This is a genomic window from Isachenkonia alkalipeptolytica, assembly GCF_009910325.1.
GTDB classification, from domain to species: Bacteria; Bacillota; Clostridia; order Peptostreptococcales; family T1SED10-28; genus Isachenkonia; species Isachenkonia alkalipeptolytica.
The window spans coordinates 1-47999 of sequence record NZ_SUMG01000019.1 but is presented as its reverse complement, the minus strand read 5'-3'; the positions used below and the strand labels follow the sequence as shown (position 1 = coordinate 47999).

Annotated in this window: 46 protein-coding genes, 1 tRNA gene, 1 other RNA gene and 1 other annotated feature; of the genes, 29 read left to right on the top strand and 19 right to left on the bottom strand. The window is 43.2% G+C overall.

What is annotated here, in order from left to right:
* Window positions 1-235 precede the first annotated feature (235 nt).
* Window positions 236-1765: a Ppx/GppA phosphatase family protein gene (locus ISALK_RS12255; RefSeq protein ID WP_160722716.1), complete on the top strand. Its 1530-nt coding sequence runs from the start codon at window positions 236-238 to the stop codon at window positions 1763-1765.
* A 72-nt stretch (window positions 1766-1837) separates the two neighbouring features.
* On the opposite strand, the gene ISALK_RS12250 is transcribed toward ISALK_RS12255, so the two are convergent.
* On the bottom strand, window positions 1838-2032 hold the full coding sequence (locus tag ISALK_RS12250) for a DUF951 domain-containing protein (RefSeq protein ID WP_160722714.1): 195 nt from the start codon (window positions 2030-2032) through the stop codon (window positions 1838-1840).
* A gap of 17 nt (window positions 2033-2049) precedes the next feature.
* Entirely contained in the window at window positions 2050-2652 is a 603-nt protein-coding gene (gene yedF / locus ISALK_RS12245; protein WP_160722712.1) for a sulfurtransferase-like selenium metabolism protein YedF, read from the bottom strand.
* Window positions 2653-2825: 173 nt separating this feature from the next.
* On the opposite strand from yedF, the gene ISALK_RS12240 reads away from it, so the two are divergent.
* Window positions 2826-4031 (top strand): DUF4097 family beta strand repeat-containing protein, encoded by a 1206-nt coding sequence (locus ISALK_RS12240; protein WP_160722710.1) that lies wholly within the window; start codon window positions 2826-2828, stop codon window positions 4029-4031.
* A gap of 150 nt (window positions 4032-4181) precedes the next feature.
* On the opposite strand, the gene ffs is transcribed toward ISALK_RS12240, so the two are convergent.
* From ffs to tadA, 3 genes are all read right to left on the bottom strand, one after another.
* An RNA gene (ffs, locus tag ISALK_RS12235) (signal recognition particle sRNA large type) lies at window positions 4182-4445 on the bottom strand.
* A 19-nt stretch (window positions 4446-4464) separates the two neighbouring features.
* Window positions 4465-4553: transfer RNA gene (locus tag ISALK_RS12230), tRNA-Ser, on the bottom strand.
* 25 nt (window positions 4554-4578) lie between these two features.
* Complete coding sequence (gene tadA / locus ISALK_RS12225; protein WP_371723959.1) at window positions 4579-5085, bottom strand: tRNA adenosine(34) deaminase TadA; 507 nt, start codon at window positions 5083-5085, stop codon at window positions 4579-4581.
* Between the two features lie 265 nt (window positions 5086-5350).
* Here tadA and ISALK_RS12220 point away from each other — a divergent pair, with 265 nt between their 5' ends.
* The gene (locus ISALK_RS12220) at window positions 5351-6550 is read left to right on the top strand and encodes a dicarboxylate/amino acid:cation symporter (RefSeq protein WP_160722708.1); all 1200 of its coding nucleotides are present in this window, start codon (window positions 5351-5353) and stop codon (window positions 6548-6550) included.
* Between the two features lie 103 nt (window positions 6551-6653).
* Here the strand turns inward: ISALK_RS12220 and serS are convergent, their stop codons facing one another.
* From serS to dnaA, 14 genes are all read right to left on the bottom strand, one after another.
* Window positions 6654-7949 carry a serine--tRNA ligase gene (serS, locus tag ISALK_RS12215; protein WP_160722706.1) on the bottom strand — a complete coding sequence of 432 codons (1296 nt, stop codon included), beginning with the start codon at window positions 7947-7949 and terminating at the stop codon, window positions 6654-6656.
* An 89-nt stretch (window positions 7950-8038) separates the two neighbouring features.
* Window positions 8039-8252 (bottom strand) — a binding site (T-box leader).
* 87 nt (window positions 8253-8339) lie between these two features.
* Window positions 8340-11126 (bottom strand): UPF0182 family membrane protein, encoded by a 2787-nt coding sequence (locus ISALK_RS12210; protein WP_160722704.1) that lies wholly within the window; start codon window positions 11124-11126, stop codon window positions 8340-8342.
* 96 nt (window positions 11127-11222) lie between these two features.
* Window positions 11223-12275 (bottom strand): PTS sugar transporter subunit IIC, encoded by a 1053-nt coding sequence (locus ISALK_RS12205; RefSeq protein WP_306770741.1) that lies wholly within the window; start codon window positions 12273-12275, stop codon window positions 11223-11225.
* 69 nt (window positions 12276-12344) lie between these two features.
* Window positions 12345-12863 carry a transcription repressor NadR gene (locus ISALK_RS12200; protein WP_160722702.1) on the bottom strand — a complete coding sequence of 173 codons (519 nt, stop codon included), beginning with the start codon at window positions 12861-12863 and terminating at the stop codon, window positions 12345-12347.
* 217 nt (window positions 12864-13080) lie between these two features.
* Window positions 13081-13872, bottom strand: a complete 792-nt coding sequence (locus tag ISALK_RS12195; protein ID WP_160722700.1) for a SigB/SigF/SigG family RNA polymerase sigma factor — start codon at window positions 13870-13872, stop codon at window positions 13081-13083.
* Window positions 13873-13878: 6 nt separating this feature from the next.
* Window positions 13879-14328, bottom strand: coding sequence for an ATP-binding protein (locus ISALK_RS12190; protein WP_306770740.1), 450 nt, complete (start codon window positions 14326-14328; stop codon window positions 13879-13881).
* Between the two features lie 10 nt (window positions 14329-14338).
* On the bottom strand, window positions 14339-14656 hold the full coding sequence (locus ISALK_RS12185; protein ID WP_160722698.1) for an STAS domain-containing protein: 318 nt from the start codon (window positions 14654-14656) through the stop codon (window positions 14339-14341).
* A 195-nt stretch (window positions 14657-14851) separates the two neighbouring features.
* Window positions 14852-17299: a DNA gyrase subunit A gene (gene gyrA, locus ISALK_RS12180; RefSeq protein WP_160722696.1), complete on the bottom strand. Its 2448-nt coding sequence runs from the start codon at window positions 17297-17299 to the stop codon at window positions 14852-14854.
* Window positions 17300-17404: 105 nt separating this feature from the next.
* Window positions 17405-19303 carry a DNA topoisomerase (ATP-hydrolyzing) subunit B gene (gyrB, locus tag ISALK_RS12175; RefSeq protein WP_160722694.1) on the bottom strand — a complete coding sequence of 633 codons (1899 nt, stop codon included), beginning with the start codon at window positions 19301-19303 and terminating at the stop codon, window positions 17405-17407.
* 33 nt (window positions 19304-19336) lie between these two features.
* Window positions 19337-19594 (bottom strand): extracellular matrix regulator RemB, encoded by a 258-nt coding sequence (remB, locus tag ISALK_RS12170; RefSeq protein WP_160722692.1) that lies wholly within the window; start codon window positions 19592-19594, stop codon window positions 19337-19339.
* Between the two features lie 42 nt (window positions 19595-19636).
* Complete coding sequence (recF, locus tag ISALK_RS12165; protein ID WP_160722690.1) at window positions 19637-20752, bottom strand: DNA replication/repair protein RecF; 1116 nt, start codon at window positions 20750-20752, stop codon at window positions 19637-19639.
* Between the two features lie 24 nt (window positions 20753-20776).
* On the bottom strand, window positions 20777-20986 hold the full coding sequence (locus ISALK_RS12160; RefSeq protein ID WP_160722688.1) for an RNA-binding S4 domain-containing protein: 210 nt from the start codon (window positions 20984-20986) through the stop codon (window positions 20777-20779).
* A 76-nt stretch (window positions 20987-21062) separates the two neighbouring features.
* Entirely contained in the window at window positions 21063-22169 is a 1107-nt protein-coding gene (gene dnaN / locus ISALK_RS12155; RefSeq protein ID WP_160722686.1) for a DNA polymerase III subunit beta, read from the bottom strand.
* 244 nt (window positions 22170-22413) lie between these two features.
* Window positions 22414-23787: a chromosomal replication initiator protein DnaA gene (dnaA, locus tag ISALK_RS12150; protein WP_160722684.1), complete on the bottom strand. Its 1374-nt coding sequence runs from the start codon at window positions 23785-23787 to the stop codon at window positions 22414-22416.
* A 566-nt stretch (window positions 23788-24353) separates the two neighbouring features.
* Between dnaA and rpmH the strand changes: the two genes are divergently transcribed.
* The 26 genes from rpmH to ISALK_RS12020 all read left to right on the top strand — a co-directional run bounded on the left by rpmH (window position 24354) and on the right by ISALK_RS12020 (window position 47772).
* Window positions 24354-24488 carry a 50S ribosomal protein L34 gene (rpmH, locus tag ISALK_RS12145; protein WP_160722682.1) on the top strand — a complete coding sequence of 45 codons (135 nt, stop codon included), beginning with the start codon at window positions 24354-24356 and terminating at the stop codon, window positions 24486-24488.
* 66 nt (window positions 24489-24554) lie between these two features.
* Window positions 24555-24902 carry a ribonuclease P protein component gene (gene rnpA, locus ISALK_RS12140; protein WP_160722680.1) on the top strand — a complete coding sequence of 116 codons (348 nt, stop codon included), beginning with the start codon at window positions 24555-24557 and terminating at the stop codon, window positions 24900-24902.
* Window positions 24902-25111 (top strand): membrane protein insertion efficiency factor YidD, encoded by a 210-nt coding sequence (gene yidD, locus ISALK_RS12135; protein ID WP_160722678.1) that lies wholly within the window; start codon window positions 24902-24904, stop codon window positions 25109-25111. The genes rnpA and yidD overlap by 1 nt, the downstream gene beginning before the upstream one ends.
* A gap of 19 nt (window positions 25112-25130) precedes the next feature.
* Window positions 25131-25811 (top strand): YidC/Oxa1 family membrane protein insertase, encoded by a 681-nt coding sequence (locus ISALK_RS12130; protein ID WP_160722676.1) that lies wholly within the window; start codon window positions 25131-25133, stop codon window positions 25809-25811.
* Between the two features lies 1 nt (window position 25812).
* On the top strand, window positions 25813-26436 hold the full coding sequence (gene jag / locus ISALK_RS12125) for an RNA-binding cell elongation regulator Jag/EloR (protein WP_160722674.1): 624 nt from the start codon (window positions 25813-25815) through the stop codon (window positions 26434-26436).
* A 186-nt stretch (window positions 26437-26622) separates the two neighbouring features.
* Entirely contained in the window at window positions 26623-28008 is a 1386-nt protein-coding gene (gene mnmE / locus ISALK_RS12120; RefSeq protein ID WP_160722672.1) for a tRNA uridine-5-carboxymethylaminomethyl(34) synthesis GTPase MnmE, read from the top strand.
* A gap of 15 nt (window positions 28009-28023) precedes the next feature.
* Complete coding sequence (mnmG, locus tag ISALK_RS12115; protein WP_160722670.1) at window positions 28024-29910, top strand: tRNA uridine-5-carboxymethylaminomethyl(34) synthesis enzyme MnmG; 1887 nt, start codon at window positions 28024-28026, stop codon at window positions 29908-29910.
* Window positions 29903-30619 (top strand): 16S rRNA (guanine(527)-N(7))-methyltransferase RsmG, encoded by a 717-nt coding sequence (gene rsmG / locus ISALK_RS12110; protein WP_160722668.1) that lies wholly within the window; start codon window positions 29903-29905, stop codon window positions 30617-30619. Before mnmG ends, rsmG begins: the two co-directional genes overlap by 8 nt.
* A gap of 156 nt (window positions 30620-30775) precedes the next feature.
* Window positions 30776-31657 carry a ParB/RepB/Spo0J family partition protein gene (locus ISALK_RS12105; RefSeq protein WP_160722666.1) on the top strand — a complete coding sequence of 294 codons (882 nt, stop codon included), beginning with the start codon at window positions 30776-30778 and terminating at the stop codon, window positions 31655-31657.
* Window positions 31658-31706: 49 nt separating this feature from the next.
* Entirely contained in the window at window positions 31707-32480 is a 774-nt protein-coding gene (locus tag ISALK_RS12100) for a ParA family protein (RefSeq protein WP_160722664.1), read from the top strand.
* Window positions 32480-33361, top strand: coding sequence for a ParB/RepB/Spo0J family partition protein (locus ISALK_RS12095; protein ID WP_160722662.1), 882 nt, complete (start codon window positions 32480-32482; stop codon window positions 33359-33361). The genes ISALK_RS12100 and ISALK_RS12095 overlap by 1 nt, the downstream gene beginning before the upstream one ends.
* Window positions 33362-33474: 113 nt before the next feature.
* A complete protein-coding gene (locus ISALK_RS12090; RefSeq protein ID WP_160722660.1) occupies window positions 33475-34413 on the top strand; it encodes a PhzF family phenazine biosynthesis protein in 939 nt (312 codons plus the stop codon).
* 40 nt (window positions 34414-34453) lie between these two features.
* The gene (locus ISALK_RS12085) at window positions 34454-35596 is read left to right on the top strand and encodes an aminotransferase class V-fold PLP-dependent enzyme (RefSeq protein WP_160722658.1); all 1143 of its coding nucleotides are present in this window, start codon (window positions 34454-34456) and stop codon (window positions 35594-35596) included.
* 50 nt (window positions 35597-35646) lie between these two features.
* Entirely contained in the window at window positions 35647-36174 is a 528-nt protein-coding gene (locus ISALK_RS12080) for a DUF4446 family protein (RefSeq protein ID WP_160722656.1), read from the top strand.
* A gap of 39 nt (window positions 36175-36213) precedes the next feature.
* The gene (gene dnaX / locus ISALK_RS12075; RefSeq protein ID WP_160722654.1) at window positions 36214-37953 is read left to right on the top strand and encodes a DNA polymerase III subunit gamma/tau; all 1740 of its coding nucleotides are present in this window, start codon (window positions 36214-36216) and stop codon (window positions 37951-37953) included.
* Window positions 37954-38010: 57 nt separating this feature from the next.
* The gene (locus tag ISALK_RS12070) at window positions 38011-38352 is read left to right on the top strand and encodes a YbaB/EbfC family nucleoid-associated protein (RefSeq protein WP_160722652.1); all 342 of its coding nucleotides are present in this window, start codon (window positions 38011-38013) and stop codon (window positions 38350-38352) included.
* Window positions 38353-38382: 30 nt separating this feature from the next.
* Window positions 38383-38982 carry a recombination mediator RecR gene (gene recR, locus ISALK_RS12065; protein ID WP_160722650.1) on the top strand — a complete coding sequence of 200 codons (600 nt, stop codon included), beginning with the start codon at window positions 38383-38385 and terminating at the stop codon, window positions 38980-38982.
* Window positions 38982-39239, top strand: coding sequence for a pro-sigmaK processing inhibitor BofA family protein (locus tag ISALK_RS12060; RefSeq protein ID WP_160722648.1), 258 nt, complete (start codon window positions 38982-38984; stop codon window positions 39237-39239). Before recR ends, ISALK_RS12060 begins: the two co-directional genes overlap by 1 nt.
* A 91-nt stretch (window positions 39240-39330) precedes the next feature.
* Window positions 39331-40353, top strand: a complete 1023-nt coding sequence (locus tag ISALK_RS12055) for an aromatic acid exporter family protein (RefSeq protein ID WP_160722646.1) — start codon at window positions 39331-39333, stop codon at window positions 40351-40353.
* A 49-nt stretch (window positions 40354-40402) separates the two neighbouring features.
* Window positions 40403-41338: a YybS family protein gene (locus tag ISALK_RS12050; RefSeq protein ID WP_160722644.1), complete on the top strand. Its 936-nt coding sequence runs from the start codon at window positions 40403-40405 to the stop codon at window positions 41336-41338.
* Between the two features lie 61 nt (window positions 41339-41399).
* The gene (locus ISALK_RS12045; protein WP_160722642.1) at window positions 41400-43421 is read left to right on the top strand and encodes a DHH family phosphoesterase; all 2022 of its coding nucleotides are present in this window, start codon (window positions 41400-41402) and stop codon (window positions 43419-43421) included.
* Window positions 43418-43864: a 50S ribosomal protein L9 gene (gene rplI, locus ISALK_RS12040; RefSeq protein ID WP_160722640.1), complete on the top strand. Its 447-nt coding sequence runs from the start codon at window positions 43418-43420 to the stop codon at window positions 43862-43864. The genes ISALK_RS12045 and rplI overlap by 4 nt, the downstream gene beginning before the upstream one ends.
* A gap of 1 nt (window position 43865) precedes the next feature.
* A complete protein-coding gene (gene dnaB, locus ISALK_RS12035; protein ID WP_160722638.1) occupies window positions 43866-45212 on the top strand; it encodes a replicative DNA helicase in 1347 nt (448 codons plus the stop codon).
* A gap of 33 nt (window positions 45213-45245) precedes the next feature.
* Entirely contained in the window at window positions 45246-45848 is a 603-nt protein-coding gene (locus ISALK_RS12030) for a GNAT family N-acetyltransferase (protein WP_160722636.1), read from the top strand.
* Between the two features lie 239 nt (window positions 45849-46087).
* Window positions 46088-46291: a DUF1858 domain-containing protein gene (locus tag ISALK_RS12025; protein ID WP_160722634.1), complete on the top strand. Its 204-nt coding sequence runs from the start codon at window positions 46088-46090 to the stop codon at window positions 46289-46291.
* A gap of 191 nt (window positions 46292-46482) precedes the next feature.
* The gene (locus tag ISALK_RS12020; protein WP_160722632.1) at window positions 46483-47772 is read left to right on the top strand and encodes an adenylosuccinate synthase; all 1290 of its coding nucleotides are present in this window, start codon (window positions 46483-46485) and stop codon (window positions 47770-47772) included.
* Window positions 47773-47999 lie beyond the last annotated feature (227 nt).

The window sequence follows — 47999 nt, the reverse complement described above, 5'->3', positions numbered from 1 at the left end:
CTATAAAAACGAGCATTAGAATACTCGTTTTTAAAGAAATAAATGATATGAAACCCTGTATTTTTTAAGATTATTAGACAGGTCTTATTTAACTTTACAAAGTCTCATTTAGTTCTACAATTGACCGTTGTTTATCTTTTCACTTTTTACAGGATCTTTTGTTATTCTTCGTTTGTCCTTCGGAAAAAGGGTATAAACATCAATAACACCATTGAACCCGTAAGGAGGGATTGTTATGGATAAAAAGGTTGCGATTATTGATTTAGGATCGAACTCCGTAAGAATGATTGTTGTGGCGGTGAATGACCGGGGAGCCTACCGGCTGATTGACCAGGTTACCTCTATGGTCCGTCTGGGCCGGGGGATGGGCAACGAGAAAGTAATTCAGGAGGAAAGTTTATCCCGGAGCCTTTCCACTTTAAAGATTTTCAAGAAGTTTGTAGACTCCTATAACGTGGATATGACCATTGCCGTAGCCACGGCGGCTCTTCGACGGGCCGCCAATCAAAAAGAGGTGCTCAAGCGGATCAAAAAAGAGACGGGACTTCGCTTTCAAGTGCTTTCTACTGACAGAGAAGCCTATTACAGCTATCTTGGTGTGATAAACACCTTATACCTGGAAGATTTTATTATGGTTGATATCGGTGGCGGTAGCATTCAAATCGCAAAGGTACTAAACCGAAAAGTCCAACAGGCGGTAAACTTTCCCTTCGGATCGATTACCCTCATGGAAAACTTCGGTCTCTCCGACGAAATTTCCGATACCTCCCGGGAAAAAGCCCTGTCTTTCATAAAAGAATCCCTGGATAAAATTCCCTGGTTGAATAAAGAGGATCAACTGCCCATTGTGGGTCTTGGAGGAAGCCTTCGAAACCTGGGTCGCTTAGCCCAACATCGATTCAACTTGGAGTACGCAACGATCCACAATTTGTTGTTATCCCCGGAAAGGGCTATGGAAATTGTTGAGGATCTTGCAGGAAAGAATTACCGAAAACGCCTGGATACTCCCGGTGTTGATCAGGACCGAGGAGACATTATCCTTGGCGGTCTTCTTCCCTTTCAAGGCCTTATAGAAAAATTAGAACCTACGGAAATCCTTTTAAGCGGCAGCGGATTACGGGAAGGGTTGTTCTTCGAAAAGTTTTTACAGGAAATCAATCCTCAGCCCATGCCGATAAAAAATATTTTGGATCATAGCTTGTACAATACCTTAGGTCGCTACCAAATGAATGTTACCCACGCGGAAAAGATTCACTATATTTCCCTAAAACTCTTTCGTGCCCTGCAGCGGGTCCACAATCTCTCCTCTGAATACGAGAGTATTCTCCGGGCGGCTTCCCTGCTCCATGACCTGGGTATGAACGTGGATTACTATAATCACCATAATCATAGTTTTTATCTAATTATCCACTCCCGGATTTACGGTCTGACCCAGCGGGAAATTATTTTATCCGCTTTTATCGCCGGAGAACATCGGGGAGCAGACTTAAGTCAGGTCCAGGAGCCTTATTATAAAATCCTTACCCAAAAGGAGAAAAAAATTATAGAAATCATGGGTATGTTTTTAAAAATCGCTGAAATGCTGGATCGTAATCAGTACGGACAACTTACGAAAATTTCCACCTTCTTAGAGGAAGAGGACTTCACCGTAACCCTTCTTTCCTCCGAGGCCATCGGCATTGAGGATTTCAGTATTGAACCTTTCAAGGAAGAATTCTATGATTTATTCGGCAAACGCCTGATTATCAACACGGATCACTATTAATTGTAGCATTGACAAAAGCCTTAGAAGGATCTTTCAGGATCCCCTAAGGCTTTTTTATCCTTTGCTTTTTCTTCAGCTTTTTTTCTCTCCGTTGATTTTTACGATTCTTCGTTCCAATTCTTTACGGGGTAGCCATATTTGATGTTCACAGCCCAGGCATTGAATACGAAAGTCCGCTCCCGTACGAAGCACTTTAAAGGTTTTTGACCCACAGGGATGGGCTTTTTTTAAGGTAAGCTCGTCACCTACTTCTAATTTTAGGGGCATATATTTCCTCCTTTTGTCTACAGGGTTATGGTTTTCTTCGCGGCATTGGATTTTTCCACAATATCATACATGTTTCCAACCCCTCCCACTAATAACTGATTTTTCACTTTGTAATAGTCCAGGCAGGCGCCGCAGGAAATGATCTCCACACCTTTTTCCTCTAATTTCCTCAGATGATCAATGACCAAAGACCCCTCTACGGTAAGTTTAATCCCGGAGTTTAAAAACAGTAGCCTCCTTGGGGTTTTCGTGGCCTCCGTAAGGGTGTAAATATAACCCTTCATTAAAACCTCCCCCAGTTCCCGGTTTCCCTCTCCCAGGGTATCCTTGGTAATTAAAATTGTTAAGTCCTCGCGGTTTACTCCTTTTGAAGGAAACTCCAACCCTTCGGAAATTTGGATGTCCCCCTCCTTGTAAATTTCAATATAAAAATCCCCTTTGGATTCTTTAATCTCCGCTCGTAAATTCATGCTTTTTGCCAGTTTTGAAATATTCTCTTTGGCCACGTCATTATCAACAATAGTGATTATCCTTCCATCCTTTTCACTTTCCAGGGCTTTTTTTGTTTGTATCACCGGTATGGGACATTGCTTCCCTCTCATGTCAATTTCTTTATCCATTATATTTTCCCTCCTAGGTTTCCCATTTAATATCTGTTTTCAGTATATCAATTCTTTCCCTTTTCAACAATAGAAGGGGGATAAAACTTTTCAATAGGCTTTTCGTTTGATATTGGTTTTATTAGGGTATATAACCACCAAATACAGGTCCTATGATAAAAGGAGGAAGGGTCATGAAAGAAGAAAGACTTTTGATTTTAAAACTATTAAAAGAAGGAAATATTACAGAGGAGGAAGCGGAAAAACTTCTATCCGCCCTGGAGGATAAAAGGGATCGAGGCACTTTCAGGACGGCAAAAACCAAGATCGATGAGTCTTTGGACTCCGCCGGGGAAACCTTCCATGAAAAGCGAAAGGCCTTTAAGGAAGACTTTGAAGAAAATTTTGAGGAACTGGAGGATAAATTCGAGGATTTCGGTGAGGATTTTAGTAAACGGATGAACCGTTTGGGAAGTATGATTGCCCATACCTCCACCTCCCTTGCGGATAAAATTCTCCATTCCGTGGAAGAGGCTCTAGAATCCGAAGAATTGCAACCCTATGATGTTTTTACTAAAAAGGAGACCTTTCACGAAACTTTGGAAATTCCTTTAAGTGATCTGGAAGACCACCGTGTTAAGATATCTTCCATAAACGGAAAGGTGAAGGTGGAGTCTTGGGAAAAGGACTGTATTAGGCTTAAGGCGAAAATCCAAATGAAGCCCGAAGATTATCAGGAGCAAGGTCTGATTTTCCAATCCCATATCGGTGAAGAAGGACTTGTTTTTTCGCCAAGGATTGACAAAGGGTTTTACAGTTTTCTTACCCTTTATCTTCCAAAGATGCTTTACAATTCTCTGAAAGTGGAAAATCAAAAGGGCTCCGTGTTCATCGAGGACTTCGAAGGAAAGGAATTAGATATTCAAACCCAAAACGGTTCCATTCAGTTGCGCCGATGTTCTATTAAAGATCTGGGAAAATTAAAGACTAAAAACAGTAAAATTCTACTCCATCGAGTGAATGGGGGAAAGCTGATCCTTCAAACGAAAAATGGCAAGATTTTAGGGGAGCTCCTGGACGCAAAAGTTCTGGATTTTAAAACCTCGATGGGAAACATCGCTTTAGATGAACTGGTCTATCATCATTTAGAGCAATTGCACCTTCAGACCAGCAACGGTCATTTAAAGGTTTTAGATCCTCTTCCGGAAAACTGCGGGCTTCGAGTGCTTGCCCAAACCAAGAACGGTTCCATTAAACTGGGGCCTGATTTGGAGTTAATCGAAAATCTCCAGGAGGGAAACAACCTCCGAATTAATGGGCGTAGCAAGCACTTGGAAGAAATGGATCACGCCTTCGATGTTCAGGCTTACACCACCAACGGAGACATTTCCCTGTTTTAAGCCTCAAAAAAATTATTCATAACAAAACCCCCTTGAAATCTATAATTCCAGGGGGGTTGTTATCTTATTTTTTTACGCTTATTTTCTTATTTCTTATAGGTTTTTTTGATTTTTACTGTAAGTCTTTTTAAAATCATACTATATTAAATACTGTGCACCTCACTTCGAACCGTCACCATAGACGTTACCTTAGCAGTTAGCTCGAATTAGGCACCCCTACGACACACGAAAGGGATCACTTACCGCTGCTTCCTTCCGGACCTGACGGGATTCATGAGCTTTCGTTGCGTAAGACCCAACGGTCAACACCACTTACTAAGGGCTGCTCTACAGTGAGCAATCCTCGGTGAGGCTTCGATCCTGCTATAGCGGATTGCAGGTTACAAGGCACCGCTACCTCCCCATCTAGCACAGTAAACTTGAGAACTATTAATGGCGGAGAGAGCGGGACTCGAACCCGCGGGGCCTTTCGGCCTTACACGCTTTCCAGGCGTGCCCCTTAGCCAACTCGGACATCTCTCCGTATTTTTCTTACTGTTTCTTTATCTTACTGTTCTTTTTCTGCTTTTTGTTTCGCGGCTTTCGCCTCTTTTTTGGTTCTTCGAAGCTCTTGAAAAAAACCGGTTAATATTTTGCTGCAGGCTTCTTCCAATACCCCGCCGGTAACCTCCACTTTATGGTTAAAATCTTCTTTATCAAAGAGATTGATTACGGAACCGCAGGCACCGCCTTTGGGATCATAGGCACCAAATACCAATCGGGCTATACGACTTTGTATCATGGCTCCACCACACATCACACAGGGCTCCATTGTAACATAGAGAGTGGTACCTGTCAATCGCCAACTATTCAGTGCTTTGTTTCCTTGTTCTATCGCCAGGATTTCTGCATGGGCCGTTGCCTGTTGGTGAATTTCCCGAAGATTATGGGCTTTTGCAAGCACCTCTCCGTCTTTTACCAATAGGGCGCCAATGGGAACTTCTCCCAGGGCCTTTGCTTTTTCCCCTTCTTTTATAGCCAAAGTCATATAATACTGGTCACAATAATCTTCCACAAAGATCTTGCTCCTTTTGGTAACTGCTTTTTCATCCTCTCCTATAGTAAAACCTTTTCGGGAAATTGTCAAGATTTTTGTTGAAAAGATTTAAATAACAAGGGACCTTCTTTATGTATATGCATAAATATAAATATTTTTCATAAAATTTTTTTTATCTTGTTTTGTCTATTGCAACCCCCTAGAATCTGCTATAAAATAAGGTTTACAAAGACTTTATAAGATTATGGTTTTATTAAAAAATTTATTACAAAGGAGAGATTTTATGAAAAACATCGGTTTATTACCTCGACTGATTATCGGTATTATTTCCGGGGTCCTCATCGGTCTGTTTTTTCCGGAGTGGATTGGTAGACTGCTTTATACCTTTACCCATATCTTCGGTAACCTCTTAGGATACATCGTACCCTTAATCATTTTAGGCTTTATCATCCCCGGTATTGCAGAACTTGGCTCTAAGGCCGGAAAGCTTTTGGCCGGTACCGCGGGAATCGCTTATCTTTCCACCTTGGGAGCGGGAATTGTCGCCTTTTTTATTTCCATGGCCATTGTTCCGAGAATTATTGCCGGTGGAACCGCCGGAGATCCCGACGCTGTGGGACTGACTCCCTTTTTAGAATTGGATATTCCCCCGATTATGGGTGTTATGACCGCCCTGATCACCGCTTTTATTTTCGGTCTCGGTATCAACTTTTTACGCCATGAAAAAGCCCAGGAAACCCTGTTCAATTTCATGGAAGAATTTCGAACCATCATTGTTGGTTTTATTAAGAAAGTCATTATTCCTTTTTTACCTGTACACATTGCCGGAATTTTTGCGGATATGGCGGCTTCGGGAGAAGCGTTCCAAACCCTGCAGGTATTCGGTCAGGTGTTTGTTTTAATCATCCTTATGCACTTAGGATACATCATCGTTCAATACAGTATTGCTTCCACGAGAACCGGTAAAAATCCATTTTCCGCCATCAAGAAAATGATTCCGGCCTACACCACAGCCCTGGGAACTATGTCCAGTGCCGCTACGATTCCTGTAACCCTTCGAAGTGTAAAATCCAACGGGGTCAGTGAGCGGGTGGCGGACTTTGTTGTTCCCCTTTCCGCCACCATTCATTTAGCGGGAAGTACCATTTCTCTTGTGGCCTGCGCCGTGGCTGTAATCGTCCTTGGAGGGGGAAGCCCTCAGTTTTTTGAATTCTTGCCCTTCATTGTTATGCTCGGGGTTACCATGGTAGCGGCGCCCGGAGTCCCCGGAGGAGCGGTGATGGCCGCCTTGGGACTGCTGTCCAGCATCCTTGGTTTTACCGAGGCCCAGCAAGGTTTAATGATCGCTCTGTATATGGCCCAGGACGGTTTCGGTACCGCTTGCAACATTACGGGAGACGGAGCCATTGCCTCCTTTATCGATACCTTCACCGAAGACACCGCCGCTGCCACGGAGCCGGTTTCCGCTGAGGTGGAATCCTAAATTAAGTACTTTTCTGTAATAGCACCAAATAATCTTTAAAGTCTAAAAAAAGGTAAGGGACGCGGTCCCTTACCTTTTTTGTTTGTGTTTTTCAGTGGCTTCGCTACTTACTTTCGGTAACTTCCTTTTTCTTGATCGCTTCAATGTTTCTCATATAGCTTTGCAGAGCCTTGGGAATGGTAACGCTGCCATCCTTTTCCTGACAGTTTTCCAAAATCGCCGCTACGGTTCTTCCCACCGCAAGTCCCGAGCCGTTTAAGGTGTGAAGGAAGGCTACTTTCCCTCCTTCGGGACGGTAACGGATATTGGCTCTTCTCGCCTGAAAATCTTCAAAGTTGGAGCAGGAGGAGATCTCCACATACCGGTTGTAGCTGGGCATCCACACTTCAATATCGTATTTAAAGGCTGCGGTAAATCCTAAGTCCCCGGTGCAAATTTTCACCACGCGATAGGGGATCTCTAAAATCTGCAGTACTTTTTCCGCATTGGCGGTCAAAGACTCTAGTTCTTCATAGGATGCCTCCGGTCGCACAAATTTCACAAGCTCCACTTTATTAAACTGATGCTGGCGAATCAGTCCCCGGGTATCCCGGCCGGCGGAACCGGCTTCGGAACGGAAACAGGGGGTGTAGGCCACAAATTTTCGGGGCAGATCCTCTTCCGGTAAAATCTCGTCCCGGTAAATGTTGGTCACCGGCACTTCCGCTGTGGGAACCAAAAAGTAATCTTTTTGAGGGATCTTAAAGGCGTCCTCTTCAAACTTGGGAAGCTGACCGGTTCCCGTCATACTGTCCCGGTTCACCATAAAGGGGGGCAGCAGTTCCGTATAGCCGTGTTCTTCCGTATGAAGTTCGATCATAAAATTGATCAGAGCCCGTTCCAGTCTCGCTCCTAAGCCGTGATACAAAGTAAATCTGGATCCGGTAACCTTGGCGGCGGCCTGAAAGTCTAGGATTCCCAGATCCTCTCCAATCTCCCAGTGGGGTTTATGGGTAAAGTCAAATACCCTGGGCTCTCCCCATTTTCTGACTTCCACATTGTCTTCATCGCTTTCCCCTTGGGGAACCTCCGGGTGGGGAACATTGGGGATTCGCATCAGTTGGTAATGAATTTTTTCTTCCACATCCCGAACCTTCTCATCATATTCCTTGATTTCCTGGGAGAGTTTTTTCATCTCCTCTAAGGTCTCCCCGGTGTCCTTGCCTTCCTTTTTCAGTCTGGGTATTTCCTTTGATACCACCTTTTGCTCATTTTTCATCTGTTCCACGGTACCGAGCAGGGCCTTTCTTTCATCGTCCAAGGCCAGTACCTCCTCCAGCTTTTTAGGTTCTTCCCCCCGTCTAGCCATGGCGGCTTTCACTTCTTCTAAATCTCTTCTGATTCGTTTGATATCCAGCATTTTTTTCTCCTCCTTTTACGTTGTTTTTTTAGTTTCTCAGGGCTTTTCCTTTTCTACGACTTTTTTCCATAAAAAAACTTCCATCCCTATAAAGGGACAGAAGTTGTTCTGCGTTGCCACCCTACTTGACCCTAATGAATTTTAATTCTCTTAGGATCCACTCGAGGCAGGATAAGGGTTGCAAACCCTTGGGCATTACCCCAATACTCCGGGACGGATTCAATCCTTCAGGCCATCGATTTTCAGCGACCATCGACTCTCTTAGGACCTGGGGGACTTACTGCTTCCCTTCTTCGTAACTTATATTAATGGGTATTCTATCATAATTTCCACCCGAAGACAAGCTTTAAGAGGGAGTTTTTTGAATATTCTATCGGGATCGAGTTTTCATTATAACAAGTCTCTTTGCCCCATTTCTCTCAGGATTTCCTCCAGTTCCTCCATGAGATCCCCATATTCTTGCCAATTCCCCTCTCGAAGGGCTTCATTGGCTTCGTCCAAGGTATCATTGGCCTGTTGAATCAGCTCCTGGATATTTGAGAACTCTTCCAACACTTCCTCGGAGGCCTCTTCCTCCATAGCTTCTTCCAATTCCTCTTCCATCTCTCCTAATCGATCGGCAAAAAGGGCATTCAGGCCTTCTTCCAAGGTTGGATGCATCTCCACTTGATCTCCATAAGCCACAATGACTTTTTTTACCTCGGGAATACTGTCTTCTCCTTCAGCGGCAAGATAAATCGGTTCCACATACAGTATGGAATTCTCGATGGGAATTACCATCAGATTTCCCCGAATAACCGTAGAACCTCCCTGATCCCAAAGAGAAAAACTCTCGGAAATATCCGAACGTTGGTCAATTCGATTTTCAATCTGCATCGGCCCGTAAATATTCCGGTCTCGGGGCAGATCATAAAGAACAAGCTCTCCATAGTGCTCTCCGTCATTTCTGGCCACCAGCATGGCCGTCATATTTCGAAGATCCTTTGGGGTATACATTCTTGAAAGAATAAATTCTTCCTGCTCTTCTTCCGGCAGACGAAGAATCATGTAATGGGACTCTACATCCTGTACACCGCCTCTATAGCGTTCCTCCGCAATATTCCATAGATCTCCCTGATCATAAAACACACTGGGTTCCGTCATATGATAGGTTCGATAAATCTCCGTTTGCAAGTCAAAATATTCGTGGGGATATCTTACATGATCCCGAAGGCCGCTTTCCATTTCTTCCATGCTGTCAAAGAGCACGGGATAAATGGATTCATAGGTTTTAATGATCGGGTCTTCCATGTCGGAAATGTAATAACTCACATCCCCATTATAGGCGTCCACCACTACCTTGACCGAGTTTCGAATATAGTTATGTCCATTTTCCAGATAAGGGGTAGCGTAAGGGTAGTCTTCACTAGTGGTGTATCCGTCGATGATCCAGTACAGCCGCCCTTCATTAATGACCATATAAGGATCCTCGTCATACTGAATAAAGGGAGCTATTTTTTGTACCCGATCCATAATATTTCGGTCGTATACAATTTTGCTTCCTTCTCTTATTTCATCATTCAACAGGATTTCCATGCTGCGATTTTTCATGGCATAGAGAAAACGATTTCCAAAAGTTAAATCAATCCCTGCACTGCCCTCATAAATTCCTTCGAAATTATCAAGGTCTTCTTCTTCCAGCTCCTCGTCCTCTAGGTCCGTGGTGTCAACCTCAAATTCTTCTTCGGTATTTACAATGATGTAGTGATCCGTGAGCTCTCCAAAATAGATTTCCGGCCGATCAATGGTTACATCGGTATCGGTACTGGGAGGAATATTTCCCACAACCATCTCCGGCTGTCCTTCGGAAGTTACCTGATTTACTGGAGATACCACCGCACCATTGCCATGGGTAAAGCGCAGGTGCCGGTTAATCCAGGAAGCCCGGGCATTTTCTCCTAATCGCTCCAGGTCCAGTTCACGAGGACCTAAAAATACTTGGGTGTATTCTCCTTCAATCTCATAACGGTCAATATCCACATCCACAAAGCGGTAGTACAGCCGTATGGCCTGGATCTGATTGTAGGTCTCCAGGGTGGGTCGATGATCGTGGATCCGGATATTCTCGATGGTACCCGGATTGTTTTGTATATCGCTTAAGGTCAAGTTGTTTTCTGCGGAAAACTCCTGTTGTTCTATACTATCGATGCCATAAGCCTGCTGGGTAAAGGCGATATTATGTTCAATATAGGGGAGTTCCCGATTAAGCTCATTAGGTGTTACGCTGAACTGCTGGACAGCGCTTCCGATCAGACCCCCGACCATACCGATAAGCAGAATTAAGATGGGACCCGCCAGGGCCACTTTCAATTTTTTCTTATGGTAGCCGTAGGAGATCAGGGCTGCCGCCACTAGGGAGGCCACCATTTGCACCCGGATTACCGGAAGTCTTACATTGATATCCGTATAACCGGCACCATAAATCAGTCCTTCCGAGGATTTTAGAATATCAAAACTTCGAAAATAGAACAGTACCGCCAGCAATACAAAAATCATAGTGGAGACTACGGTGATTTGCTTCAGGGTCAGCTTTAAAAACTTTGTCATAAAGCTGCTTCGAAAATTTAAATCCTCCTTTGCCGCATAAAGAGTGGGCTTTCGAAGGAAAAACATCAAGCCGTAAAATATCACCGTCAGCATAATTAAGCCTAGAATAATTCCGAAAAGGCTGCTGATGATTTGATTGTACAAGGGAAGTTGAAACAGGTAAAACCCCAGATCATTATCAAAGATGGGATCCCTTAATCCGTAGGGTACCCGATTAAAGAATACCAGAATTTCAAACCACAGGTTGTTTGCGGTGTTTAGTCCCACCATTACAGAAGAAAAGATGATTGGAATCCCTAAAATTTGATTGACCCGTCTTTCGGAAAAACCATTATCATAGATGACAAAACTTTTATAATAATTTTTTTTCAAAAATAGGACATACACCGTATAAATCCCGATGAACAACAAAAACACGGGCAAAAATATTTGGGCTTTTGTTATAAATTCCTTTAAAAAAACCTCTTCATAGCCCAGGTCTCCAAACCACTGAAAAGAAGTTATCCAATTGATAATTTCCGATAAAAACAGTCCCAGAATTACCATTATTCCAATGATCCATATTACAATGCTTTTTCCATACTTTTTCATAACAATTTCACTCCTTCATAAAAAAAAGATCCTAAAATGTATTATACACCCTAGGATTTAATAAAGATAGTTGCTATTCTTTTTTTTTTACATTTTCTACTGGGATTTTGGAAGACTTAAATCCCCGGCTTCAATGTATCCTTTTTTCATCATGACTTTGGCTAACAAAAGGGTCAAAATCCCCGGTAGAATAAAGTGAAGAATCCCCATTTTCATCAAAACCGTCATGGGAGGATTTCCGTTTTCCACAACCATTTGGGCATAGGTACCGAACTGACCCACCAGTCCGCTGGTGCCCATGCCGGCGCCGATACTATTGCTTTCCATGGCAAAGACCACCGTTGCCATCGGTCCTAAAATACCACTGGCTATAATAGGCGGCATCCACACAATTGGTTTTTTAACGATATTGGGAATTTGCAGCATACTGGTACCTATTCCCTGGGCGATCAGGCCGCCGATTCCGTTATCTTTAAAACTCATCACGGAGAATCCGATCATTTGGGTGGCACATCCCACCAAGGCGGCTCCCGCTGCCAGGCCTTCCAGTCCTAAGGATATGGCTAAGGCTGCACTGCTGATGGGTAGGGTTAAGAGCATGCCCATGGTAATACTGAGAATAATCCCCATGGGAAGGGGATGAAGTTCCGTTGTGGTATTGATAAACTCGCCGATGTAATACATCATCGAGCTTACCCCGGGGCCTACGAAAACCCCGGCCAGTCCCCCGGTGATAATCACTGAAGCGGGAACCAACACGATATCCACCTTCGTTTTTCCTGTAATAAACTTTCCCACTTCCACACCTACCAGGGCAGCAATAAAAGCCCCTACCGGTTCCCCGATATTAATAGTGGCTATTCCCTCATCCAAGGTGACGGTGCCGGCACCGATGGCTCCTGTCACGATGGAGGCAAAAATCCCGAGGGCCGGGGCGCCAAGGGTATAGGCCACGCCAGCACCAATACTGGGGCCCATTACTCTTTGGGCAATGATTCCGAAGTTTTGCAGCAGGGAAATGTTTAGGATTTCCCCTATTTGCGTTAAAATCAGTCCGATAATTAAGGATGCAAACAATCCTAAAGCCATGCCGTTTAAGGCCTTTGTGATATACTGTCTTACCGTAACGGTTTCTCCTGCGATCTTCAATGCTTCTCCTCCTCATTTATGATTAATTACAGCTGTCTTGTCACATTACCGTAAAAATATATCACAGTTCTATCCTTCGATCAAGTAGTGATTCTTTCTCAGTACCTTCAATAATTGTTCATACACGGCTTCGCTGGGCACTTCAATAGTGTGCATATGCACTCCGTCGGTGAGTTCTGCTAAGGGCTTGGCCTCTTGCTTTTCTAATTGATTCATGAAATTTTCAATATCCAGCCGACTGTTAATATTTAGATTCCCTCGGATTTCTCCATAGACGGGATGCTCTACAATAACATCCACAATCACCACTCCTAGATCCACCATCAGGGTCAGTTCCTTTTTCAAATCCGTCCCTTTATTATGTCGGGTTACAATGGTTTTTTGTCGTCCCTTCCCTTGTTTTTCCGGAATTATATACCCTTGGGGCGTGGCGATGATTTCTTTTCCTTCTGCCCGTAACAGGGCAATATCCTGGACAATCACCTGTCTGGAGACTCCGTATTTCTTGGATAACTCGGTTCCTTTCATGGGTTTTCCGGCTTTTTTTATAGCTTCTACAATCGCACTTCTTCTGTTTTTTCCTTTCATACCATACCCTCCTCTCTTTATATCCCCTGTTTCTGCTTTTTGTATGCATTTTTTTCCTCTTTGAAATATTATAGCACTTTCTTAGCTTTTATATCAGGATCCTTCCTAAACTTTATGATAGACGTTAGAAACGGTCGATTGATAGATGCTTCTAACCTCCTTGGAATACAAAAAAACAGAGAATGCTCTCTGTTTTCTTATCGATCTCCGTTGAATCTTATACGGTGGTCTTTTTGTATTCTTTTTGAAATTTTTCGATGATTTTTTTCTCCATACGGGACACCGTCATCTGACTGACCTGTAATTCCTCGGCAACGTGCATTTGGGTTCGATTATTAAAAAAACGGTCTCGGAGTACTTTCTTTTCCACTTCGTTCAATTTGTTGATGACTTTATCTAAAAAATCCTTATTTTCAATATTATCAAAGTTCTTGTCCACTTCTCCGATTAAGTCCATAAATTTCATTTCTTTGTCTTCCCCGTCATTATCATAGGTCAAATCCAGAGATTTCGGGGTGTATACCTGGGAGCCTTCCATGGCTTCCATTATTTGTTCCTCGGAACAATTGAGATATTCTGCAATATCCGAAATGGTCGGGGTTCGTTGCAGCTTTTGATGAAGTTCATTTTTGCAGGTATTGATTTTTTTGCTCAGTTCCTGAATTCGTCTTGGAACACGAATCGACCATCCTTTATCCCGAAAATGTTTTTTGATCTCACCGATGATCGTCGGGGTTGCAAAACTGGAAAACTCAAAACCCTTGGAGGGATCAAACCGTTCAATGGCATAAATCAACCCCAGGGAAGCCACTTGATAGATATCCTCATATTCTATACCCTTGTTGATATACTTTTTTGACAGTATTTCTACAATATAAAGATAACGGCGAACCAGTTCATTACGAATATGAATATCCTTCCCATCTTGATATTTTATAAACAACTCTTTACTGGTCATCTCTGTCAGTTCCTGTGAGGAATCATTATGACTCTTAGAATTTTTCTTCATAATTCATCACCCTATCATTTTTGTCATTATAATCGTCATTCCTTGATCAGGTTCAGAATGAATTTTCACGTCATCCATTAAGGATCTTATGATAAAAATTCCTAATCCATTTTCATTTAATTCCTCAATTTTAGGATCCTCAATTTTTTCCACATCACAGCCCACACCTTTATCCTTGACTTCTATTTCTAACCCCTTTTCCATCAGGGTAAAGTGAATGTTTATACTCTCTGCGGGTGTGTTGTTTCCATGGGTAATGGCATTGGTACAAGCCTCTGCAATGGCTACTTTCATATCTTCTATTTCTTCAATATTAAATCCCACACGATTGGCTATCGCCACAAGGGTAAGACGAACCACACTGACAAATTCTGCTTTGTTCGGAATGGATAATTCTATTTTTTCTCCATGATGTTCCACGGTTTCTTTGACTTCTCTAGCTTCCATTTGATTCATAGTACTGTATTCACTCCTTAATAACAAAAATTTTGTTGAGTCCTGTGATATTTAATAATTTCAGTATATTGGGTTTCACGTGAAACAACGTAATTTGCTTATCTTCTTCCTTCAGCCGTTTCAATGCGCCAATAAGCACACCAAGTCCAGTACTATCAATGTATTCCAGATTTTGAAAATCAATTTCCACCGGTTCCTTTCGTTTTTCAAACATCTCTTGAAAGGTGCTTTTTAATTCCGCAGCGGTATATATATCGATTTCTCCGTCCAGTTCCATTTTCCACACCCCGGTATCCTCTTCAAATTTCTTCTTGATTTTTAAAGACATAACATCTCCCCCATTTTTAATGTATAGTATCTACTTTACTATAAAAAGGCATTATTGAAAAGAAAAACTTTACTATCTATTGCTACCTTTCCCTTTTCTACCTGTTCCGTGGGATTTTTTGATTTATTATTATATTACAAGAGCCCTCTTTTTTTTAGGAAAAAAGGACTCTGTATTTAACACTGATTATTCATTTTACTCCATATCGTCCTCGGGATCTTCTTCCTTTGGCATGATGGCCAGCGAAACAATATGATTGTTCTCATCGGTACGGATCAATCGTACGCCGCTGGTGTCTCTACCGGTTTTTGATACTTCTGAAATACTGAAACGAATCATGGCACCGTCATTGGTGATGACGAGGGCTTCTTCATCTTCCTTCACCAATCGTGCTCCCACCACATCTCCGGTTTTATCCGTGATTCGATAGGTTTTAATGCCTTTGCCCCCTCGACCTTGGATCCGGTACTCGGAGAGTTCGGTTCGTTTACCGTAACCCTTTTCACTAACCAGCAGTAAGGTTTTATCCTCTTTTAAAATCTGCATGGAAACCACTTCATCTTCACTGGTAAGTCTAATGCCCCTTACCCCCATGGCACTTCTTCCCAGTTCTCGAATATCCGATTGGGGGAAGCGTATGGATTTTCCTTGAGCCGTAATCAGCATCATTTCATCCTGATCATTGCCATAGCGTACACTGATCAACTCATCATCGTCTTTAAACTTAATGGCGGTAAGGCCGGATTTTCTGGAATTTTTAAAATGGCTCAGCTTCGTCTTCTTGATCAATCCTTTTTTCGTGGCCATAAATAAATGCTTATAATCATTCACTCGTTTCATGGGAATCACTGCTGCAATCTTTTCGGAGGGCTCTAATTGAAGCAGGTTAATGATCGCCGTACCCTTGGCCTGTCTTTTGGCTTCGGGAATTTCATAAACATTGATTTGATAGACTTTTCCTTTGTTGGTAAAAACGAATAAATAATCATGACTGGAGGTGACAATCATCCGTTCCACAAAGTCTTCTTCCCGGGTGGTTAAGGCGGAAATCCCTTTGCCTCCCCGTTTTTGGCTTTTATAGGTATCCACGGGAAGTCGTTTGATATATCCAAAGTGGGTCAGGGTAATGACCACATCTTCCTTTTCGATCATATCCTCCATTTTGAATTCCGTGGGATCCTCCATAATTTTCGTTCTTCTGGGATCCCCGAATTGCTCTTTTATTTCTAAAAGCTCTTCTTTAATGATATCCAATATTCGCTGTTCACTGGCGAGGATGGCTTTCAGTTCATCAATCAGGGCTTTTACTTCCCGGTATTCACTTTCCACCTTATCCCGTTCCAGACCCGTCAGCTTTTGCAGACGCATCTCTAGGATGGCGGTGGATTGCTTTTCCGAAAGGTCAAAGCGTTCCATCAGCTCTTCTTTGGCTTTTTGCGGGCTTTGGGAAGCTCGAATCAGCTTGATTACTTCATCCAAATGATCCAAGGCGATTTTTAACCCTTCTAGAATATGGGCTCTGGCTTCCGCTTTTCGAAGATCAAACTCCGTCCGCTTTCGAATAATCGTCTTTTGATGGTTGACGTAATGGTAAATCAGCCCCTGGAGATTTAAAAGCTTCGGCTGTCCGTCTACTAGGGCAATCATAATGATACTGAAGGTATCCTGCATTTGGGTATGCTTATAGAGTTTATTGAGGACCACATTGGGATTCACATCCCGCTTTAATTCAATAACCACCCGGATCCCTTCCCGGTTACTTTCATCCCGCAGATCGGAAATCCCTTCGATTTTTTTATCCTTTACCAGGTCCGCAATGCGCTCGATCATCTTGGCCTTATTGACCTGGTAGGGAATTTCGTCCACCACGATCCGGCTCTTATTATTGGCCATCTCTTCAATCACGGATTGTGCCCGAACCACCACTCTGCCCCGTCCCGTGCGGTAGGCTTCTTTAATGCTTTCTCTTCCCATAATGGTAGAGCCTGTGGGGAAATCCGGACCTTGAATGGACTCCATTAATTCTTCTAAGGAAATCTCCGGATTATCAATATAATTAATCACACCACCGATGACTTCATCTAAATTATGAGGGGGGATGGAGGTGGCCATACCCACAGCAATACCATTAGACCCGTTTACCAGCAAGTTCGGATAACGACTGGGAAGCACATCGGGCTCTTTTAAGGTATCATCAAAGTTGTAGCTGTAGCTTACGGTTTCCTTATCAATATCCCGGGTCATTTCCAGGGACAGTTTTGTAAGCTTCGCCTCCGTATAACGCATGGCGGCAGCACTATCCCCATCAATGGATCCGAAGTTTCCGTGGCCGTCAATCAATTCATATCTGGTAGAAAAATCCTGAGACATTCTTACCATGGCATCGTATACCGCCGTGTCACCATGGGGGTGATACTTACCCAGTACATCCCCGACAATACGGGCGGATTTACGGTAAGCTTTATCGGGGGTAAATCCCAGCTCCTTCATGGCAAATAAAATTCTTCGATGTACGGGTTTTAATCCGTCTTCCACCCGAGGCAGTGCTCTTCCCACAATAACACTCATGGCATAATCCATATAGGATTTTTTCATTTCTCCTTCAATTCCTATGGGAAGTACGTTTCCCTTTTCCTCTTTCATTCAATTCACTCCTTGCCGATTTCTAATCCCTCACCTGTTGATTTATAAAAACAGGAATTTTGATGATGATTATTATTCTACCTTTCTTTTCCTTTGCTGAAGCTTTTATACATCCAGGTTTCGAACATATTTTGCATTCCGTTCGATAAAGGCTCTTCTTGGCTCCACTTTATCTCCCATCAAGGTGGTAAATATTTCGTCGGCCATGGTGGCATCCTCTACATCCACTTGCAGGAGTATGCGATTTTCCGGATCCATGGTGGTTTCCCATAACTGATCGGGGTTCATTTCCCCAAGACCCTTATAGCGTTGAAGATCTACTTTTTCACCGAGTTCATCCACTATGCTTCGCATTTCCTTTTCCGTGTAGGCATACACCACTTTTTTGCCTTTTTTGATTTTGTAAAGGGGGGGCTGGGCCACATAGATGTAACCGTGATCCACTAAGGGCCGCATATACCGATAGAAGAAGGTGAGAAGCAAGGTGCGAATGTGGGCTCCATCCACGTCGGCATCGGTCATAATCACGATTTTATGATACCGGGCTCTGGTAATATCAAAATCATTCCCAATCCCTGTACCAAAGGCGGTGATCATGGATTTAATTTCATTGAAATTCAGTATTTTATCCAGTCTTGCCTTCTCCACGTTCAGTATTTTTCCTCTAAGAGGGAGAATCGCCTGATTTTGTCGGTCCCGGCCCTGCTTTGCACTTCCCCCCGCAGAATCTCCCTCCACAAGGTAGATTTCCGATAGAGAGGGGTCCTTCTCGGAACAGTCTGCAAGCTTTCCCGGTAAGGCCGTGCTTTCTAAGACACTTTTTCTTCGGGTAAGTTCCCGGGCTTTTTTCGCAGCCTCCCGGGCATTCTTGGCCCTTAGGGACTTTTCTATGATCTGCTTGGCTTCCTTAGGGTTTTCTTCAAGGAAGGCGATGATATACTCGGCGGTTAACGTATCTACTATTCCCCGTACTTCACTGTTTCCAAGCTTGGTTTTCGTTTGTCCTTCAAACTGAGGATCCATAATTTTTACGGAAATAATCGCCGTAAGCCCTTCCCGAATGTCCTCTCCTAAAAGACTGCCTTCTTTTTCTTTAATGAGTCCATGTTTTCTGACGTAATCATTAATGCTCCGGGTTAAGGCAGTTTTAAAACCGGAAAGATGGGTTCCCCCTTCATGGGTATTGATATTATTGGCGTAACTGAAAATACTCTCGGTATAGGTGGTGGTATACTGTAGCGCCACCTCTAGGGTAATATCATCCTTTTCTTTTTCCAGGTAGATTACTTCGCTGTGAATATGCTCCCGGTTTTTATTGAGGTGGGCGACAAATTCTTTAATGCCCCCTTCATAAAAAAAGTGGCTCTCCTCCTGTGACCGTTCATCACTGAAGTTTATACGAATCCCTTTGTTTAAAAAAGCCAGTTCCCGCAGGCGATGTTCCACGGTATCATATTGAAAATCAAGTTCTTCAAATATTTCATGATCCGGCATAAAAGAGATTCTTGTCCCGGTTTTTTCTGTGGGACCGATTTCTTGAATATCGGTTTTGGGAATCCCTCGAACGTATTCCTGAATATACATTTTTCCACCGGTAAAAACTTCAGCCTTTACATACTCGGAGAGGGCATTAACCACAGAAATTCCCACTCCATGGAGACCTCCCGAGACTTTATAACCTTCTCCGCCGAATTTTCCTCCCGCATGCAGTACGGTCATTACGGTTTCCAGTGTGGATTTTTCGGTTTTGGGATGAATATCCACAGGTATTCCCCGGCCATCATCTGTCACCACCACACTGTTGTCACTTTTAATGGTTACATTGATATTTTTACAGTATCCGGCTAAGGCTTCATCGATACTGTTATCCACCACTTCATAAACCAGCTGATGCAGACCCCTCTCTCCGGTGCTTCCGATGTACATTCCCGGTCTTTTTCTTACAGGGTCCAATCCTTCCAATACTTGAATTTGATCCGCATTATACTGACGTTCTTTTTCCATTTTTCTACCTCCTATTGACACCAAAAAACACACCTATTTGTATTGATTTCTACGCCTTAACAATGTAAAGGCCGTGATAGGTGAGTAATAAATTGTTATCGGTTGATTTTTTCGCTTTATAAATATGACCGACCGACTTTTTCCTTTTTCCAGGGTAACCACTCTTCCCGCTGCTTCCATCTTTCTCAAAAGCTCGCGATTAACCTTGGATTGATGAAAAGCCTTTACATCAAAAATATATAATAAATCTCGACTGGATACAATGGCATTTCCTCCAAGATGTATATACAAAGGATTTCCTCCTATCTTACTATTATAACCTTTCTTAATTAACTATGAAACAGATTTTTGAAGGATTTTTATTTTTCCTCCCCGGACTTCATAAAGATTCATTTCATCGATCTTCTCCATGGATTCCATAGAGGTACTGGTAATGAAGGTCTGAATATTTTTCAAACTTTGCAGTAAATCCTTTTGCCGATGTTCATCCAGTTCACTCATCACATCGTCGAGCAAAAGTACGGGGTATTCTCCCGTTTCTTTTTTCATCAACTCCAATTCCGCCATTTTTAGAGAAAGCACCGTGGTTCTTTGTTGCCCCTGGGAACCGAACTTTTTCACGTTTTTCCCGTTGATTTCAAACTCCAGGTCATCCCGATGGGGACCCAGAAGGGTAATCCCCCTTTTGATTTCTTCCGCTTCCAACCCCTGCAGATCTCTTAGGAAACGCGCCTTTATTTCTTGCGCACTTTCCTCTTTTTCCATGGGAATGCTGCTTTCATAAATCAGTTTTAAATTTTCTTTTTCCCGGGTGATTTTTCGATGCATCAACCGGGTGAGGATAGAGAGTCCTTTGATGAATTCCCTTCGGGATAGGATAATTTCTGTCCCGTAATGAACCAATTGGGTATTCCAGGGTTCTAAATCCACCCTTCGAAACTGTTTCATTTTCAAGGCCTGATTCCGCTGCTTGAGAATCTTTTGGTACTGTCCCAAGATATGGTGATATCGGGGGGTAATCTGTGAGAGATCCCCATCAATAAAATCCCTTCGCTGGCTGGGTCCCTGCTTAATAATTTGCAAATCCTCGGGGGAAAAAATGACCACATTTAAGGTGCCCAGCAGTTCCGCCACTCGGTCCAGGGGCACGCCGTTGATTTTGCATTTCTTATTTTTCAGTCGATCCAGGCCGATTTCAATTCGTTTTTCCTGTCCGTTATTTTTACATAAAAGAAGTTTTGTATAGGCCCCTTCTTTTTCGATTTCAATTAAATCTCCATCTTTGGAGGTGCGAAAGGATTTTCCGATGGCCATGAAATATATGGCTTCCAGCAAATTGGTCTTCCCTTGGGCATTTTCTCCAATAAATACATTGATTTTCGAAGAAAAATCCAGGGTTAAGGTTTCATAGTTCCGATAATTTCTTAAATGAATTTTTTCAATATGCATAGCAAACTTCCCCCTGGGAATATTTTAAGAGGCAACCACTTCAATCTCTTCTTCTAAAACCTGTAATCGGTCTCCGGGATAAATCTTTTTGCCCCGCTGGGTAATAACTTCTCCGTTTAAAACCACCATGCCCTCCTGGATCATGGTTTTAGCCTCTCCCCCGGTGGAAGCCAGGGCTGCGTGTTTTAACAGTTGGTCCAGTTTAATAAATTCCGTACGGATTGCAATTTTCATATTTATTTTCTCCTCCCATCTTTTATGTAACAATTTATAAACCCAGCTTCAGCTGGGTTTATGGTTTCTTGCGTTCTTAATTATTCGACAGTCTTACAGGTAAGACTAAGTAGGTGTAATGATTATTATCCGTGGAAGTAATAATCCCCGGACTGACATTCGAGGTGAACAGGAACTTTACTTCATCCTCTTCGATCACCTTCAGGGCATCAATTAGGTACTTTGCATTGAAGGCAATTTCTAAATCGTCTCCCTGCTGGTCAATACCGATCTGCTCATGGACCTGTCCATGTTCCGAGTTTGAGCTTATGTGTAATTGATGATCTTCAATTTTAAATTTCACCAAACGATTATTCCCTTCCTTTGCCAACAGCGAGGCTCGTTCAATACTGTGGAGCAGACTTTGGCGGGAAACCTCTACGGCTACCCGGTGCTCATCGGGTAGGATTTGTTTATAGTCAATAAACTGTCCCTCCAAGAGTCGGGAAATTACTTTGGTATTGCCAAGATCAAATAAAATGTGACTATCGGTGAAAAGTATTTGCAGCTCCGTCTCTAAATCTTCATCGATGATTCGTCCCACTTCATTAAGGGTTTTTCCAGGAATGACGACTTTATGGTCTTGGCTGCCTTTGATCTCTCCTTTTCGAAGAGCCAATCGATAGCCGTCTAAGGCCACCATGCTTAAAGTGGTATCTTCAATTTCCAAAAGCCCTCCGGTTAATATCAGACGGGATTCATCCTGACTGACGGCAAAAGTGGTCTGTTCGATCATATTTTTTAAAAGTCCCCGGGGGATTTTTGCAATTTGATCCTTTTCCACCTGGGGAAGTTCCGGATATTCTTCGGTTTCATAACTAACCAGATCGAACTCCGACTGTTCACATTTGATAAAGACCTTGCCGTCTTCCTTGATTCTCATTTCCACTTGAGAACCGGGAAGTTTCCGGGTAATCTCATTTAATAATCGGGCATTTAGAACCATCACACCCTCTTCAATCACCTGGGTTTCAATAGTGGTTTCAATGCCCAGTTCCAGATCCGTTGCAATGAACTTGACGTGATTGTCCTTTGCTTCCATATAGATTCCTTCCAATACGGGCATGGTGCTTTTGCTGGAGATCCCTTTTAATACCGTGGTAATGCTTTTTAGCAGTTTTTTTTGATCACAGATTATATGCATGTGTGGATAAAAGCCTCCTTTAATATTTTATTTTTAACCTAAATACAATAATAAATTGTAGTAGTAATAACAGTAGGGCCTGTGGGTTTGTGGATAAGGGTGTAAACCTCATTATTTCAAAGATATCCACATGTTCATAAAGCAGGGCATAAGTTTTATAAGTTATACACATATCCACAGGCTTCAAAGTCCCTAAAACTTATTAACAATATAATAACATATAACTAACAGGATGATGTGGAAATCAATCGTTTTTTAACTCGTTCACAATGGAATCGATTTTATCCTTCAAGGTCGGGTCATTTTTAATATCCGTGGAAACCTTATCACAGGCATGCATCACCGTGGTATGATCCCTTCCTCCAAATTCGTTACCAATTTTGGGCAGGGAAAGGTCCGTCAGTTCCCGGGATAAATACATGGCGATTTGTCTGGGATAGGCGATAATTCGGGTTCTTTTTTTAGAGGTTAAATCTTCGATTTTAATGTTAAATTTGTTGGCCACCACTTCCTTAATATAGTCAATATTTAATTCTCGATGTTTGGAAGAGAAAATCTCTTTAAGGGCTTCACTGGCCAGTTCAATATTAATGGGACTGTTGGTTAAGGAAGAATAGGCTAAAATACGAATTAATGCGCCCTCCAACTCCCGTATATTGGACTTGATTTTCTTGGCGATAAAGAGCATCACGTCATCGGGAACTTCAATTTCTTCCAGCTGGGCCTTCTTTCGAAGAATGGCAATCCGTGTTTCATAATCCGGGGCTTGAATATCGGCAATCAGTCCCCATTCAAATCGGGAGCGCAGCCGATCCTCTAAAGTTGGAATTTCCTTAGGGGGACGGTCACTGGATAAAATAATTTGTTTGTTGGAATTATACAGGGCATTAAAGGTATGGAAAAATTCTTCCTGGGTTCGTTCCTTCCCCGCAATAAACTGAATATCATCAATCAGTAAAATATCGATGTTTCGGTACTTGTTTCGAAACTCCACATTGCGGTCATCCTTAATGGAGTTGATCAGCTCATTGGTAAAGGTTTCTGAGGAAATATAAACGATCTGTTTTTCCGGATCCACTTGAGAAATATGTTGACCGATGGCATGCATTAAGTGGGTTTTTCCAAGACCCACCCCACCATAAATAAACAGAGGGTTATAGGCTTTCGCCGGAGTTTCTGCAACGGCTACGGAAGCTGCATGGGCAAATCGGTTACTATGACCGATGACAAAAGTATCAAAGGTATACTTTGGATTAAGTCCCTGGGCTTTAATCAGATTCAATGAATTTTCCAAGGAATCCTCCTTGGATTTTTGTTCTTGATCCTGGGAGGCATTCTTATGGTTTTTCGGGTTGATGTCCTCCTCGGAGGGAATGACAAAATCAATTTTATATTCCTCTCCCGTAATTTCCTTAATAATGTTTTGAATAAAACTTCGATAATGTTTCTTTAAAATCCCCTTTGTAAAAGTATCGTAGACTCCGAAAACCAGAGTGTCATTTTGCAGGGAGATGGGTTTGATGGTTTTTAACCAGGTTTCGAAGCTAACCTCAGTAATCTCCGGCCGGTTTTTGATGTTGTCCAAGGCTTTTTGCCATATTTGAGGTAAGTTGTCCATAGAAAATCCTCCGTTTCAAAAATATTTATTGTAAAAATTTAAATTATCCCAAGGGTTTTCCACATAGATAAAGAAGAAAAAGTGGATAATTTAAGATTGATTCCATGTAAAAGGTCAAAAAAAATATACAGAAGTTATGTCATAATCCTGTGGAAACTTCTAGGGATAACTTAAAAATGGGTAGGGAATCTTAAGGGTTTGTGGAAAAAAACATAAGATATAAAATGGAATACAGGCGAAACCCGAAGTTATCAACAGGGTTATGCACAAATTGTGTATAACGTGGATAATCCGTCCACAAAAATCACGGTTATCAACAAGTACCCTAATAATATCAAAGATCCCTAAAAGATTCAACAAAAAGGGAAAAGATATCCACAAAAAAGAAAGAGCCGCTACAACATTCTATCCACAGAAAGAGGCAATAAAGTTTATTGACACTGGCTGTTAATGCTGGTATAATCTATCTGTAGTATGGGCAAATTTAGAGACTTCATATTGATAGGTCTTGAATTAAAACCGTTAAAATACCCATAGATTTTTAAGATTTAAAGGAGGTGGCCTTTATGAAAATGACGTATCAACCGAAAGTTCGACAGAGAAAAAAGGAACATGGTTTCAGAAAAAGAATGAAAAACAAAAATGGACAGAACGTTTTAAGAAGACGTAGATTAAAGGGAAGAAAGAGTTTATCAGCATAGGCCGGACTTACGTCGGCCTTTTTCTGTAAAGAGGTTTAACTGTTAGGAAGACTTGGAGGCAAAGAAATGAAATCCACCGTAGGACTGCAAAAGGATCGCGACTTTCGAAAGGTATACCGCCAGAGGAATTCTATGGCCAATCGGTTACTGATTATTTATATTCGGGAAAACCAGGAAGTATATAATCGTGTGGGTTTTACTGTCTCTAAAAAAGTAGGAAAAGCTACGGTAAGAAATCGAGTAAAACGCCGGATGAAAGAAAGTTATCGGAAAAACCATCCTTCTATTAAAACCGGATACGATTTGGTGTTTATTGCCCGGGACACCGCAGCGAACTCTACCATGGCGGAAATTGAAAGTGCCATGAGGCACTTACTGCGCAAGAAAAAAATGATTAAAAAGAAGGAAGCGTAATGAAAAAAGTTGCAATTTTGTTGATTCGATTTTATCAACGGTTTATTTCGCCGCTGAAAAGACCGAGTTGTCGCTTTTATCCAACTTGCTCGCAATATAGCTTGGAAGCTTTTCAAAAATACGGATTTTTGAAAGGGTTACTACTCAGCATCCGTCGGATCAGCAAGTGTCATCCTTTTCACAAAGGCGGCCACGATCCATTGAAGTGATGATTAGGAGGTTTTGAATTTGTCAATATTAGCCGAACCCATGGGTTCACTACTTAAACTCGTATATGACTTGATAGGGAACTACGGGATTTCCATTATTATCTTTACCATTATCGTAAAGATGATTTTGCTTCCCCTTACCATTAAACAGACAAAATCCATGAAGAACATGCAGGAAATTCAGCCTAAGGTAAAGGCCCTTCAAGAAAAATATAAAAACGATAAAGAAAAATTAAACACGAAGATGATGGAACTTTATAAAGAGCATAATGTGAATCCCTTGGGAGGATGTTTGCCCCTTCTGGTACAGTTTCCCATCATTATTGGACTGTTTACTGCCCTTCGGGAACCCTGGAATTATGTTTTTTCCATGTCCCAGGAAGCCTATGAGTTAATGGACACCAGTTTTTTGTGGTTGCCGAATTTATCGGAACCGGACACCTGGATTTTACCCATTACCGCAGCGGCATTAACCTATTTTTCAAGTAAAACTATGTCCGCAGGAAAAGAAGTACAACAAACCCAAAAGATGATGACCTATTTTTTCCCCGTATTAATATTTGTTATGGGATCCGATGCCATCGGTGTTGGGTTTCCTGCAGGGCTTACCCTATACTGGGTAATCAATAGCGGGGCACAAATCATTCAACAGGTAATTATTAACAAACCTTCATTACCGATGAAAGGGGATTCTAACTGATATGAAAACCATTGAATCTACGGGAAAAACAATTGATGAAGCAATTGAAAAGGGACTTGAAGAATTAAGTCGAAAAAGGGAACAGGTAACGGTGAAAACCCTGGAATATCCTACAAATGGATTCTTGGGAATTATCGGTCAAAAGGATGCAAAGGTGGAACTTACGGTAAAGGATGATTTAGAAGACGATGCAAAAAAGTTTTTGCTGACCATGTTCGATGCCATGGATATTCCGGTTACCGTGCATATTGAAAAACAGGGGGATACCTTGGAAATTGATTTAGAAGGACCCAATATGGGACTTTTGATCGGAAGAAGAGGCCAAACCCTGGATTCGATTCAGTACCTTCTTAGTTTAGCCATCAACAAGGATCGGGATCGATATGTGAAAGTTTATATGGATACGGAAAACTACCGAAAAAAACGGGAAGAAACCTTGAAGCGTTTAGCAAAAAAAATGGCGGATAAAGCGAAAAAAACCTATCGACCGGTATACTTAGAGCCTATGAACCCTTATGAACGAAGAATTATTCATTCCACCCTGCAAAAGATCCCGGGGATTCAAACCTACAGTGAGGGAAAAGACCCTAATCGAAGAGTGATTATTGAATTGAAAAAGAAATAACCCCAAACCCAGTGAAAACTGGGTTTTTTATATCCAGGAATTTGATGAACCGGTATTCCTGGGAGGAAGGATCGGATAGCCGTAAAAAGGAAATATAATTTTATTATTTATTTCCCGGGAAATTTATCGATTATTTGATATAATGGTACAAGAGATGAAGGAATAGAATAAAAAAGAGGTGAGCCTATGTATAGAGAAGAGACTATTGCCGCGATTTCCACACCCTTGGGAGAAGGGGGAATAGGAATCATCAAAATCAGCGGGGACAAATCCCTGGAAATATTAAAAAGTATATTTGTCACCAAGGGGCATAAGAGAAAAGAGGATTGGGAGCCGAGAAAAATGGTTTACGGGTATATATTACATCCTCAAACCCAAGAGATGATCGATGAAGTCCTGGCGGTGTATATGAAAGCCCCCAATACCTATACGAAAGAGGACTTAGTGGAAATCCACTGCCATGGAGGGATGGTACCCCTTCGTAAGATATTAGCGCTGGTCCTGGAACAGGGTGCGGCGATGGCAGAAAAAGGGGAATTCACCAAGCGAGCTTTTTTAAACGGACGGCTGGATCTGTCTCAGGCGGAAGCGGTTATGGATTTAATCAGTGCGAAAACCGATGTTTCCCATGACGTGGCCCTGGGCCAGTTTGAAGGGATCCTTTCCCAGGAGGTTCAAGGAATTCAGGAAATTATCAAGGATATGCTGGCTCATATTGAAGTTTCCATTGATTTTTCCGAAGAAGATATTGATGAAGTGACCATGGAACACCTTCTTGAAAAGAGTATCAAGGCAAAAGAAAGCTTTGAAACCCTGCTACAATCCGCGAAAACCGGAAAAATTTTACGGGAGGGTCTTGTGACAGGGATTGTGGGAAAAACCAATGTGGGGAAATCCTCATTATTGAATGCCCTTCTACGGGAGAATCGGGCCATTGTAACAGATATCCCCGGAACAACCCGGGATGTGATCGAAGAGCAGTTAAATGTCCGGGGAATTCCGTTGAAAATTTTGGACACCGCAGGAATAAGAGATACTGAGGATGCGGTGGAAAAAATCGGCGTGCAGCGATCCCGGGAGATTTTTCAACAATCGGATTTGGTAATATTTATGATTGATGCGTCCAAAAAACTGGACCGGGAGGATTATGATTTCCTTGAAATAATCAAGGATCGAAGAGCCCTGGTGATTATTAATAAAACCGACCTGGAAGAGGCCATCGATCTTGAGAGAATAAAAAGTATTGTCGGGGATAAAAAATTGATTCGCATTTCCCTACTGAAAAACAAAGGCTTAGAAGCCTTGGAAGATGCTTTGGAAGAAATGGCTTATGAAGGGGATGGGTTTTCCAAAGAACAACCCTTTATTACGAATGCCCGTCATCAACAAGCCATCAGTCAAGGTCTCATGAGTTTAGAGGAAGGAATCAAAGCCCTGGAAAATCGTATGCCCTTAGACTTTGTGGAGGTGGATCTCAAAAACGCCTGGGAAAGTTTAGGAGAAGTAACGGGAGATACGGTATCGGAAGATATTTTAGATCACATATTTGAAAATTTTTGTATTGGAAAATAATTGGAGGAGAGTTTTATGAATTATTATCATGGAGGTAATTATGATGTCGTGGTGGTTGGCGCCGGACATGCGGGTTGTGAAGCGGCCCTGGCCGCGGCCCGCTTAGGCCTTAAAACCTTAGTCCTGACGATTTCTTTAGAGTCTGTGGCGATGATGGCCTGCAATCCATCCATTGGCGGCACGGGAAAAGGACATCTTGTGCGGGAGGTGGATGCCCTCGGGGGAGAGATGGGATTAAATACCGATAAAACCTTTATTCAAAGTAAAATGTTAAATACCGGAAAGGGACCGGCGGTACACTCCTTAAGAGCCCAAGCGGATAAACTGCAGTACCATTTAGGGATGAAACAAACCCTGGAGGACCAGGAGAATCTAACCCTTAAACAAGGGGATGTCATCGACCTGATTATGGACCAAGGGAAGGTCCGGGGGGTAAAAACCCGTAATGGAGCCGCTTATGATGCTAAAACCGTGATTTTGGCCACAGGGGTGTACTTAAAAAGCAGGATTTTTATGGGGGAAGTGAACTATGAAAGCGGTCCCGACGGACTGGCCACCACCCGGGAATTGCCGGAAAAGCTTAGAAGTTACGGATGCAATATGAGGCGATTTAAAACCGGAACCCCTGCAAGAATACATGGGAGTTCCGTGGACTACGGAAAAATGACGGAACAGGAAGGGGATGCAAAGACCATACCCTTCTCTTTTCTAAGTGAAGCACTGGAAATCGAACAGATTTCCTGCTGGCTTACGCGGACTACAGAGGAGACTAAGAGAATTATTGAAGAAAACATTTATCGTTCCTCCATGTATAGAGGGGATATGGAAAGTGTGGGTCCGAGATACTGTCCCTCCATTGAAGATAAAATTGTACGATTTACGGACAAACCGACCCACCAGCTTTTTTTAGAGCCGGAGGGGGTCCATACCAGAGAGATGTATTTACAAGGGATGTCTTCCAGTCTTCCGGAAGAAATACAAGTGGCTATGATCCGTTCCGTCACCGGATTAGAAAAGGCGGAAATCATGCGCCCGGCCTATGCCATCGAATACGATTGTATAGATCCCACGGATCTGCAGCTTACCCTAGAGACCAAAAGCATCGAAAATCTTTACAGTGCGGGACAGTTTAACGGATCCTCCGGATATGAAGAGGCGGCGGCTCAAGGACTGGTTGCAGGGATCAATGCTTCCATGAAGATCTTAGGGAAAGAACCTTTAATTCTTGACCGGTCGGAAGCCTATATCGGGGTGTTGATTGATGACTTGGTAACCAAGGGCACAAATGAGCCCTATCGTATGATGACTTCCCGGGCGGAGTACCGCCTGGTCCTACGACAGGACAATGCAGATCTTCGCCTAACCCAAAAAGGCTATGATCTCGGCCTGGTGCAGGAAGAACGTTATAACCGGCTGCTGATAAAAAAAGCAGAGATCGAGAAGGAGCTTCAGGGATTAAAAAAGAAAAAAATTACTCCCGGGGAGGTCAATCCCATACTGGAGGAAATCGGCTCTTCAAAAATAGAGACCACCTTAAGCTTTTACGATTTGCTGAAAAGACCGGAAATTAATTATCAGGTGATTGAACCCCTGTATCCGGAATCAAAAAAATTAATGGCGGATGTCAAGGATCAGTGTGAAGTGATTATAAAATATGACGGGTATATTAAAAAACAACTGCGACAAATTGAGCAGTTTAAAAAACTGGAAAACAAACGGATCCCCGATGATGTGGTGTACGATCAAATCGATAGCCTGAGAAAGGAAGCAAAACAAAAACTGGAAAGCATTCGCCCCCATTCCGTGGGACAGGCTTCCCGGATTTCCGGGGTTTCTCCGGCGGATATTTCCGTACTGCTGGTATATTTAGAACAGCGGAAAAGGGGGAATCGAAATGTTTAACAAAACCTTGGAAGAGGGCCATCGAAAAATGTTTCAAAAAGAACTCTCAAAGGAAGAATTAGAAAAATTTCAAACTTTTCAAGAGGAACTTTTGTACTGGAATGAGCGAATGAATCTCACCGCGATCACCGATGAGAGGGAAATTGCAATCAAGCATATGTTGGATTCTCTGTCCCCTTTGAAGGAAGAAGGGGTTATGGAAAAGGGAAAAGTGATTGATATTGGAACCGGAGCCGGTTTTCCCGGCATACCCCTGAAGATTATGAGGCCCTCCTTAGAGATGACCCTGCTGGACTCCTTACAGAAGCGATTGAACTTTCTCAAGGGGGTTATTGAGAAACTGGGTCTTGAAAATATCACGACCCTTCACGGCAGGGCGGAGGATTACGGACGCGCCCCGGAACACCGGGAAACTTACGATTATGCAGTATCTAGGGCGGTGGCACGGTTGCCTGTCCTTCTGGAATATGCCCTACCCTTTGTGAAAGTCGGAGGTTTTTTTATCTGTCAAAAAGGACCCGGGGTGATGGAAGAGCTGGAAGCATCAACAAAAGCCCTGGAGGTTTTAGGAGGAGAGGTTGTCCGTATTGAAGAAGTCGCTCTTCCCTTTGTGGAACGGGGACACCATATGATCATGATAAAAAAGACAGCTGAGACCCCTAAAAAATATCCAAGACAGGCAGGAAAGCCGGGAAAGAGCCCTTTATAATTAAGCGGAAGAAAAGTTTCACGTGAAACAACCAAAGGCGAAGTTCTAAAAAAAGAAGAACAAAGACCAAAAGAAAACCCGGGACAAAGAAGGAGAAAATCACCGCTCTATCGAATATTTAATTATAGAAGACTTTTATAAAACGGAGGAGTATGCATGGAACAAAAATATGTGATGGAAATCCCCATTGAAAAAATTATTCCCAACCCTTATCAGCCGAGGAAAGAATTTTTCCAGGAGAGTCTTAAGGAGCTAAGCGCTTCCATTGAAAGCTATGGCGTGATACAACCGATCAGTGTTCGTAAAATCGGAAAGGAAAAGTATGAACTGGTTGCGGGAGAACGAAGACTGAAGGCAGCAAAACTGGCAAACCTTGAAACGGTACCGGCCATTATTCAGGATCAGTTAGACGATAAAGGATCTGCAGTCCTGGCGGTTATTGAAAACCTGCAAAGGGAAGATTTGAATTTTATTGAAGAGGCCAGAGGGTATGAACATCTTTTGTCCGACCATGGCTTTACTCAAAAGGAACTGGCCAAAAAAATCGGAAAAAATCAATCCACCATTGCCAACAAGATCCGAATACTTCGGTTGAACCCGGAAATACTCCGTCGAATTGTTGAAGAGGGATTGACGGAGCGCCATGGCCGGGCCCTGTTAAAGCTTCCCGATGAAGAACTTAGAAACATGACCTTAGACCAAATCATCAAGGATGACTTTACGGTAAAGCGTACGGAAGAGTTGGTACAGGAAATTTTACAGGAGATACAACAAGAAGGGACCGAGGAACCGGAAGGAAGCGGGGAAAATAAGGAGGCTGAAAAGCCCGGAGAGGAAGCTTCCCCAAAGGAGGACGCTGCACCCTTGGAGGAGAAAAAATCCCATACCCGGGTAAAGGCCTACATGAATTATAAAATATACATTAATACAATCAAAGAAGCCTACCGGGCGATTCGGGAAAAACAAGAGGGGGCAGAAATCCGGGAAGAGGACAAGGGCGAGTTTATTGAAGTGATTTTGAAAATCCCCAAAAATTAGGAGCGTCGGGTAAAGGAAGAACAAACTTAGCGATAAAGGGGCGAGTACTTTGGCAAAAACGATTGCGATTTTTAATCAAAAAGGCGGGGTGGGAAAAACCACCACCAATGTCAACTTAAGTGCTTCAATTGCAGAAGTGGGAAACAAGGTTCTGGTAATTGATATTGATCCCCAAGGGAATACCACCAGCGGCTTCGGACTGCAAAAAGATCACTTTGAACGAAACATCTATGATGTGATTATCAACGAAGAATCACTGGAAAATGTGGTGGTGGAGACGGAGTTTGAAAACATTTATCTTGTTCCCGCCAGTGGGAAACTGGCAGGGGCGGAAATTGAACTGGCTCAGGGGGAAAGTCGGGAGCTTCGACTAAAAAAAGCCCTGGAGGATTTTGACCAGGATTTTGATTATATTTTTATTGACTGTCCCCCTTCCTTAGGACTGTTGACCATCAATGCCCTGTCAGCGGCGGACAGTGTTTTAATCCCCATTCAGTGTGAGTATTACGCCCTGGAAGGAACCAGCCAACTGATGAATACCCTGGAACTGGTCCAGGAAAATCTCAATCCCGCCCTGGAAATCCAAGGAGTGGTTCTCAGCATGTTTGACGGCAGAACCAACCTGGGAATCCAAGTGGTGGAAGAAGTGAAAAAGTACTTCAGGGGGAAAGTGTACACCAGCATTATTCCCCGGAATATTCGATTGGCGGAAGCCCCAAGCTATGGAATGCCGGTGATTTACTACGACGGAAAATCCAAAGGGGCGGAGGCCTACCGGAATTTGGCGGAGGAGTTTTTAGATCTTGAAGAGGATGTGATCTAATGGCAGAGAAAACGAAGAAAAGAGCCCTGGGAAAAGGACTGGAAGCCTTAATTCCTAAATCTGCTTTACTGGAAAAGGAAAAGGAAGGGGAAAGCCCGGAGGGTACCCAAGAAATTCCCATGGAGAAAATCCGACCGAACCCACATCAACCGAGAAAAGAATTTACAAAGGAAAGTTTAGAGGAACTGATGGCCTCTATAGAAAAACACGGAGTCCTGCAGCCCATACTCGTATCCAGAGATACCAATAAAAAAGACACTTACGTAATTATTGCAGGGGAACGACGGTGGAGGGCCTGTAAAAATCTGAAACGGAAGAAGGTTCCGGCCCTGGTGAAAAACTTTACGGAACAGGAGCTATTAGAAGCGGCCTTAGTAGAGAACCTGCAGCGGGAAGATCTTAACGGCATAGAAGAAGGGAAAGCTTATGAGTACTTAATTGAACAATACAATCTGACGGCGAATCACCTGGGAGAGGCCTTAGGAAAAAGCCGATCTTATATTACCAATGTGCTTCGATTGTTGAAACTGGATCCTGAGGTGCAGCAAATGCTGACGGAAAATAAAATCACCTCCGGCCACGCTCGGGCTTTACTGGCATTGAAGGACAAGGATAAACAACGGGCCTGGGCCCTGAAAATTGAAAAAGAGGGACTGACCGTCAGACAAATTGAAAAATACATGCAAGAAGAGGGAACAAAGAAGGTTAAACGAAGGAAAAAGGATAAGGATTCAGAAATCCTCCACATGGAAGAGGAGCTAAAGGGGTATTTCGGAACCAAAGTAAATATTGTATCCGGTAAGAAAAAGGGAAAACTGGAGATTGAGTATTACAGTCCCCAGGACTTAGAGCGAATTCTCAGTCTTTTAAAAACCCAGTGAATGAAAGCTTAAGCACAACCTTGATCCTAGCCTTTATTTTAACCGGAGGGATCGTATCGTAGCAGGAAGTTGAGTAGGGGAGAAAAAAAGGATTCACAGAGGGGGGATGGGATGTGTGGAAAAAAATTTATTACGTAGACGCTTTTACCACAGCAATTTTCGGTGGAAATCCGGCGGGGGTTGTGATTGTCGATGAATTTTTACACCGGGATCTGATGCAAAAAATGGCCAAAGAACTGAACCTATCGGAAACCGTATTTATAAAGGTGGACCGGGAAAATCCCACCACCGTGGAAACCCGTTTTTTCACCCCGGTGACGGAAGTGGAACTCTGCGGCCATGCCACCCTTGCCGCCTTTTATGTTTTGGTTCAAGAGGGCTATATCCAAGAAAAGGGGCCAAGGTTTCACGTGAAACAAATAACCCTGCAGGGGGAACTCTCTGTGGAAATTATCAAAACCCAAGGGGACATCGAAGTTATTATGGACCAACAGCAACCTCAGCTGGTCTCGGAAAAAATCGACGGAAAACGGTTAAGCAGGATTATGGGAATTGAGGAGCAGGATATTGGGATTACAGAACATAAGGGCTTCAAAGGGGAACTGAAGCCCGGGATCGCCAGCACAGGCTTAAAGGATTTGATTGTCCCCCTGAAAAGCCTTGAAATTCTAAAAAAAATCACCATTGACGAAGAGAAACTCAAAACTTACAGTGAAGAACTGGGGGTTGTGGGCATCCACGCCTTTACACTGGAAACCCTTAGAGGAAACACCGCCCATACCCGGAATTTTGCACCCCTGGTGGGGATATCGGAAGAAGCGGCAACGGGAACGGCCAACGGTGCCCTGGGTTATTACCTGGTAAAAAATAAGCTTGTCAATTTAACCGATGAACAAGAGATCTCCCTTTCCTTTGAACAGGGGGATTTTATGGAGCGTTCCAGCGAAATTCAATGCTATATCCGTAAGTCGGAGGAAGGCTACCGGATAAAAGTCGGAGGCAAAGCTCGAATCTGTATTAAAGGAGAAATCCAACTGCCGGAAAACAGTTAAGACGACCCAAGGTCTAAAAAGCAAAGAAATGAGGGATACTATGCTATATTTTGATTATGGAGCAACCTCTTACCCAAAACCGAAAAGGGTGATCGAAGGAGCTCTTCGGGCAATGGAAAGCCTCGGTGCAAACCCGGGGAGATCGGGACATCAGATGGCGCTTAGGGCCAGTCGGGAAATTTTCGATGCCCGGGAAGTCGTGGCGAAATTTTTTAATATTAAGGATCCGAAACAAGTAATTTTCACCAGCAGCTGCACGGAATCCTTAAATCTTGGGATCAAAGGGGTGTTAAACAAAGGGGATCATGTAATAACCACTTCCATGGAGCACAATTCCGTTCTTCGTCCTATTAAAGCCATGGAAGTAGAGGGGGTGGAAAATACCATCATTCCCTGCAACAAAGATGGAAGTCTTCCCCTGGAGAAGGTGGATCAAAGCATTAAAGTAAATACAAAACTGATCGTAATGACCCACAGCTCAAACCTGACGGGAACCCTAATGCCTGTGGAGGAAGTGGGAAAAATCGCAAGGGAGCGGGGCATTCTTTTTTGTGTGGATGCGGCCCAAACCGCGGGAGTATATCCCATTGATGTGGAAAAAATGTATATTGATCTGCTGGCGGCCCCGGGACACAAGGGATTACTCGGTCCCCAGGGAACAGGAATTTTATACATTAAGGAAAACCTTCATTTAAAAACCTTAAAAGAAGGGGGCACCGGCAGCAAATCCCAGGATCTTATTCAACCGGAAATTTTACCGGACCGATATGAAAGCGGCACGCCGAATACCCCGGGAATCGTAGGGCTAAAAGAAGGCATCGGATACATCCTGGAAAAAGGAAGAGCAAATATTTTAAGCCATGAAGAGTCTTTGATAAAGTACTTTCTTGAAGAAGTGGAAAAACTGGATTTTATTGAAGTGTATGGACCCAAGGATTGTAAAAAACAATCCCCTGTGGTAGCATTGAATTTTCGAGGGATGGACTCCTCAGAAATGGCCTATATCCTGGACAGCATGTTCAACATCGCCGTAAGGCCGGGGCTGCACTGCGCACCCTTGGCCCACCAAACCATAGGCACCTTAGAGCAGGGAGTGGTCCGTTTCAGCTTTGGATACAACACGACGCTGGAAGAGGTCAAAGAAGGAATTGAAGCGATTAAGTCCATAGGAACAGAACTGTAGACCGACGTTCGCTACAGTGGGTAAAATGAAGAAAAGAAAGGGAAATGTTTATGGAAGCAATGATAAATTATCTAGAAACCAATACGATCCAGGTACTGATGATCATGGCCCTTCTTCAGGCACTGTTGGTCCTTCTTTGGATAAGAAACACGGTAAAAATGAAGAAAATGATAAAAAACTATGAGGAATTTTTACGGGGAACGGATAAAACCAATCTGGAAGCGATGCTGAGGGACCATGTACAAAAGGTGGAGAAAACCCAGGAAGTTCTAAATACCCAGAAAAAGGAGCTTCACCGCTTGGAAAAAGGAGCGGCAAATTGTATCCAAAAAGTGCACACCAAGCGCTACAATGCCTTTGACAATACCGGCAACGACTTGAGTTATTCCACCGCTTTTTTAGACGCTTATAATTCCGGTCTTGTGTTGACCGGGATCTATGGAAGGGATTACGCCGCCTCCTATGTAAAAGCTATTGAACAGGGTTTGGCAAAGCAGGTATTGTCCAGGGAAGAAAATGAAGCCTTGGAGGCTGCCATGAAACAGGATTGTTGGATCCGAAGCCCGGGGAAAGAATAAAAGGGTTTCCATGGAACCCCCGGCAAGAGAATAAAAGAAATGAAGGTGACTATAATGGCCCACAAAGCCCTATATCGAAAATGGAGACCGGAAATATTTGAAGATCTCATTGGTCAGGAACCCATCGTAACCACTTTAAAGAATCAAATTCAAAGCGGACAAATAGCCCATGCCTATCTTTTTACCGGCACGAGAGGCACAGGAAAAACCTCTACGGCGAAAGTTTTTGCCAAAACCGTGAACTGCGAAAATCCCGCAGAAAACAATCCCTGTAATCAATGTGAGACATGCATAGGAATCACAGAGGAAAAAATTATGGATGTGATGGAAATAGACGCCGCATCCAATAACGGTGTGGAAAACATCCGGGAAATCCGAGAAAATGTTAAATACCATCCTTCCAAAGGAAAATACAAAGTCTATATTATTGATGAGGTCCATATGTTATCCCAGGGGGCTTTTAATGCCCTGCTGAAAACCCTGGAAGAGCCGCCGGCCCATGTAATTTTCATCTTAGCCACAACGGAACCCAGGAAAATACCCGCAACGATTTTATCCCGGTGTCAACGCTACGACTTCAAACCCGTAACCATTGATAACATTCAAAAGCGATTAATCTTTATTCTGGATTCCATGGAAATCGAGTTTGAAAAAGAGGCCCTTAGAATCATTTCCGTAAGCGCGGAAGGGGCTTTAAGGGACGCCCTTAGCATTCTTGAACAAAGTGTACAGTGGGAACAGCAGCGTTTGACCACGGAAGGAGTGGTAGACACCCTGGGCATTGTTCCCGAGGAGCAGTTGTACGAAACCATTGAAGCCCTACGAAACAACAAGTTGGAAGAAGTGCTTGAAGTCTTGGAAACCGGAGGAAGACAAGGCAAGGACGTTGTTCATTTCACTAAGGATCTGATTCAATATCTTCGAAAACTACTAATGGCCAAGGTAGGGGTTGAACTTGAACAATTCTCCACCATGCCCAAGGATTTTCTTGAGCGGTTGAAAGTCCAGAGTCAGCAGTTATCCAGTGAATGGATCACTGAAAATTTAGAGGGGCTATCGGCCTTAGAGGGAAAAATGAAGTGGACCGGTCAGCCGCGGATCCTACTGGAGGTTTTCCTGGTGGGGATCTGTAAAAGCACCACCGCCCTAAGTTCTAAAGAAAAGGAAGGGGCACCGGATGTTCAGGAACTTGCAAAGCGGATCCAAAAACTGGAAGGGATCCTGGAAGGAAGAGGGATGGAAGAGAAGCCCCTGAGGACTCAATCTCGGGAGGCTACGGAAAAACCTGGGGAGACTACCAAAAAACCCGGGGAAAGGAAGAAACCTTCTTTTGATGCCGGTGGAAAAGATACCGGCAGAAAAATAGCAAAAGAAGAGAAGGTTCAAAAGAAGGAATCTGTGCCGGTGAAAAACCCTGGGGAAGGGGCCTTTCCGGACCGGGAAAAGATTCAAAAACACTGGCAGGATATTTTACAAACCCTGAAAAAAGAGAAAAAAGCCCAACTGGAAGCTTTGCTGAAAGAAGGGGAAATCCTGGGGACCGACAATGAAAAGCTTATTCTGGGCTTTGAAAAGGGTTTCGGTTTTCATCGGGAAGCCCTGGATAAAAAAGAAAAGAAAACCCAAATTGTCGATGTGATTCAACGAATCACAGGAGAAACCGTGGGATTAAAACTGATTATGAAAGGGGAGGAACTTCCCCAAAACCCCGGGGGCAACGCAGAACAAAAGCTTGTGGAAACCCTCCCGGAGGGTCTCGTTGAATTTAGGGATGATTAGAAAAAACGAATGTGGTATAATATAAAAAATTGAGTAGATACTAAAGGAGGAAAAAACATGGGAAAAAAAGGATTTAAAGGCGGCGGAATGCCGAATATGGGAAATATGATGAAACAGGCACAAAAGATGCAAAAAGAGATGAAGGAAAAGCAGGCGGAAATTGAAAAAAAAGAGATTGAAACCACCGCCGGAGGTGGCGCCGTCAAGGTGACCATTAACGGAAAAAAAGAAATTCTGGGCATGGAAATCGACAAGGATGTGGTGGATCCCGAGGATGTGGAAATGCTTCAAGACTTGATTATGGCAGCGGTAAACGAAGCCATCAGAAATGCGGAGGATATGATGAATCAGGAGATGGAAAAAATCTCCGGACAAATGAATATGCCGGGAATGTTTTAGAGGAAAAAATACAAAGATGCAGGTGAGACCATGAATTATTATTCAGCACCGATTGAAAGTCTGATAGAAGCCTTCGCAAAGTTACCTGGAGTGGGAAAAAAGACTGCTCAGCGATTAGCCTTTCATGTTCTGGATATGCAGGAGCAGGAAGTGGAAAAGCTTTCCGAGGCCATTATTACAGCAAAAAGAAGCATACGATATTGCAAATTCTGCACTAACATCACGGATCAGGAAGTTTGCTCGATTTGCAGCGATGCTCATCGGGATGCTTCCATCATCTGTGTAACCGAGGATCCCCGGGATGTGGTGGCCATGGAAAAGACCAAGGAATACAAAGGGCTTTACCATGTCCTTCACGGAGCGATTTCTCCCCTGGAGGGGATCGGCCCCGAGGAAATCAAAATCAAGGAACTGCTCACCCGTGTGCAACAAGGGGAGGCCAAGGAAATTATCCTGGCCACCAATCCCAATATTGAAGGAGAAGCCACGGCCATGTATATCTCCAAACTAATTAAACCCATGGGAATTCGAGTTTCGAGAATCGCCCATGGAATTCCCGTGGGAGGAGATTTGGAATACATCGATGAAGTAACGCTGTCAAAGGCGATGGAAGGGAGACGGGAAGTCTAATGGAACTACAATTGATTATCTTCGCAGCCCTGGGGATTTTAATCTTATTTGTATTGTTAAAGCTCCTGGCAGTACCGATGAAAATTGCAGTAAAGTTAATATGGAACGGGGTCATTGGAGCAATCACCCTATTGATTTTCAACTGGATCGGCGGTTACTTTGATATAGCCATAGAAATAGAACCGATTAATGCCTTAATCGTTGGAATATTTGGGGTCCCTGGAATCATCGCACTGTTGATTCTACAAAACCTGTAATGTAAATTGCAGGTTCTTTTATTTTCAAGGAACGAAAATTATAGTATAATAGGAATACTAAAGAATTTCAAATAACTGGGAGGAGAATTTCGTGAAAATAGGCCTTCGGGTAATTAAGACTGGGATTGCCGTCTTCGTGAGCATTCTCTTAGGAAATTTATTAGGGATCGAGTACCCTTTTTATACGGTGATTGCCGTGGTGATTGTGATGCAGCCAACAGTAATTGACACATGGAAATTTGGAATGAACCGTATGATGGGCACTACCGCCGGTGCGGTTTTAGGGGTGATATTAGCCCTGCTGCTGCCCCATAATCCCATTGTAGGAGCCATAGGATTTATTGCCTTGATCACCTTGATGAACTGGATAAAAAAAGGGGAATCCATTTCCATTGGTGCCGTCGTGTTTGCCAGTGTATATTTAAGCGAAGTGCTGTCCACCCAGGAACATATTCGTTATGCGGGGGAAAGACTCTTTGAGACTTTTTTGGGTATTATGGTGGCGGTGGCGGTGAATTATCTGGTGTTTCCTCCGAATTATGATCAAAAAGTTATTGTGGAAAGTCGAAAAACTTCAAAGGATTTATGGAAATACAGCTTAATACTGATCGACTTCTTCCTCCAGGAGGAAAAACGATACACCGCCCTGGATGAACAGGAAAAGAAGGTGGTTCAGGAACTGGAAATTTCAGAAAAATTTCTGGAACTGCAACGAAAAGAAGAAGAGATTAAAATTCATGGAGAGTTTCGCACCCGGGATACGATCATTACCCTGCGTCTGGAACGGGAAATCTATCAGCACCTGCAAAGCATGCATCAGGTTATGGACCGGGGGATCAAAAAAGAAACCATGGATCTTGTGGAACTGGATATGAAACTGGTTCGGGAAATGCTGGGGAATATCCATAATATGGAGGAGCAAATCCTCAATCAAAATATCCGGGAAACCATTGATCTGGAACCGATTATTGAAAAGCTTCGGGAGATGAAAAAAAAGGTAAAGAATCATAAGGATTTAAACCGTTACCCCACGGATGAGATGATCAAACTGATCGTTTTCATTTACAACCTTGAACAAAGTCTTTCGAAAATCAATCTGATCCCGGATTATTAAAGTAAGTTAAATAAAGTAAGTTTAAGAAGAAACTACAGGAGTGATGGTTATGAACCTGCTATCGGATCGAAAAGCCCTAATTGAAGCCTCACTAATGGCAACGATCTCTTCGTTTTTCGTCATTAGTTTTATCTATATTCCTTTTTTATCCCTGCTGTTGATACTGCTTCCGGTACCCTTTTTGGTACTGGCCACCCGCCACGGGAACCGCTATGTGGTATACAGCTTTTTTATCACAAGTGTCATCGTAGGAGCCTTAACCGGTATTATTTACCCGGTTTTCATCGTTCTGATCTTCGGGCCGATGACCTTGATCATGGGTTATTTTTTTAAGAGAAAGGCCAGTGCCTATCATGTGATCGGTGTAGGCACCTTGGTTTCCATTTTATCCATTTTCATTACGATACAGTTAGTGGACTGGGTGGCAGGCATTTACGTCATCGATGAACTGATTCAAATGCTACAGTCGGTAATTGATCACCAAGTAGCCGCCCTAGAGAATATGAGTATTGAGGCGATTTCCAGGGAGGAGATCCTTTCCTATTTCGTGATTATTATTCCCGGAGCCTTTGTGGTCCAGTCTCTGCTGATATGTTTCTTGAATTACTATATGACCGCGGCGGTACTGAAACGGTTAGGGGTGGAACAACAGGAATTACCGGAATTCAGTAATTTTCGATGGCCGGGAAACATTGTGTTAGGCTCCTTTATCATCTTTACCATGAGCTTTGCCAGCCGGTTTATCGAAGGGATTTATGCCGAAACCTTGCTGACCAATATCACACTGATTTTTGCCTTTGTATTTTTTCTACAGGGGATTGCCTTTATCAGCTTTTTCATCAAGAAAACCCGGATCAACAAACCTTTGAGAATGATTATCCTGGGAATTATTGTGATCTTAAGTCCCCTATTGACCATTGTGGCCTTCATGGGACTGGTGGATGCCTTATTTGATATGAGAAAACTGAAAAAGTCCGGGGCATAGGTTCTTAAAAACCCAAAGAAGGTTCAAGAGAAATTTGAATCTCACAAAGAGAGGTTAAACCATGAAAAACCGAAAGATATTTCAACTATTTATGCCGGATACGAAAATCTATCTGATTATCATCGCTTTTCTTATTTTCTTCCTATCCCTTTACAATCATTGGCTGGGAATTTTTGGCGTGTTTCTGTTGGTGTTTTTGATTTATCATCATCTGAAAGTCCACAACTTAAAAAAACAGGAATGGGAAAAATACATGGAAGGACTTTTTTCAGATATTGATTCCGCCACGAAACAAGCCATTTTAAACATTCCGATTCCTTTTACCATTGTGGAGCTTGACGGAACCATCCATTGGTATAACGGTAAATTTATCGAGACCCTGGAAGAGAAGAATATCTTCGGAAAAAATGTGGAAGAACTGGTGCCGGATATTAAAATTGAAGACCTGTTAGAGGAAAATCGGAAGGGCGAGGAGCACAAGGCGTTCATCAATGTACAGGTGAAGGATCGACACTATAAGCTCTTGTATAATATTGCCCGGGTGTCCGAAGAGAATATGGGCAACCGAAAGTATATTATGGTGCTTTATTTCATTGAAATTAGCAACTATGAACGCTTAAAGAAAAAATACAACGAAGAAAAACTGGCCATTGCCCTGGTACAGGTAGACAATTACGATGAGGTAATGCAGGATACGGAAGAGGAACGAAGACCCCTGGTTACCGCGGAAATTGATCACCGGGTCAAGCGCTGGGCCAACAGTCAACGGGGATTTTTTAGGAAATACACCACGGATAAATTCATTGTAGGCTTTGAAGCCCAGTATTTAGAAAAGCTTGAAGCTAAGAAGTTTGAGATTCTGGATCAGATACGGAAAATTGAAATGGGCAACAAAATCCCCATCACCTTAAGCATCGGTGTGGGCACGAATGGGAAAACCCCCCTGGAGATCGCCGACTTTGCCAATGCGGCCAAGGATCTGGCCCTAGGCCGGGGAGGAGACCAGGCGGTGGTTAAGAAAAATGACTATATTTCCTTTTACGGGGGAAGAACTTCGGCGGTGGAAAAAACCACAAAGGTTAAATCCCGGGTGATTGCCTATGCCCTTCGAAGACTGATGGATCAGTCGGACAACGTTTTTATCATGGGGCATAAAAATGCGGATATGGATGCCCTGGGCGCAGCCATGGGGGTCTATCGAGGGGCAAAAAATCGGGAGCGAGAGGCCTATATTGTTTTAAATGAGAGCAATTCCAGTATTGAACGGCTGTATAATAAAGCAATGGAACGAAAGGACTATCGCCGAGATATTATTACCTGTGAGGAAGCCCTGAGTAAAATGGAGCGAAACTCTTTGTTGATTGTGGTGGATACTCACCGACCAAGCTTCACCGAATGCCCCGAGGCCCTGAAACTGACGAAAAACATCGTGGTCATTGATCATCACCGCAGGGTTACGGATTTTATCGATGAGACCGTACTGACCTACCATGAAACCTACGTATCCTCAACCAGTGAACTGGTAACAGAGATTCTTTCTTATATGGACAGCCGGATGAACATCGATGAAATTGAGGCCAACGCCCTGCTGGCGGGCATCGCCCTGGATACCAAAAACTTTTCCTTTAAAACCGGGGTTCGAACCTTTGAAGCCGCCTCTCTCCTTCGACGGGCCGGCGCCGACACCATTGAGGTGAAGCAATATTTTCAAGACAGTATAGAGACGATTTTAAACAAAAGCGAAGTACTGAAAAGGGCGGAAATCTTCAGGGAGGAAGTGGCCATTTCCATTTCCGAAGACGGAGATAATCCCCAACTCTTAGCCGCCCAAGCGGCGGATGAACTCCTGAATATAAAAAATGTGACCGCAGGATTCGTTTTAGGAAAAAAAGGGGACGGGGAGATTTTCATCAGCGGACGTTCCATGGGCAAGATCAATGTACAGGTCATCCTGGAGAAATTGGGAGGCGGCGGCCACTTAGCCGTGGCCGGAGCCCAGTTGCAGGATAGTTCCCTGGATTCCGCAAAAGAGCAGTTAAAAGAAGCAATTGAAGAATATTTTCAGGAGGGTGATAAAAAATGAAGGTAATACTACAAAAAAATGTGAAAAGCTTAGGAAATGCGGGAGATATGGTAGAGGTTAACGACGGATACGCAAGAAATTACCTGTTTCCCAAGGAGTTGGCAAAACCGGCGACGGAAGGCAATGTAAAAAATCTAAAGAAACAAAAGAAGGCGGAGGAAAAGAAAAAGCAGGCGGAAATTGATCGGGCCCGGGCCCTGGCGGAAAAACTTGATAAAAGTCCTGTGGAAATTGAAACCAAGGCGGGAGAAGGCGGCCGGTTATTCGGTTCTGTTACCTCCAAGGAAATCAGTGAAGAACTGCAAAAACAGCATAATATCAAAATCGATAAACGAAAAATCAATTTAAAGGATCCGATTAAAAGTCTTGGGGTAACCAATGTCGAGGTCAAGGTGTACCCGAACATCACCGGAACCCTTAAAGTCCATGTAAAGGAACAATAAAATGGCAGAGGAATTAACATTCGGAAAACTTCCCCCCCACAGCATTGATGCGGAACAGTCGGTCCTCGGTTCCATGCTCCTGGACCGGGAGGCTACCATCGTAGCTTTGGAAATTGTCCGTCCCGATGATTTTTATAAGGCCGCCCATGGGGATATTTTCGACAGCATCGTAACGCTGTTTAATCGAAATGAGCCGGTGGATTTAGTGACCTTAACCGAAGAACTACGAAAACGGGAAAAGCTGGAGACTGTGGGAGGGATTCAATACCTCACCAGTCTATCCTCCAGTGTACCCGTAGCCTCTAACGTGAAACACTATGCGGTGATTGTGGAGGAAAAGGCTACGCTTCGAAGGTTGATCCGAGCCTCGGAAGAAATTGTAACCCTGGGCTACAACTCGGATATTGAAGTTCCCGAACTCTTGGAAAAAGCCCAGAAAAACATCTATGATATTTCTCAGTACCGGGCAAGGGAAGGGTTTGTACCCATTAAGGAAGTGCTGAATACCACCTTTGATAATATCGAACTGCTGTATCAAAGTGACAAAACCATTACGGGTACCACTTCGGGATTCATTGACATTGATAAAAAATTAAACGGTTTTCATAAATCGGATCTGATTCTCATTGCCGCCAGGCCCGCCATGGGAAAATCCGCCTTTGCTTTGAACCTCGCCCAAAGTGCGGCGATCAAAGAAGGGAATGCGGTGGCGGTGTTCAGTCTGGAAATGTCCAAAGAGCAGCTGATGCTTCGTATGCTTTCATCCGAGTCCATGGTGGACCTGAGCAATATTCAAACGGGAAATCTGAATGAAGAGGAATGGGGAAAAATTGCGCGGGCCATGGTACCCTTGTCCCAAGCCGAAATTCACTTCGATGATACCCCGGGGGTTTCGGTTACGGAAATGCGGTCAAAGTGTCGAAGATTAAAGATGGAAAGCGGTCTGGATTTAGTACTTATTGACTACCTGCAACTGATGCAGGGCGACGGTAAGATTGAAAATCGGCAACAGGAAATTTCCGCCATATCCCGTAATCTGAAAATCATGGCCAAGGAACTTAACTGCCCGGTTATTGCCCTGTCCCAGCTTTCCCGGGCACCGGAACTTCGCTCGGACCATCGCCCGATTCTATCGGATCTTCGTGAATCCGGAGCCATCGAACAGGACGCGGACCTGGTGATGTTTTTGTACCGGGATGAGTATTACCATGAAGACAGTGAAAAGCAAAACCTGGCAGAGGTAATCGTAGCAAAACATCGACATGGAGAGACCGGTACCGTGGAACTCCGATGGTCGGGGAATATCCAAAAGTTTCTGGATTATGATAGATTTCATGAAGAACCGTAAATTGGTGCTTTTGATACTAATGGGGGGAATCCATTGTTAATAATTGGGGAAAACTTGTATATTAGAAGATTGAAGCGAGAAGATGTGGATCAATTGAAACACTGGGGGACCCATCGGGACCCTTTATTTGAAACCTATAATTTCCCAAAAACCAATGAACGATATCGAGATTACTGGTACAAAGAAAAACAGGGAAAGTTTTTTCGCAGGATTTTCGGGGTTTTTTTAGAGGATGGAAGGCTTGTGGGCTATATTACCTTAAAAAGCATCCGGTGGATTCGTAAAAAGGCGGAACTAGGGGTGGTGTTTGATCCCAAGGAGCTGGACAAGGGTTTTGGAAAAGAGGCCCTGGAAGTATTTCTTCACTATTGGTTCAGGAAAAAAAACTTTAAGGAGATTTATTTGATCGTAGGAGCTTTTAATAAGCGGGCCAAAAAAGTTTATGAAAACCTGGGATTTGTTAAGGAATACGAGTGCTGGGAATCCTTCGAAAATCCAAAGATTACACCGGAAATTTTACAAAGGGTGGGATACGAAGAGGAATTTTTTAAGATTTATAAAGAAGAAGTGTACTGTAAATATGAGCGCATGTATATAAAACCGGAAAATATCCACAATATCCACAAAAAGTCTTGATAATTTGTGGATAACCCATTATTTTTGGGGACAATTTTCAGAAAAGCCCTGAGAGCCGGAGGATATCCATCAAAAACTGTGGATAGACCGGGTGAAAACTTATACATTTATCAACAGCGAAAAATATCCAGCAGTCTTCAAAGGAAAAGAATATTGATAAATTTGATCAGAAATGTTAAGATTAATTAAGCTTAAACAGGCGCATAAAATAGGCATAACTATATATAAGGAGGATTACAATGACGAAAATCACAAAGGAAATGACCATCATGGATGTACTGAAAATGGACCAGGGCTTAGCTGAAATTTTCATGAAGCATGGACTGCATTGTCTGGGTTGCCCCGGAGCCACGATGGAAAGCATCGAAGATGCAGGAAAAGTTCACGGAATCGATTCCGATAAACTTGTAGCAGAGCTAAATGAATACATGGAAAGTAAATAAGGGGAAAAACCCGATCGGAAGAAAAGCCTGTGAATAGTCATAGGCTTTTTTTTATGGAGATAAATATATACGGATTTTAACGAATGATAAATATAAAATAACGTTTATTGTACGTATTTTATTGATTTATTGTTAATTTTATGATAGGATGTTAAAGAAATTAATGCAATTAATGCAAAGGAGAGGATCAAATGCCTTCAGTAGTGATCGTAGGAGCCCAATGGGGGGATGAAGGAAAAGGAAAAATCATCGATTATCTCGCCGGTGAGTCGGATCTGGTTGTTCGAGCGCAAGGCGGAAATAATGCGGGACATACCGTAATTGTAGGAGAGAAGAAATACTCTTTTCATCTTTTACCCTCAGGGGTGTTATACGGAGATAAGCTAAATATCATCGGAAATGGCGTGGCCTTTGATCCTGAAGGATTTATAAAGGAGATAAATAAGCTGGAAGCAAACGGTTTTTCCCCGGAAAATATCCGAATTGATGAGCGAGCCCATGTGATTTTTCCCTATCATAAAAAAATTGACGCCTTAGAGGAAGCCGCCCGAGGAGAAGAGAAGATCGGAACCACCCAAAAGGGAATCGGTCCTTGCTATATGGATAAAATTCAACGCTCGGGTCTTCGGGTGGGGGATCTTATCGATCCCGAGCTTCTGTGGGAGCGCTTAAGCTATCAAGTACCGAAAAAAAATGAAATTCTGGAAAAACTATACCAGAGCCCGGGCTATGACCTGGAAGTTCTATATCGGCAGTACCGGGAATATGGAGAAAAAATCCGAAGATTTGTGACGGATACCACGATACTCACCCACGAAGCCTTAGAAGCAGACAAAAAAGTTTTGTTTGAAGGAGCCCAGGGAACGCTGCTGGATTTGGATCTGGGAACCTACCCCTATGTAACCTCTTCCCATCCTACATCGGGAGGATTTCCTGTGGGAGCGGGGATTGGCCCGAATAAAATTCAGGAAGTTCTGGGCATCGTGAAGGCTTATACCACCCGGGTGGGACTGGGACCTTTTCCGACGGAACTGGATAATTCCATTGGAGAAGAAATTCGGCGGAAGGGCAAGGAATTCGGCACCACCACAGGTCGAGCAAGAAGATGCGGATGGCTGGACCTTGTGATGTTGAAATATACCGCCCGGGTAAATGGACTGACCGGGATCTCCTTAATGCTTCTAGATGTATTAAGCGGGTTCGACACAATCAAAGTCTGTGTAGGATATGAAGTGGATGGTGAAAAATCCTTGGACTTTCCCCCAAGTCTGAAGAAGCTGGGGAGGGTACAACCCGTTTATCAGAGCTTTCCCGGATGGAGTCAGGATTTATCTGAAGTCACAAGCTTTGAGGAGCTTCCCGGGGAAGCGAAGGAATACATCCGGTTTATCGAAGACTACTTGAAGATCCCCGTAAAGATGGTATCCGTCGGACCGGGAAGAAAACAAACGCTTGTTCGAGAGTCAGTTTATCAAAAATAGGCAAAGAAAGGCTTCTTCTTACGAGGAAGTCTTTTTTAGGGCTTGGAATCTTTGGAAAATTAGGAATACCCCCCGGGGAGAAAGAATGATCAAAAAAAGCATGTCAACCCTTTTAGAAAATGTCCTTAAATAGTTAAAACATAAGCACCAGATTGCTGGCGCTAATCGTGATTTTGTAAAATACAGAAATTACCAAGGTATAATGTTTTTGGGTAACCTTAATAAAC

Excerpts from the sequence above, each read along its gene's own strand:
- ISALK_RS12255 (WP_160722716.1), top strand. The coding sequence starts at position 236 with ATGGATAAAAAGGTTGCGATTATTGATTTAGGATCGAACTCCGTAAGA.
- ISALK_RS12250 (WP_160722714.1), bottom strand. The coding sequence starts at position 2,032 with ATGCCCCTAAAATTAGAAGTAGGTGACGAGCTTACCTTAAAAAAAGCC.
- yedF (WP_160722712.1), bottom strand. The coding sequence starts at position 2,652 with ATGGATAAAGAAATTGACATGAGAGGGAAGCAATGTCCCATACCGGTG.
- ISALK_RS12240 (WP_160722710.1), top strand. The coding sequence starts at position 2,826 with ATGAAAGAAGAAAGACTTTTGATTTTAAAACTATTAAAAGAAGGAAAT.
- ISALK_RS12220 (WP_160722708.1), top strand. The coding sequence starts at position 5,351 with ATGAAAAACATCGGTTTATTACCTCGACTGATTATCGGTATTATTTCC.
- serS (WP_160722706.1), bottom strand. The coding sequence starts at position 7,949 with ATGCTGGATATCAAACGAATCAGAAGAGATTTAGAAGAAGTGAAAGCC.
- ISALK_RS12210 (WP_160722704.1), bottom strand. The coding sequence starts at position 11,126 with ATGAAAAAGTATGGAAAAAGCATTGTAATATGGATCATTGGAATAATG.
- ISALK_RS12200 (WP_160722702.1), bottom strand. The coding sequence starts at position 12,863 with ATGAAAGGAAAAAACAGAAGAAGTGCGATTGTAGAAGCTATAAAAAAA.
- ISALK_RS12195 (WP_160722700.1), bottom strand. The coding sequence starts at position 13,872 with ATGAAGAAAAATTCTAAGAGTCATAATGATTCCTCACAGGAACTGACA.
- ISALK_RS12190 (WP_306770740.1), bottom strand. The coding sequence starts at position 14,328 with ATGAATCAAATGGAAGCTAGAGAAGTCAAAGAAACCGTGGAACATCAT.
- ISALK_RS12185 (WP_160722698.1), bottom strand. The coding sequence starts at position 14,656 with ATGTCTTTAAAAATCAAGAAGAAATTTGAAGAGGATACCGGGGTGTGG.
- gyrA (WP_160722696.1), bottom strand. The coding sequence starts at position 17,299 with ATGAAAGAGGAAAAGGGAAACGTACTTCCCATAGGAATTGAAGGAGAA.
- gyrB (WP_160722694.1), bottom strand. The coding sequence starts at position 19,303 with ATGGAAAAAGAACGTCAGTATAATGCGGATCAAATTCAAGTATTGGAA.
- recF (WP_160722690.1), bottom strand. The coding sequence starts at position 20,752 with ATGCATATTGAAAAAATTCATTTAAGAAATTATCGGAACTATGAAACC.
- ISALK_RS12160 (WP_160722688.1), bottom strand. The coding sequence starts at position 20,986 with ATGAAAATTGCAATCCGTACGGAATTTATTAAACTGGACCAACTGTTA.
- dnaN (WP_160722686.1), bottom strand. The coding sequence starts at position 22,169 with ATGCATATAATCTGTGATCAAAAAAAACTGCTAAAAAGCATTACCACG.
- dnaA (WP_160722684.1), bottom strand. The coding sequence starts at position 23,787 with ATGGACAACTTACCTCAAATATGGCAAAAAGCCTTGGACAACATCAAA.
- rpmH (WP_160722682.1), top strand. The coding sequence starts at position 24,354 with ATGAAAATGACGTATCAACCGAAAGTTCGACAGAGAAAAAAGGAACAT.
- rnpA (WP_160722680.1), top strand. The coding sequence starts at position 24,555 with ATGAAATCCACCGTAGGACTGCAAAAGGATCGCGACTTTCGAAAGGTA.
- yidD (WP_160722678.1), top strand. The coding sequence starts at position 24,902 with ATGAAAAAAGTTGCAATTTTGTTGATTCGATTTTATCAACGGTTTATT.
- jag (WP_160722674.1), top strand. The coding sequence starts at position 25,813 with ATGAAAACCATTGAATCTACGGGAAAAACAATTGATGAAGCAATTGAA.
- mnmE (WP_160722672.1), top strand. The coding sequence starts at position 26,623 with ATGTATAGAGAAGAGACTATTGCCGCGATTTCCACACCCTTGGGAGAA.
- mnmG (WP_160722670.1), top strand. The coding sequence starts at position 28,024 with ATGAATTATTATCATGGAGGTAATTATGATGTCGTGGTGGTTGGCGCC.
- rsmG (WP_160722668.1), top strand. The coding sequence starts at position 29,903 with ATGTTTAACAAAACCTTGGAAGAGGGCCATCGAAAAATGTTTCAAAAA.
- ISALK_RS12105 (WP_160722666.1), top strand. The coding sequence starts at position 30,776 with ATGGAACAAAAATATGTGATGGAAATCCCCATTGAAAAAATTATTCCC.
- ISALK_RS12095 (WP_160722662.1), top strand. The coding sequence starts at position 32,480 with ATGGCAGAGAAAACGAAGAAAAGAGCCCTGGGAAAAGGACTGGAAGCC.
- ISALK_RS12085 (WP_160722658.1), top strand. The coding sequence starts at position 34,454 with ATGCTATATTTTGATTATGGAGCAACCTCTTACCCAAAACCGAAAAGG.
- ISALK_RS12080 (WP_160722656.1), top strand. The coding sequence starts at position 35,647 with ATGGAAGCAATGATAAATTATCTAGAAACCAATACGATCCAGGTACTG.
- dnaX (WP_160722654.1), top strand. The coding sequence starts at position 36,214 with ATGAAGGTGACTATAATGGCCCACAAAGCCCTATATCGAAAATGGAGA.
- ISALK_RS12070 (WP_160722652.1), top strand. The coding sequence starts at position 38,011 with ATGGGAAAAAAAGGATTTAAAGGCGGCGGAATGCCGAATATGGGAAAT.
- recR (WP_160722650.1), top strand. The coding sequence starts at position 38,383 with ATGAATTATTATTCAGCACCGATTGAAAGTCTGATAGAAGCCTTCGCA.
- ISALK_RS12060 (WP_160722648.1), top strand. The coding sequence starts at position 38,982 with ATGGAACTACAATTGATTATCTTCGCAGCCCTGGGGATTTTAATCTTA.
- ISALK_RS12050 (WP_160722644.1), top strand. The coding sequence starts at position 40,403 with ATGAACCTGCTATCGGATCGAAAAGCCCTAATTGAAGCCTCACTAATG.
- ISALK_RS12045 (WP_160722642.1), top strand. The coding sequence starts at position 41,400 with ATGAAAAACCGAAAGATATTTCAACTATTTATGCCGGATACGAAAATC.
- rplI (WP_160722640.1), top strand. The coding sequence starts at position 43,418 with ATGAAGGTAATACTACAAAAAAATGTGAAAAGCTTAGGAAATGCGGGA.
- dnaB (WP_160722638.1), top strand. The coding sequence starts at position 43,866 with ATGGCAGAGGAATTAACATTCGGAAAACTTCCCCCCCACAGCATTGAT.
- ISALK_RS12025 (WP_160722634.1), top strand. The coding sequence starts at position 46,088 with ATGACGAAAATCACAAAGGAAATGACCATCATGGATGTACTGAAAATG.
- ISALK_RS12020 (WP_160722632.1), top strand. The coding sequence starts at position 46,483 with ATGCCTTCAGTAGTGATCGTAGGAGCCCAATGGGGGGATGAAGGAAAA.